Annotated in this window: 45 protein-coding genes and 2 pseudogenes (1 of these 47 running past the window's edge); 25 read left to right on the top strand and 22 right to left on the bottom strand. The window is 70.3% G+C overall.

Annotation, left to right across the window (positions count from 1 at the left end):
- The 3 genes and pseudogenes from AB0J04_RS07550 to AB0J04_RS07540 all read left to right on the top strand — a co-directional run.
- Window positions 1-3178, top strand: partial view of a TIGR02680 family protein gene (locus AB0J04_RS07550; protein ID WP_363167419.1) — the 3' portion only. Its footprint begins 941 nt before the window's first position; 3178 of the gene's 4119 nt are visible here — the last part of the coding sequence; its start codon lies beyond the left edge, outside the window; the stop codon is at window positions 3176-3178.
- Window positions 3168-4463 carry a TIGR02679 family protein gene (locus AB0J04_RS07545; protein ID WP_363167418.1) on the top strand — a complete coding sequence of 432 codons (1296 nt, stop codon included), beginning with the start codon at window positions 3168-3170 and terminating at the stop codon, window positions 4461-4463. The genes AB0J04_RS07550 and AB0J04_RS07545 overlap by 11 nt, the downstream gene beginning before the upstream one ends.
- Before the next feature lie 249 nt (window positions 4464-4712).
- Window positions 4713-4898: pseudogene (locus AB0J04_RS07540) on the top strand (IS701 family transposase); the annotation flags it as partial.
- 921 nt (window positions 4899-5819) lie between these two features.
- Here the strand turns inward: AB0J04_RS07540 and AB0J04_RS07535 are convergent.
- Genes AB0J04_RS07535 through AB0J04_RS07520 form a run of 4 tightly spaced genes read right to left on the bottom strand, consistent with a single transcriptional unit; the run spans window position 5820 to window position 9589 of the window.
- Window positions 5820-7070 carry an ABC transporter permease gene (locus AB0J04_RS07535; protein WP_363167417.1) on the bottom strand — a complete coding sequence of 417 codons (1251 nt, stop codon included), beginning with the start codon at window positions 7068-7070 and terminating at the stop codon, window positions 5820-5822.
- On the bottom strand, window positions 7067-7819 hold the full coding sequence (locus tag AB0J04_RS07530) for an ABC transporter ATP-binding protein (protein ID WP_363167416.1): 753 nt from the start codon (window positions 7817-7819) through the stop codon (window positions 7067-7069). The genes AB0J04_RS07535 and AB0J04_RS07530 overlap by 4 nt, the downstream gene beginning before the upstream one ends.
- Window positions 7816-8994, bottom strand: a complete 1179-nt coding sequence (locus tag AB0J04_RS07525; RefSeq protein WP_363167415.1) for a hypothetical protein — start codon at window positions 8992-8994, stop codon at window positions 7816-7818. Before AB0J04_RS07525 ends, AB0J04_RS07530 begins: the two co-directional genes overlap by 4 nt.
- A 37-nt stretch (window positions 8995-9031) precedes the next feature.
- Window positions 9032-9589, bottom strand: coding sequence for a hypothetical protein (locus tag AB0J04_RS07520; RefSeq protein ID WP_363167414.1), 558 nt, complete (start codon window positions 9587-9589; stop codon window positions 9032-9034).
- Between the two features lie 91 nt (window positions 9590-9680).
- Here AB0J04_RS07520 and AB0J04_RS07515 point away from each other — a divergent pair, with 91 nt between their 5' ends.
- The 3 genes from AB0J04_RS07515 (at window position 9681) to AB0J04_RS07505 (ending at window position 12517) form a co-directional block, all read left to right on the top strand.
- Window positions 9681-10382, top strand: coding sequence for a response regulator transcription factor (locus AB0J04_RS07515; protein ID WP_363167413.1), 702 nt, complete (start codon window positions 9681-9683; stop codon window positions 10380-10382).
- A 31-nt stretch (window positions 10383-10413) separates the two neighbouring features.
- Window positions 10414-12156, top strand: coding sequence for a HAMP domain-containing sensor histidine kinase (locus AB0J04_RS07510; RefSeq protein WP_363167472.1), 1743 nt, complete (start codon window positions 10414-10416; stop codon window positions 12154-12156).
- Window positions 12157-12334: 178 nt separating this feature from the next.
- Entirely contained in the window at window positions 12335-12517 is a 183-nt protein-coding gene (locus AB0J04_RS07505) for a hypothetical protein (RefSeq protein ID WP_363167473.1), read from the top strand.
- 56 nt (window positions 12518-12573) lie between these two features.
- Here the strand turns inward: AB0J04_RS07505 and AB0J04_RS07500 are convergent.
- From AB0J04_RS07500 to AB0J04_RS07480, 5 genes and pseudogenes are all read right to left on the bottom strand, one after another.
- Window positions 12574-13110: pseudogene (locus AB0J04_RS07500) on the bottom strand (AMP-binding protein); the annotation flags it as partial.
- Between the two features lie 189 nt (window positions 13111-13299).
- A complete protein-coding gene (locus AB0J04_RS07495; protein WP_363167412.1) occupies window positions 13300-14064 on the bottom strand; it encodes a hypothetical protein in 765 nt (254 codons plus the stop codon).
- 13 nt (window positions 14065-14077) lie between these two features.
- A complete protein-coding gene (locus AB0J04_RS07490; protein WP_363167411.1) occupies window positions 14078-18847 on the bottom strand; it encodes a putative T7SS-secreted protein in 4770 nt (1589 codons plus the stop codon).
- A gap of 2 nt (window positions 18848-18849) precedes the next feature.
- Window positions 18850-19500, bottom strand: a complete 651-nt coding sequence (locus AB0J04_RS07485) for a hypothetical protein (protein ID WP_363167410.1) — start codon at window positions 19498-19500, stop codon at window positions 18850-18852.
- Window positions 19497-19913 (bottom strand): SseB family protein, encoded by a 417-nt coding sequence (locus AB0J04_RS07480; protein ID WP_363167409.1) that lies wholly within the window; start codon window positions 19911-19913, stop codon window positions 19497-19499. The genes AB0J04_RS07485 and AB0J04_RS07480 overlap by 4 nt, the downstream gene beginning before the upstream one ends.
- Before the next feature lie 796 nt (window positions 19914-20709).
- Between AB0J04_RS07480 and AB0J04_RS07475 the strand changes: the two genes are divergently transcribed.
- The gene (locus AB0J04_RS07475) at window positions 20710-21183 is read left to right on the top strand and encodes a hypothetical protein (RefSeq protein WP_363167408.1); all 474 of its coding nucleotides are present in this window, start codon (window positions 20710-20712) and stop codon (window positions 21181-21183) included.
- Here the strand turns inward: AB0J04_RS07475 and AB0J04_RS07470 are convergent.
- Entirely contained in the window at window positions 21102-24584 is a 3483-nt protein-coding gene (locus tag AB0J04_RS07470) for a DNRLRE domain-containing protein (RefSeq protein ID WP_363167407.1), read from the bottom strand. The two genes, AB0J04_RS07475 and AB0J04_RS07470, sit on opposite strands and share 82 nt — an antisense overlap.
- 351 nt (window positions 24585-24935) lie before the next feature.
- Here AB0J04_RS07470 and AB0J04_RS07465 point away from each other — a divergent pair, with 351 nt between their 5' ends.
- The 3 genes from AB0J04_RS07465 (at window position 24936) to AB0J04_RS07455 (ending at window position 35097) form a co-directional block, all read left to right on the top strand.
- Window positions 24936-33101, top strand: coding sequence for an RHS repeat-associated core domain-containing protein (locus AB0J04_RS07465; RefSeq protein WP_363167406.1), 8166 nt, complete (start codon window positions 24936-24938; stop codon window positions 33099-33101).
- 2 nt (window positions 33102-33103) lie between these two features.
- Window positions 33104-33553, top strand: coding sequence for an immunity 26/phosphotriesterase HocA family protein (locus AB0J04_RS07460; RefSeq protein WP_363167405.1), 450 nt, complete (start codon window positions 33104-33106; stop codon window positions 33551-33553).
- A 698-nt stretch (window positions 33554-34251) separates the two neighbouring features.
- Window positions 34252-35097, top strand: coding sequence for an IS5 family transposase (locus AB0J04_RS07455; RefSeq protein WP_363167404.1), 846 nt, complete (start codon window positions 34252-34254; stop codon window positions 35095-35097).
- On the opposite strand, the gene AB0J04_RS07450 is transcribed toward AB0J04_RS07455, so the two are convergent.
- On the bottom strand, window positions 35054-35605 hold the full coding sequence (locus tag AB0J04_RS07450) for a hypothetical protein (protein ID WP_363167403.1): 552 nt from the start codon (window positions 35603-35605) through the stop codon (window positions 35054-35056). The genes AB0J04_RS07455 and AB0J04_RS07450 overlap by 44 nt on opposite strands.
- Before the next feature lie 141 nt (window positions 35606-35746).
- On the opposite strand from AB0J04_RS07450, the gene AB0J04_RS07445 reads away from it, so the two are divergent.
- Window positions 35747-36298 (top strand): hypothetical protein, encoded by a 552-nt coding sequence (locus AB0J04_RS07445; RefSeq protein WP_363167402.1) that lies wholly within the window; start codon window positions 35747-35749, stop codon window positions 36296-36298.
- A gap of 176 nt (window positions 36299-36474) precedes the next feature.
- Here AB0J04_RS07445 and AB0J04_RS07440 read toward each other — a convergent pair whose 3' ends face one another.
- Together AB0J04_RS07440 and AB0J04_RS07435 are read right to left on the bottom strand one after the other, a co-directional pair.
- Complete coding sequence (locus AB0J04_RS07440) at window positions 36475-36828, bottom strand: hypothetical protein (RefSeq protein ID WP_363167401.1); 354 nt, start codon at window positions 36826-36828, stop codon at window positions 36475-36477.
- On the bottom strand, window positions 36825-37304 hold the full coding sequence (locus AB0J04_RS07435) for a hypothetical protein (protein WP_363167400.1): 480 nt from the start codon (window positions 37302-37304) through the stop codon (window positions 36825-36827). Before AB0J04_RS07435 ends, AB0J04_RS07440 begins: the two co-directional genes overlap by 4 nt.
- 318 nt (window positions 37305-37622) lie before the next feature.
- Between AB0J04_RS07435 and AB0J04_RS07430 the strand changes: the two genes are divergently transcribed.
- Both AB0J04_RS07430 and AB0J04_RS07425 read left to right on the top strand, forming a co-directional pair.
- Complete coding sequence (locus AB0J04_RS07430; protein WP_363167399.1) at window positions 37623-38414, top strand: Hint domain-containing protein; 792 nt, start codon at window positions 37623-37625, stop codon at window positions 38412-38414.
- Between the two features lie 1028 nt (window positions 38415-39442).
- On the top strand, window positions 39443-39736 hold the full coding sequence (locus AB0J04_RS07425; RefSeq protein ID WP_363167398.1) for a hypothetical protein: 294 nt from the start codon (window positions 39443-39445) through the stop codon (window positions 39734-39736).
- Window positions 39737-39744: 8 nt separating this feature from the next.
- On the opposite strand, the gene AB0J04_RS07420 is transcribed toward AB0J04_RS07425, so the two are convergent.
- Both AB0J04_RS07420 and AB0J04_RS07415 read right to left on the bottom strand, forming a co-directional pair.
- Window positions 39745-39945, bottom strand: coding sequence for a DUF397 domain-containing protein (locus AB0J04_RS07420; RefSeq protein WP_363167397.1), 201 nt, complete (start codon window positions 39943-39945; stop codon window positions 39745-39747).
- An 8-nt stretch (window positions 39946-39953) separates the two neighbouring features.
- Window positions 39954-40799 carry a helix-turn-helix transcriptional regulator gene (locus tag AB0J04_RS07415; RefSeq protein WP_363167396.1) on the bottom strand — a complete coding sequence of 282 codons (846 nt, stop codon included), beginning with the start codon at window positions 40797-40799 and terminating at the stop codon, window positions 39954-39956.
- A gap of 183 nt (window positions 40800-40982) precedes the next feature.
- Between AB0J04_RS07415 and AB0J04_RS07410 the strand changes: the two genes are divergently transcribed.
- The 5 genes from AB0J04_RS07410 to AB0J04_RS07390 all read left to right on the top strand — a co-directional run bounded on the left by AB0J04_RS07410 (window position 40983) and on the right by AB0J04_RS07390 (window position 46340).
- Window positions 40983-41459, top strand: a complete 477-nt coding sequence (locus AB0J04_RS07410; protein WP_363167395.1) for an ATP-binding protein — start codon at window positions 40983-40985, stop codon at window positions 41457-41459.
- Window positions 41460-41492: 33 nt separating this feature from the next.
- Entirely contained in the window at window positions 41493-42404 is a 912-nt protein-coding gene (locus AB0J04_RS07405; protein ID WP_363167394.1) for a hypothetical protein, read from the top strand.
- 230 nt (window positions 42405-42634) lie between these two features.
- A complete protein-coding gene (locus AB0J04_RS07400) occupies window positions 42635-43867 on the top strand; it encodes an FG-GAP-like repeat-containing protein (RefSeq protein WP_363167393.1) in 1233 nt (410 codons plus the stop codon).
- 85 nt (window positions 43868-43952) lie between these two features.
- Window positions 43953-45236, top strand: coding sequence for an FG-GAP-like repeat-containing protein (locus AB0J04_RS07395; RefSeq protein ID WP_363167392.1), 1284 nt, complete (start codon window positions 43953-43955; stop codon window positions 45234-45236).
- A gap of 210 nt (window positions 45237-45446) precedes the next feature.
- The gene (locus AB0J04_RS07390) at window positions 45447-46340 is read left to right on the top strand and encodes a glycosyltransferase (RefSeq protein ID WP_363167391.1); all 894 of its coding nucleotides are present in this window, start codon (window positions 45447-45449) and stop codon (window positions 46338-46340) included.
- 322 nt (window positions 46341-46662) lie between these two features.
- Here AB0J04_RS07390 and AB0J04_RS07385 read toward each other — a convergent pair whose 3' ends face one another.
- Together AB0J04_RS07385 and AB0J04_RS07380 are read right to left on the bottom strand one after the other, a co-directional pair.
- Entirely contained in the window at window positions 46663-48366 is a 1704-nt protein-coding gene (locus AB0J04_RS07385) for a bifunctional 3'-5' exonuclease/DNA polymerase (protein WP_363167390.1), read from the bottom strand.
- 74 nt (window positions 48367-48440) lie between these two features.
- Window positions 48441-49223: a Clp protease N-terminal domain-containing protein gene (locus AB0J04_RS07380; RefSeq protein ID WP_363167389.1), complete on the bottom strand. Its 783-nt coding sequence runs from the start codon at window positions 49221-49223 to the stop codon at window positions 48441-48443.
- A 134-nt stretch (window positions 49224-49357) separates the two neighbouring features.
- On the opposite strand from AB0J04_RS07380, the gene AB0J04_RS07375 reads away from it, so the two are divergent.
- Entirely contained in the window at window positions 49358-50482 is a 1125-nt protein-coding gene (locus AB0J04_RS07375; protein WP_363167388.1) for a DUF2786 domain-containing protein, read from the top strand.
- A 64-nt stretch (window positions 50483-50546) separates the two neighbouring features.
- Here the strand turns inward: AB0J04_RS07375 and AB0J04_RS07370 are convergent, their stop codons facing one another.
- The 4 genes from AB0J04_RS07370 to rpmB form a co-directional block, all read right to left on the bottom strand.
- The gene (locus AB0J04_RS07370) at window positions 50547-51110 is read right to left on the bottom strand and encodes a DUF4232 domain-containing protein (RefSeq protein ID WP_363167387.1); all 564 of its coding nucleotides are present in this window, start codon (window positions 51108-51110) and stop codon (window positions 50547-50549) included.
- Between the two features lie 127 nt (window positions 51111-51237).
- Window positions 51238-51798, bottom strand: a complete 561-nt coding sequence (locus AB0J04_RS07365) for a hypothetical protein (RefSeq protein WP_363167386.1) — start codon at window positions 51796-51798, stop codon at window positions 51238-51240.
- 264 nt (window positions 51799-52062) lie between these two features.
- On the bottom strand, window positions 52063-52368 hold the full coding sequence (rpsN, locus tag AB0J04_RS07360) for a 30S ribosomal protein S14 (RefSeq protein WP_363167385.1): 306 nt from the start codon (window positions 52366-52368) through the stop codon (window positions 52063-52065).
- Entirely contained in the window at window positions 52368-52604 is a 237-nt protein-coding gene (gene rpmB, locus AB0J04_RS07355; RefSeq protein WP_363167384.1) for a 50S ribosomal protein L28, read from the bottom strand. Before rpmB ends, rpsN begins: the two co-directional genes overlap by 1 nt.
- Before the next feature lie 74 nt (window positions 52605-52678).
- Here rpmB and rpmG point away from each other — a divergent pair, with 74 nt between their 5' ends.
- The 5 genes from rpmG (at window position 52679) to AB0J04_RS07330 (ending at window position 55724) form a co-directional block, all read left to right on the top strand.
- A complete protein-coding gene (rpmG, locus tag AB0J04_RS07350; RefSeq protein WP_030043314.1) occupies window positions 52679-52843 on the top strand; it encodes a 50S ribosomal protein L33 in 165 nt (54 codons plus the stop codon).
- 9 nt (window positions 52844-52852) lie between these two features.
- A complete protein-coding gene (locus AB0J04_RS07345; protein ID WP_363167383.1) occupies window positions 52853-53107 on the top strand; it encodes a type B 50S ribosomal protein L31 in 255 nt (84 codons plus the stop codon).
- Complete coding sequence (locus AB0J04_RS07340; protein WP_363167382.1) at window positions 53104-54351, top strand: GTP-binding protein; 1248 nt, start codon at window positions 53104-53106, stop codon at window positions 54349-54351. The genes AB0J04_RS07345 and AB0J04_RS07340 overlap by 4 nt, the downstream gene beginning before the upstream one ends.
- A 4-nt stretch (window positions 54352-54355) precedes the next feature.
- Window positions 54356-54601 carry a 30S ribosomal protein S18 gene (gene rpsR / locus AB0J04_RS07335; protein ID WP_363167381.1) on the top strand — a complete coding sequence of 82 codons (246 nt, stop codon included), beginning with the start codon at window positions 54356-54358 and terminating at the stop codon, window positions 54599-54601.
- Window positions 54602-55505: 904 nt separating this feature from the next.
- Window positions 55506-55724: a DUF397 domain-containing protein gene (locus AB0J04_RS07330; RefSeq protein WP_052183895.1), complete on the top strand. Its 219-nt coding sequence runs from the start codon at window positions 55506-55508 to the stop codon at window positions 55722-55724.
- Between the two features lie 149 nt (window positions 55725-55873).
- Here AB0J04_RS07330 and AB0J04_RS07325 read toward each other — a convergent pair whose 3' ends face one another.
- Window positions 55874-56383 carry an ATP-binding protein gene (locus tag AB0J04_RS07325; RefSeq protein WP_363167380.1) on the bottom strand — a complete coding sequence of 170 codons (510 nt, stop codon included), beginning with the start codon at window positions 56381-56383 and terminating at the stop codon, window positions 55874-55876.
- A gap of 373 nt (window positions 56384-56756) precedes the next feature.
- Here AB0J04_RS07325 and AB0J04_RS07320 point away from each other — a divergent pair, with 373 nt between their 5' ends.
- Window positions 56757-57581, top strand: a complete 825-nt coding sequence (locus tag AB0J04_RS07320) for a helix-turn-helix transcriptional regulator (protein ID WP_363167471.1) — start codon at window positions 56757-56759, stop codon at window positions 57579-57581.
- The last annotated feature ends 90 nt before the right edge of the window (window positions 57582-57671 follow it).

Genomic DNA, 57671 nt, shown 5'->3' with positions numbered 1-57671 from the left:
CCAGCGCGCCCGCCTCGACCAGCTGCGCTCCTCCGCCGCCTACCAGGCCGTCGAGCAACTGGCCGACCTGGAACGCCTGGTGCGCACCTGCGAGCAGACCGCCCGGCAGGCGAGCGCCGAACGTGAACGCCGCAGCGCCGCAACCGGCCGCGCCCGCGCCGAGGCCGAGCACGCCGCGCGGCTCGCCGCCGAACTCGACGCCGCAGTCTCCCGGGACGCCGCCACCGTCGCCGACCACGCCCACACCGCCGGCCTGTCCTGGACTCCGGCCGACGCCGAACCGGCCCGCCTCCCCGAACGCTCCGCCGCGCTCGCCGCCGCCCGCCACGAGGGCGTCCGGGCCGTGCGCGGCGCCCAGCAGGCGGCACGCGGCGCCGAGCAGACCCGTGACCTCGCCCGGGTATCGCTCGACCGTGCCGAGGAGGCCGTCAGCGCGGCCGAAACCGCCGAGACGGCCGCCGAGTCGGCTCTCGAATCCGCCCGCGAACAGGCCCGTGAGGCACTGGGACAGTGGGCGGAGGCGCATGGTGAGCTCCTGACCGAGGAGGGGGTCGGCCGACTCGCCGAAGCCCTCGAACTCACCGGCGAGGCGGAGAGCTCGGGTGTGCCCGTCACGCTCGCGGACGCCTTCACCGAGGCCACCGCCTCCGCCGTACAGGAACTGCGTGACTCCCTCGCCGCCCTGCGCGCCCAGCGCGCCGATGTCGAGCGCCGCCGCGCCGAGACGGAGGCCGAGCGCGACCGGATCGCCGCCGAACACGACGACGCCCCGCCCCAGGCCCGTGGCCGCACCGCCGAGCGGGCGCCCGGTGAGGGGGGTGTTCCGCTGTGGCGGCTCGTCGACTTCGACGATCACCTGACGGACCGTCAGCGAGCGGACCTGGAAGCCGCCTTGGAGGCATCGGGCATGCTCGACGCCCTCCTCACCGCCGAGGACGCCCCCGTGGCGGCCGGGCGCAGCGAGGGTTACTTGCGAGCCGGTTCTCCGGTGAGCGGACCGAGCCTCGCCGACCTCCTGCGCCCCGAGGTCCCCGAGGTCCCCGAGGTCCCCGAGGCCGGCGATGTGATCCCGACCGCCGCCCGGATCACCGCCGTACTGCGATCCGTTGCCGTCACCGGCGACCTCGACACCGGCATCCCCCAGATCAGCCCCGACGGCCGGTACGCCGCAGGTGTCCTGGTCGGTGCCCACAGCAAGGAGCACGCCGAGTACGTCGGCGCGACCGCCCGTGCCCGGCGGCGCGCCGCCCGGATCGCCGCCTGCGAGACGCTCCTGGCCGAACTCTCCGCCCAGTTGGACGAGTTGGCGCGGGTGCAGGCCCGTACGGATGCCGCCCTCGACGCGTACGCCGCGGCCCGCGCCGCCCTGCCCCGCACCACCGGCATCATCGAGGCGCTGCGCGAACTGGACAGGGCCGCGGCGAGGCTGCGCGCCACCCGCGACGCCGCCGACGCCGCCCAGGGCTCGTACGACGAGTCGGTGGCCGCCTGCTCGGTCGCCGAGCGCGCCCTGCGCCGCACCGCCGCCGAGCACGCCATCGAGACCGACCGCGTCGACGCCGTCGAGACCGCCACCCGCGCCTTCGAGACGGCGGTCCGCGAACTGGCCGCCCGCCGCCGCGAACACGCCCGCCAGAGCGAGGCGGCCGAGGCCGCCGCCGACCGGCTCACCGTCGCCGCCGAGGACGAGGAGGCGGCGGCGGACACCGAGCGCGCGGCACGCCGCCGGTACACCGAGGAGGCCGCGGGACTTGAGGCCCTCCAGGAGGCCGTCGGGGCCGAGGCGCAGGAGGTGATGCGCCAGGTGCAGGAGACCGAGGACGGCATCGACGCCCTGGTGGGGGAAGCAGAGGCGGCCCGCACCGCTCAGCACAGCGCGATCGCGGGTACCGCCGCGGCCGAGGCCCGCCGTACGGCCGCGGCCGAGGCCCGGTCGGTCGCAGCGGCGGAGGAGAAGGACACCGCCCGCTCCCTGCGCCCGTATGCCGTCAGGGAACTCCTCGACATCCTGCGCTGCCCGCCCGGCCTCGCCTGGCCCGCCCAGGAGGCCGACTGGACCGGTGAGACACTCCCGCCGGCCGTGGCCGCCGTGCACGAGGCGATCCTCGCCGCGACCCGCGACCTCACCCCCACCGAATCCAGCCTCAAGCAGTCCGTCACCCGTCTCACCAAGGCCCTGGACGACCTGCAGGCGCAGCTGGCCGCCGCCGGGCAGGACTACCGGCCCGAGTGGGACGGTTCCGACGGGGTCATCCTCGTCCGTGTGGCCGACGAGGAGGGCCCGCTGCCGGTGGCGGCCTTCGCGCAGAAGATCTCCGCCCACCGCCGTGACCAGGCCGAACTGCTCTCCGATTCCGAGCAGCGCATCCTGGAGGACGCCCTGCTGACCCGGCTCGCCCAGCAGATCCACGACCGCACCATCGACGCCCGCGACCTGATCCGGCGGATGAACACGGACATGCGTCGGCGCACCATGTCCTCGGGGACGACGGTCGGGGTGAGTTGGCTGCTCGCCGACCACCTCGACGACGAACAGCGCGGCGTCTGCGCCCTCCTCGACGCCGACGCCGTCCGCCTCGGCCCGGACGGTCTCGCCCGGGTGCGCACGCACTTCGCCGCGCAGATCAAGACCGCCCGCGCCCGCCACCGTGACCAGCCCTACCGCGAATTGCTCGCCGAGGTCCTCGACTACCGGCGCTGGCGGCAGTTCGCGTTCCAGCTGGTACGGCCCGACAAGAGCGAGGAGCGGCTCACCCGGGCCCGGCACAGCCGCCTGTCGGGCGGTGAGCAGTCGGTGTCGCTGCACCTGCCGCTGTTCGCCGCCGCGCACGCCATGCTCAACTCCGCCCATCCGCACGCCCCGCGCCTGCTCGCCCTCGACGAGGCCTTCGCGGGCGTGGACGACACCGGGCGCGGTGAACTCATGTCGCTGGCCGCGCAGTTCGACCTCGACCTGTTCATGACCGGCTACGACCTGTGGGCCGCCCACGCCGCCGTGTCCGCCGCCGCCCACTACGACCTGGCGCACTCCGCCGTCGACCACACCGTCTCCGCGCTGCTGCTCGTCTGGGACGGCGACCGGCTCCTCGCCGACGACACCGGCGACCTCACCGCGGCCCTCGGCTCGCCCGGCACCCGGCGGGTCCCGGTGACCGAGGGGGCCGCGGTTGTCCACTGAGCGTGAGCCGTCGGCGTACGACGAGCTGCGGGGCGAGGGATGGACCCGGCTGCTCGCCGCCGCCCACCGCAGACTGGAGCGCACCGGCGGTGCGCTCGACGGCGACATCGGGCTCACGGGGCCCAGCGAGGCCGAGCGCCGCACCGTCATCGGCATCACCGGCCGCTACCGGCCCGAGACCGCCAGACGCCTCGCCGTACCCATACGCGATCTGGACGGGTACCTGTACGACCGCTACGGCACCGGTCTCCTCCAGACTCTCGGCCGTCTCCATGGCTCGCTGCGCGACCGGCCCGCCGAACGGGCCGACGAGGAATCGCGCCGCGACCAGGCACTCAAATCCGTCCGCTCCAGCAGGCTCGCCGGGCAGGGATGGTTCGCCGCCTGGCTGGAGCGGATCGCCGCCGACGGCACCCTCACCCGTCTTGTACGCCGGGGGGACGCGCCGCTCCTCGACGTGGCGGCACGTGTCCTGGAACGGCTCTGCGGCGACGGGGACCGCTGCACGGGCTCGCCGGAACGGTCTTCCGCAGTCCTGCCGCTTCCGGTCCTCGCCGAATGGGCCACCGGCGACACCAAGGCCCTGGTTCCCGGCACCCCGCTCGAACAGCTCGTCCTGCGCGCCCTCGCCCAGCGCGTCGGCGACGGCCGCGCCGTACCGCGCGACCGGGCCGGGCGGCGCGCCCTGTGGGAGAGCGCCGGAGCCATCGCGGACGACCTCGCCAGCCAGGTGCTCGTCCTCAACATCGGCGCCAGGGGCGACACCGTCGTCTGCGACTGGCTGCGCGACGCCGCCGGCTTCGGCATACCCTTCCGGCTCACCCTCCACCAGCTCGCCACCGACCCCGTCGTCCCCGCAGCCCGCACCCTCTTCGTCTGCGAGAACCCGGCCGTCCTGCGTGCCGCGGCCGGCGAACTGCAGGGCACCGGCGCCGCCCTGGTCTGCACCGAGGGCGTCCCGTCCGCCGCCTGCCACAAACTGCTCGGCGACGCCGTCCGCGCGGGAGCCCGGCTGCACTGGCGCGCCGACTTCGACTGGGCCGGCCTGCGCATCACCGCGGACGCCGTGACCCGCCACGGCGCCCACCCCTGGCGGATGACGGCCGCCGACTACACGGCCGCACTCGGTGAGGGCGAGTCCACACCGCTCGCGGGACCGCCCACCACCAGCCCCTGGGACCCCGAACTGGCCCGTGCCATGCGGGAGTCCGGCGGCGCGGTCATGGAGGAACGCCTCCTGCCCGCGCTCCTGTCCGACCTGGCCCGGCCGGCGTCTTCTCAGTGAGCGCCGGTCTCCGGCCCGTCCGCACGAGCGGGCGTTGTGACGCGGGGTGTGAGCCGGGCCCGTAAGTGTTCGGACCCAACAGGTGGCGTGGGGTGACTGCCAGGGGCAGCGGGCACCTTTTGGCGTGGCCATGGGGCGGCCGGACGCCTTTGGACGGTGCGGTACCAGTACCGGCGTCCGGTACGGCGCATGCGGTCTGATCAGGCACAACGGCATCTGGCGGCATCAGCCGTCACGGGGCCGGCCGGGCTGGATGAGCACCAGGTCCGCCGCCACCCCGCCTGGGCCCGTTGGGCCATCCTCGCGATGCCGGCCCACGCCTTCCTCGCCGTCGTCCGCGCCGACGAACACGCACACCGACCCACGTCGGACGACCTGATCCCGTTGTCCTGCGACGGGATCTGCCGCCTGTTCGTCGCGCTCGTCGTCCGGACCGCCGCGACGCGCCCCACCAACTTGCCTGTTCCGAAGGCGGGAGGACTTTGTCCGAGCCCGACAACTCAACGATTCGAGACCCGTTGCTTCGGGAGTGCCCGATCCGGTGGCCGCTCGGTGGCCGGACGTCTTTGGACGGGGCAGCATGAGGTAGCAGGGAGCAACCTGTCGCAGGTGACTCTGATCAGGCACGACATCACTCGGCGGCATCAAGCGCTATCCGGCAACATGATCGCTCACGGTCTCGTAATGCGTAGGTCTCGGGTTCGAATCCCGAAGGAGGCTGTTAAAAGTGCAGGTCAGGGCCCTAAAAGCTCCCCACGAAAATCGTGGGGGGCTTTTTCTGTGCCCGGATGGGGACATCCTGGGAGCATCGAGGCGTCGATAAGTCTCCCATGTCTGGATTCTCGGTAGTCGAACGTAGTTCGGGGCTAACCCGATGCCGCTTGCCCTCTCGACGCCCGGTGTCGCCACCCATGAACATGAATGGATATGCGTGGTGTTCTGGCGATCGCTGCGGCCGTGGGTTGCACTGATCGGTGTGTCCGGTGGTGGCGCGGCTGCAGTGCCGGCTTGGGGTGCCGGGTTGCCGACGTGGACGGCGGCGGCGCCGGGACGTCGGTGCGATCCCGACTCCTGGCACGAGCGGACACGTGAAACGCTGCCGTGTCCGTGATCGGGCAGACCCGATCGCGCTCGGCGTCCATCCCGCTGCGATACGGCGTGAACCGTCTGCTGGGGCCGACCGGCTACCTCTTTTCGTACAGAGAGACCGTTTTGGGGAGTGTTGCAGCGAATCTCGGCCGGCGGCTTCGTAGTGACCGTGGCTGAGCCGACTGCCGGCAAGTCCCGACTGGCGTTCCAGGGATGCGCGAGGCGGTACCCGGCCACGTCTTGTTCCAGGGACATCCTGGCCGGGACTCAAGTCGTTGCGAGGGCTTCGGTGGGGGTCAGGCGGGCGGCGCGGACGGATGGGTAGACGCCGGCGAGCATGCCGATCAGGACCGCGCCGCCGAACCCGGCGGTCACCGAGGTGAGGGGGATGACCGGCTGCCAGTTCTGATGGGTGGCATAACCCATGGTGGCCAGGACGCCGATTACGGTGCCGACCAGGCCGCCGAGCCCCGACAGGACGACGGATTCGGTGAGGAACTGGCTGCGTATCTGGTTCCGGTTGGCGCCCAGAGCGCGGCGCAGCCCGATCTCCCGGCGGCGTTCGAGGACGGAGATGACCATGGTGTTGGCCACTCCGATGCCGCCGACGAGGAGGGCGACCCCGGCGAGTCCCAGGAAGAGCGCGGAGAAGGTGGACTCGGTGGCCCGTTTGGCGGTCAGCGCGTCGGACGGGCGGCTGATCTGGACCACGCCGGGCAGTTCGGGGTTGATGGTCTCCGGCAGCACGTCGCGGACCGCCTCGATCTGCGACTCCTCCGCCTTGAGGTAGATCACCGTCGGATGGCCGTCGAACCTCAGCATGCTGCGCGCCGCGTCCCAGCCGACCAGCACCGAGCGGTCGATGTCCGGCGACAGGGGGGTCTTCTCCAGGACGCCGATGACCGTGAACCACTGGCGGTCGATGTAGATCTGCGGGGCCGGCTGCCCGGCGGTGACCTTCGGGATGCCGAGCCGGGAGGCGGCCACCGAACCGAGCACGGCCGTCGGGAACTTCTCCGTGTTCGCGCCGAGGAACCGGCCCGAGCCCATCTCGGCGTTGATCGTCCGTAGCAGGTCGACCTTGCTCGCCAGGACGGTCAGCCCCGTGTAGTCGGCCTCCCCCTGGCGGTCGTTGCGCAGCACCTCGGTGTGGGTGTTGGCGACCGCGCTGGCCGCCGTGACCGGCCCGATCCGGCGGGCCATGTCCACCGACTCCGGAGGCAGCAGCACCGGCGGGTCCTGGTTGGCGGGCACCGCCTGGAGCATGTTGGTGCCCAGCGCGGAGAGCTCCTTCATCAGGGCCTTCTGACTGGACGCCGGGATCCCGGTGACGACGATCAGGGTCGCGATGCCGATCGAGATGCCGAGCGCGGACAGGGCCGCGCGCATCTTGCGGGTCCGGACGCCCAGCATCCCGAGGCCGAGGATGTCCAGCGGTGCCAGCCGCACCGGCCTGCTGTCGGCGACCCCGTCGGCCGGACGGCCGGCGGCGTGCCGCCGCGTCGATGTGATGGTCATGTCCAGCTTTCCGTACGGGCGGGAGGGCCGACGTCGGCGGGGGCGTCGGCGCGGATGTCGGAGCGCAGGCGGCCGTCGCGGATCTCCACCCGCCGGGGCAGCTGCGCCGCGATGTCCCGGTCGTGGGTGATGACCGCGATGGTGGTCCCCTCGCGGTTCAGCGCGGTCAGCAGATCCAGTACGGCCACGCCGTTCGCGGTGTCCAGCGCGCCCGTGGGCTCGTCCGCGAGCACCAGCACGGGCCGGTTGACGAGCGCGCGGGCGATGGCCACCCGCTGCCGCTCACCGCCGGAGAGCTGCTGCGGCAGATGCCGGGCACGGCGGGCCAGCCCCACCCGGTCCAGCGCCTCAAGGGCCAGCGCGCGGCGCCTGCCGCGCGGGACACCGGCGTACAGCAGACCGGTGGCGACGTTCTCGGCGGCGGTCAGCCCGTCGGTGAGATGGAACTGCTGGAACACGAAGCCGAGTTGACGGCCCCGCAGGGCGGACAGTCTGCGGTCGGAGAGGTCCGCCACGTCCTGGCCGCCGATCTCCACGGTGCCGCTCGTCGGCCGGTCCAGCGTGCCCATGATGTTCAGCAGGGTCGACTTGCCGGACCCGGACGGGCCGACGATGCCGAGGAGTTCACCCTGCTCGACGACGAGCGAGACGTCGTCGAGCGCCGTCACCCCGCCGGGGTACACCATGCTCGCGCCGCGCACCGCCAGGACCGGAGGCGCGCTCCCGACCGGCACCGGGGGCGCGCTCATGACGTCGTCACCACCTTGGTCCCGGCGTCGATGCCGTCGCCGCTGACCTCCACCACGCCCTTGGAGAACATCCCGGTCTTCACCGCCACCAGCCGGCCGCCCGGCAACTGGACCGCGTAGCCGCCCTCGCGCAGCGCCATCAGCGCGCCGATGGGCACGGTGAGCACGTCCTTGCGGGTCTCCGACGTGAAACTCACCCGCACGGGAGCGGAGTCGAGTCCGCGCACCGCCCCGGTGTCACGCAGCGAGACGCTGACGGTCAGCCGCGGTTGCCCGGAGGAGTCGTCGCCGCTCGACGTGTCGCTGGTGCGGACGGCGCTGCCGATGGAGGCGATGGTGCCCTTGGCCGTGGAGTCGTCGGGCAGGCTCACCGTCACCGTGTCGCCCCGCCGCATCGAGCCCGCCGCGTCCGGATCCACCGAGACGGTCACCGACTTGGTGGTGGACGTGACCGTCATCAGGGTCCCGTCGGCCGCGTCGGCGAGCTGCGCCTGGACGCCCTCGACCCGTACGGCACCGGACAGCACCGAGACGTCACCGATGCCCAGCACACCGGTGGACGGCATGCCGGCCGCGGTCTGCCACCGCTTGATCGCGGCGATGAGATCGGCGGTCAGGACGCCGTCACCACGCTTGACCTGGACGGGAGTTGGCGTGGCGGTGGGGGTGGGGGTGGGGGGTGCCCCGGAGGGTGAGGCGCTCGGCAGGCTCCCCGTGGCGGTCGGCGTGACCCGCTGCGGTGTGACCCACGTGCCCACCGCGGGTTGTACGCCGATGTCGTAGTCGAGGGCCTTGAGGTTGTCGACCACCGTCTTCACGTCCGGCCCCGTGGTGCCCCGCGCCTCCAGCGTCCGGTACAGCGGTGTCTGGCCGTAGAAGACCGGCATCGGCACGTTGTCCACCCGGTACAGCGGTTCGCCGCGCCGGACCGTGGCCCCCGTCGCGGGCAGCCAGGTGACCAGGCCCGTCCTGCCGCCCTTCACGGTGGTCGCCCGGCCGTAGCCGAGGGTTCCGTCCAGCGTCTGGGCGTTGGAGAGGTCGCTCCTGGTCACGACGGCGGTCGCGGTCCGTACGGCGCCGCCGCCGGTGTCCGGCTTCCCGCCGCTGTTCTGCCACGCGGTCACGGTCAGCGCGCTCGCCACGACGACCGCCACGGCCACCGCACCGATGACCACCCGCCGTCTCCCGGGCCGACGGGCAGCCCTCGTGTCGTTACTCGTCTTCACCGAACGCCTTCACCTGGCACTGGAGTTCGTACTCGTCGTAGTGGGGGCGGTTCATCTCGTTTCCGGTTTCCAGGGCCCAACTGCCTTCGTAGACCAGGGCTTTGATGCCGTGGCCCTTCATGCACTTCACCATCTCGCGGACGTCGTCGGCGTAGTCCGGGTTCTTGGCCGGGTCCAGCTCCGGCGGATCGAGCGGCTGCTTCCCCTTGCAGGCCAGCACCGCGGGATCGTTCGGCTTGCGCTTGTACTTCTCCGCCGCCCCGTGCTCCTTCAGGCATGCCTGCCAGGCTTCGTACATGCGATTGACTTCCTCGTTGGTGCTGTCCAGCCGGATCTGCGGCCGGCCCGCGTCGGGACCGGCGCTCGCGCTCGTGCTCGTCGAAGTGCCGCCCGCCGACGGGGAGTTCAGCGAGGCGACCTCGTCCTTGCCGCCGCCCTTGTCCGTGTCGTCGTTTCCGCCGACGCCCCCGCAGGCGGTGAGGACCATCAGGCCGACCGCGCCGACGGAGGTGAACACCGCGGCTCGATTGAAGAGGTTCAACATGCCGCAGACCATGGCCCGAACTTATGACGATCCTGTCAGGGCGCCGTCAGAAAGCCGTCTGACCTGATCCCGTCGTGCCTACGCTGACCCCATGAACGCCCGTGTCCTCGTGGCCGAGGACGACACCAAACAGGCCGAGGTGATCCGCCGCTACCTGGAGAGCGAGGGCCACACCGCCCTGCTCGTCCACGACGGACGCGCGGCCCTCGACGAGGTGCGCCGCCACCGGCCCGACCTGCTGGTCCTCGATGTGATGATGCCGGTCGTCGACGGTCTGGACGTGTGCCGGATCCTGCGGTGCGAGAGCGACCTGCCGGTGCTGATGCTGACCGCCCGCAGCACCGAGGAGGACCTGTTGCTCGGCCTGGATCTCGGCGCCGACGACTACCTGACCAAGCCCTACAGCCCCCGTGAACTGATGGCCCGTATCCGCACTCTGCTACGGCGGACCCGGGCGGCCGGCACCCTGCGACAGGACCCGGTGCTGCGGGTCGGCGCCCTCGCCGTGGACCCCGTCCGCCGGGTCGTCGAGATCGAGGGCCGCCAAGTGGCCTGCACCCCGGGCGAGTTCGACGTCCTCGCGGCGATGGCCGCGGAACCCGAACGGGTCTTCACCCGGCGCCAGTTGCTGGCGAGCACACGAGGGGACGACCGTTACATCACCGAGCGCACCATCGACGTGCACGTCCTGAACCTCCGCAAGAAGATCGAGCCGGTACCCCGGCAACCGGTCTATCTCCAGACGGTGTTCGGCGTCGGCTACCGCCTCGCCGACGGCAGCCGTGGACGCTGAGACGGGGGTAAGGGCGGGCCGCCACGGCAGGATGCCGCTGCGGCGGAGCCTGCTGGTCCGGCTGCTGGCCGCGTCGATCACCATCGCCGTGTGCGCGGTCGCGGCCACCGCCTGGCTCGCCGCCCGCACCACCACCAGCGCCATCCAGCAGGAGCAGGGACAGGTCCTCGCCGACGACGCCCAGATCTACGACACCCTCATCGGCTACGCGGCCGGCCACACCGACTGGTCCGCGGTGACGCCCACCCTGAAACGGCTGGCCGGGCAGACCGGCCGCCGTATCACCCTGACCACCCAGAACCGCCGGCCCATCGCCGCGTCCGGCACCGCGACCGCCCTCCCCACCAGGGCCTCGGCACTGCTCGACCCGCTGCGGGCCGACCCGGCCCTGTTGCCCGGCGTCCAGGCGGACGGCATCGATCCGCGAGCGGTGGGCCCGTACCGGCTGCCGGGACAGGAACGCAAGGAACTGGGGCTCCGGGTACTCAAGTTGCAGTCCTGCCTGCGCGTCGCCGCTTTCCCCGCCGGAGTCACCGTGGGGCCCAGCGGCAGGCCCTCCCTGGTCCTCACTGGAGACAACAACACCCGGCGGAAGGCCATCGAGGTGTGCGACCTGTACACACTCGACAATCCCACCCCCACCGAGCGAGAGGCGCTCGACCGGCTCAACACCCTGGTCGCCGGCTGCCTGAAACGCCAGAACCTGGGCCCCGTGCCGGTCGGCCTCGACTTCGCCCCCTCCGGGAAGGACAGCGAGGTCGTCCAGCGGTGCATCGACACCGCCCGCCGCGAACAACTCGCCCCGTACGTCGCCCAGCCCGCGCTGCTGTTCGTCGCCACCCCGGCCGGATCGGCGGCCGCACCCGGCTTCGACCTCTCCTCGGCGAACAAGGTCCGGATCGCCGGGGTCGCCGCGCTCGTCCTCGTCCTCACCGTGGCCGTCACCGTCACCGTCGGCACCCGGCTGGTACGGCCCCTGCGCGCCCTGACCGACGCGGCCCGCCACCCGGCCGAGCAGCATCTGCGGGTACCGGTGTCCACCCACGACGAGATCGGCCGTCTGGCCGCCGCCTTCAACGATTTGGCGGAGCGCCGCGAGCGGGTCGAGGTCCAGCGCAAGGCGATGGTCAGCGATGTCGCCCACGAACTGCGCACCCCGCTCAGCACGATGCGCGCGTGGCTGGAGGCGGCCCAGGACGGACTGGCAGTCTCCGACGAGGCGTTCATCGCCTCCCTGCTGGAGGAGGCCCTGCTGCTCCAGCACATCGTCGACGACCTCCAGTACCTGGCACAGGCCGACGCGGGCCAGCTCCGGCTGCACCCCGAACCTCTGTGCCTGCGTGAACTCCTCGACCACGTGGCCGCCGCCCACCGCGGCCGAGCCGACGCCGCCGGTGTCACGCTGACCGCCCACGCCGAGGACGCCCCCACCCTCTCCGCTGACCCCGCGCGCCTGCGCCAGACCATCGGCAACCTGCTGTCCAACGCCATCCGGCACACCCCTCCCGGAGGCAACGTCACCCTGCGCTGCCGCTGTGCCGGCGACCGGGTCGTGATCGAGGTCGCCGACACCGGCACCGGTATCGGCGCCGACGACCTGCCCCGTGTCTTCGACCGCTTCTGGCGCGCCGACAAGTCCCGCAGCCGCCAGACCGGCGGCAGTGGCCTGGGCCTGGCCATAGTCCGCCAACTCACCGAAGCCCATGGCGGCACGGTCTCGGTGACCAGCACCCCGAACATGGAAACGGTCTTTACACTCAGCCTGCCGCTGTGAAGGGACGGACGCCTTCTGATGCCTGATACGGCAACGGCTTCTTAGCTCGTTTTATGGGCTGAGGTCGAAATGGACCTCGAACTGGGCCGCTCACCTGGGCGTTTGCCGGACGTGGAGGCTGCCTTCGTCTGATCCTGTGCTGCGACCAGGTGCACCGATCCAAACGAAGGCCGTGAAGGTGACCGTGCTGCTGAGTGCCTACGTCATCGAGGCGCGCGGCCTGCCCGCGTGGCAGCCGGGGACGCTGTTCGCGATCAATACCGTCCTGGTGGTGCTGGGACAGACCGCTTCCACCGGGTCTACCGAGAGCCGCCTTACCTCGTTCAGTGCCAGCGTGGCATACCGCCGCGGCCACGCTTGACGGGTGGAACGGCTGCACAAGACGGTCGAGGCATCGCTGACCGTGGCGATCCTGCGGAGTTCCGACCGGCCAAGCCCCCGGGTGGCCGGCACACACACTCCTCCCGCCTTCAGTACGGCCAGCTGTGCCACCAGCGCCTGCCGATGGTCGTCGCAGTGCACGATCACCGGATCACCGAGCTGGACTCCACTGTGTACCAGTACTGACGCCAGCTGTGCGGCCCACAGTTCGGCCTTGGCGAAACGCAGTGGGGCGCCGGCGTCCTGTACGGCGACGGCGTTCGGGCGGCGTCGGGCCGCCCGGGTGAACAAGGCGTCGAGGGTGTTCTCCGACGGCGAAGGCGGCCCCGCGGCTGTTGTGGCGCGCGTCCCGGAACTTGCGGGACGCGCCGAGGCGGGTGCGGGTGCGGGTGCGGGTGCGGTGTGAGGCGTACGCGTGGTGTGCGCCCGGCGTGCGGCCAAGGCGGGGTCAGTGGTCACTGAATTTCCTCCAGCTTGGGAACGAACCCCAGCTTGGCCTCCCTCTCTGGGGAAGTTCTTGATGAATGCCCGCCCCTCCTCGGGCGGCGGCCCGGGAAAGTCCGACACCTGCATGGCGCGGACGCTGAAGCGGAGCGTGGATGGCCTGCAGTGGTCAAGAGGTGGCCACGCCGCAGCAACAGCCGTCACCAGGCGACACGATCACCTTGGCGATGTCGAGGGCGCGGCGTGGGGTGACGGGCAGCGGAGTGTCCGTCACCCGGGTGCTCAGGTCTTCAGGAGTAGGCGCACGCGCGCGTGCCCTTACCGGATCCGGTCGGCGTAGTCCTCGACCAGGTCGGCGATGAACGAGAGCAGGGCGTCGACGCGGTGCCGGTCCTCGCGCTGGGCGCGGAGGGACTGGTGTATGGCCCGGAGTCGGTTCAGGGCGGCCGGGGCCCGGTCCCGCACCTCGTCGAGCAGGGGCGTGGTGATCAGGTCCAGGCATGCGGTGAACAGCAGCCGGGTGGCCGGCGCGGGGGGAGCCGGGTCGGGGGCGGCGAAGCCGGTGGTCAGGTACCGCGCGGGGTCGGTGAGGCTCCAGCCGACGACGGTGCCGTGCTGGACGAGGAGCGCCACGTCGGGGGCGATGCCGACGCGGGCCTCCAGCGGCTCGTCCAGGACGTCGAGGTCGCGCAGGCAGGTGAGCTCGGTGTCTCCGGGGGCGCGGCAGAGCTCCGTGGTCACCTCCAGGCGGAAGTCCCGGGCCTCGTCCGCGCGAAGGCCGCCCGGGCGGACGGGGGGTGCGGCGGGAAGACGGGCGCAGTCCTCGGCATCGGCGGCCTCACCGGTGATCTGGAACTCGGCGCCGACCAGATCCCGGCCCGCCCGATCGAACCGGAGCTCGTCAGGGGTGTCCCACAGCCACGGCTCACTGCCGAAGGTGTCCAGAAGGAACCGCCCGCGTTCCTCGACGTCTGCGTACGTCGCGATGCGCACGCGGAAGTCCCGGAAATCGAAACGCGGGCTGATGTGCAGCGGATCGTCCGTCACCGTCGCGGTCCAGGTGTCGTCGATGGTGATTCTCATGGTGAATGCCACCTCATCTGACCTGCACTCCGGGAGCCATGTAGCCGTTCTTGGCTGGAATCCTGCCTTCCACCACGTCTGTGTGCGTAATCGGCCCACCGGGATCGGTGGGCAAGCCGCCCAGCGCCTCGGCCCCGGAAGGACCCTTGATACCGGACGAACCGTATGCCGTGATGACGTTGCCCGCCCCGGTACGGTCGGCTCGGACCACCACGATGTCCTCCCCCTGTCGGAAGATCAGGTTTCCGCTGCCCGCTGTCGAGTGATACACGGCGTCCGGCTTCTTGAGGATCTCCGTGACCATTTCCTCGGTGAAGCCATGGTCGTGCGCGTGGTAGTTGCCGGCCTTCTTGATCTTGCCTTCCTGCGCCCTCTCGATGACCTCGTCCATGGCCTTGAGGGCGTCCTCCCTGGCCTTCTGGGCCTTCTCCTCCTTCGTGTACTTGGGCATGAGGCCCAGCGGGTCACACCCGCTGTGCGGGTTGTCCACGTACGCGACAGGGTTCGGGGCGGGAGCGAGGCCGAGGGGGTCGGGGGAGGAGTAGCGGCCGGTCTTCGGGTCGTAGTGGCGGAAGTGGTTGTAGTGGAGGCCGGTCTCGGGGTCGTAGTACTGGCCGGGGAAGCGAAGAGGGGTGTAGGCGCTGCTGTCACGGGACCAGGCCGTGGCGCCCCAGAGGGTGCTGCGGGTGCGCCAGGCGATGCCGCCGGTCTCGTCGATGAGTTCGGTGGGGGTGCCGACGAGGTCGGTGGCGATGGCGAAGAACCGGCGGTCGATCTCCTCCTGGCGACTGTCGGCCGTGAGGATGCGCTCGGTCTGGGCCAGGGGGACGACGTCCCGGTGGTCCCAGGTGAGGGCGACCGTGTGCGGGGCGTCCGGCTGATGGCTGGTCTGTTCGCACAGGGTGAGTCCGTCCCAGGAGAAGCGGATCTCCTCCACCACGCTGTCGCCGTCGGCCGCCAGGCGCTGTTTCGCGCTGCGGCGGCCGAGCGGGTCGTAGCGGTACCGCCACCGGGTCCCGTCGGGGGTCGTGACGGAGGTGAGGCGGTTCTCCGTGTCCCACGCGTAGCGCCAGGTGTCGGGCTTGCGGGAGAGACGGGTCTTCTGCCGCAGGACGACCCGGCCGAGGGCGTCGTGTTCGAAGCGGATGTCTCCGGCCCGGGTGATGGTGGTGCCGGTGTAGGAGCGCGGTCCGGTGGCCTCACTGCCGGGATGGCGGGACGGCCAGGATGCCGAGGTCTGGTTGCCGGCGTCGTCGTAGGCGTACCGCTCCGTCCAGTTCTGGGCGTGGACGGCGGTGACACGGCCCGCCCGGTCGAGATCGAAGGCGCGTGTCCCCGACAGCCGGTCCGCGACCGAGATCAGGTGACCGTCGGCGCGGTAGGAGTAGGCGCGGCTGTTCACGGCGCGGGCTCCGGCGGTGATGTGCTGCGCGGCGAGGCGCCCGGCTTCGTCCCAGGTGGAGGACACGGTGATCGCGTCGCCGAAGACGCGGGCGAGCTCCCGGCCGGCTGCGTCGTGCGTGAAGTCGATCCGGTGACCGCCGGTGGTCAGGCGCTCGACCTGCCCGTCGGCGCCGTAGGCGTAGGAGGTGACGTGACCGGTGGGCGTGGTGCGCTGCGTGCGGCGGCCCAGGGCGTCGTGGGAGTAGGAGACGGGACGGCCGTCCACCAGCTCGGTCTTGACCTTCCCGCGCCGGTCGTACTGGTAGCGAAGCTCGCTGTCCGGGCCGGCCGCCTCCAGCAGGCGCCCGGCCCGGTCGTGGACGTAGGTCGTCACGCGGCCGTCGACGTCCTTGCGGACCACCCGTCCGAGCTGGTCACGCTCGAAGGAGACGGTCCCGCCGAGCGCGTCGGTGCGGGCGGCGAGCTGCCCGGCGGCGTCGTAGCGGTAGGTGAGGGTGCGGCCGTCGAAGTCGGTCTCGGAGACGACGTCGCCGGCGGCATCGTACTGGTAGGTCCAGGTCAGCCCGTGCGGGTCGGTGACGCGGGTGAGGCGCAGGTCGTTGTCGTGCTCGAACTCGTAGCGGGCGCCGTCGGGCCGGGTGCGGGCGACCGGCAGGTCGAAGTGGGTGTATGCGAAGCGGGAGACGCCACCGGACGCGTCGGTGTGGGTGAGCAGGTTGCCTTCGCCGTCGTAGGTCCACGACTCTGTGGCGCCGTCGGGGCCGGTACGCCGGGCCGGCTGCCCGTCGGCGTGCCACTGGAAGCGGGTGACGCCGCCCGTCGGATCGGTGCTGCGGACCGGCCTGCCGAGGACGTCCCGCTCCGTGCGGGTGAGGGCGCCTGACGGGTCGGTCACCTCGACGGGCAGCCCTTTCGCGTCGCACACCACGCGGGTGGTGCCGCCGAGCGCGTCGGTGACCGTGGTGAGCCGGCCGACGTGGTCGTAGGTGTAGCGGGTGGTGGCGCCCGCCTCGTCGGTGACCGAGGTGCGGTTGCCGCGTTCGTCGAACTCCTGCGTCCTGCGGGCTCCGTCCGGGCCGATCACCTCCACCGGCAGGCCGAACGGGCCGCGCACGGTACGCAGTTCGCTTCCGTCGGGGCGGATGGCGGAGACGACCCGACCGTCCTCGTCGTAGGAGAAGGCGGTGGTGAGGCCCAGTGGGTCGGTGCGGGTCAGCAGGTTGCCGCGCGGGTCGTAGGCGAACCGGGTGGTGTGGCCGAGCGGGTCGGTGACGGCCAGCAGACGGCAGCCGGGGCCGAACAGGTGGCGGGTCGCGTGCCCGTCGGCGGTGGTGAGGGTGGTGGTGTGGTGGCCCGTCGCGGCGTCCGGCTCGGTGTAGGCCAGGGTGATCTGGACGTGGCCGGCCTCGCCGCCCTCCGCCACGACTCGGTCGCGGTCGTCATAGACGTAGTCGTAGCGGCTGCCGTTGGAGTCGATCCAGGCGATGACGCGGCGGCGGTCGTCGTAGAGGAACGTGGTGACGGCGCCGGACGGCTTGGTGACGGCGGTGAGGTCGCCGTCCTCGTAGCCGTAGCCCAGTACCGGCAGGTCCGCGCCGTTCTCGCCCGCGCCGGCCACGGACAGGGCGGTGACGAGGCCGTCGGCGACGGTCAGCCTCACCTGGTGGCCCGCCGAGTGGGCAAGGGCCAGCGGCAGGCCGTCCTCGGCGCGGTCGACGGTGATCGTGTGGCCGTTGCGCTCGGTGATGCCGGACAGCCAGGCCGTGCCGTCGCCGCCCGGTTCGCCGCCGGGCGGGGCGGTGAAGTGGAAGGTCAGGCCGCTGTCGGGGGCGGTGACCGTGTAGTCGCCGTCGGCGTCGCGGGCCAACAGGGTGCGGGCGCGGCCCGATTCCGGTGTGGTGGGCCCGCCGGGGACCGGGTGCGGGTACGCGATCAGGAGCCCGTCGGCGGTGACGTGGACGACGCCGATCGCGTCGATCTGGAGGCGCTCGTCGACGGTGGACGTCCAGGCGGGGCCGAGGAAGCGGCCGACCGCGCAGCCGGACTCGGTGCGGCGGGTGAAGACCAGCGGCAGGATGCCGGGGATCTCGAGGTCGGTCTGGGGCAGGTACATCCGGCCCGTGGCGAGGTCCACCGGATCGCCGCCGGGGTTGCGGTCGCCGTCCGGGGTGTTGTGGGCGCCGTCCGGGGCGTCGTCGATCAGCCTGCGCAGCCGCGCGGCGTCGGCGGCCTCCTCGGCGATCCGCACGCCCTTCACCGCGGCGCCGCCGCCACCGGTGGCCACGGTCAGCGCGACGTCGGGCAGCAGCCGGCCGAAGCCCTCGGCCGGGTCCTTCATGAAGTCGCCGATCATCTGCTTGCCGGTGCCGACCGGGTCGTTGGCGGCGACGACGAGACCGGCGGCCAGGCTGTTGAGGGACGTGGCGTACTCGGCCGGGTGCGTGAGGTTGTACGGGTCCATGGGGTTGACGCTGCGGACGAAGTTGAGAATTCCCGCCGTGCCCTTGATGATGCCGCCGCCGACGTGGTCACCCATGATCTGCAGTTCCTGCATCCCGTCGCTCAACTGCTCGGCGTAGGACGGCTTCTCCGGGGCCGTGTCGCGGGCGGCGCGGACCGCCGTGCGCGCGGTCTCCGCCGCCGAGTTGCGCTGCTTGCGGGCCTCGGCGAGAAGGTCCTGCGCATCCTGCATCAGCTTCTTGCCGGGATCGTCGAACGTCGCCGCGGGCTTGGGAGGGAGCGAGGACGGGTCGCGCTTGTCCGCGGGCTGGGCGTTGTAGCGGTCGACGGCGCCGTTGTAGTCGTCGACCTTCTTGCGGTGGGCGTCGGCGGCGTCCTCGGACGCCTTGACCCCCTCCTTCCACTTGTCGATCGCCGTCTGTGCCTGTTCCTGCGCCCAGGTGACCGTGCCGGCGAACGCCTCCAGCGCGGCGGCCGCCTTCTCACAGGCATCGGCGCCGGTGAACCACTTGGGCGGCTGGGTGCTCACCGCGGTGCGCAGCGCGTCGGCTGCCTCACCCTTGAGCCGGGACGAGTCCAGGCCCTTGAGACCGTCGCCGGCGCTGTCGAAGGACGACTGGAAGGCGCGGAGTTTCTCGGCGGTGGAGCGGATCTTGTCCGGGCTGCCGTAGACCAGCTTGGTCTTGTCCTCGGTCTGCCCGAGGTCCATCTCGTCGACTTCCGCGCCCATCCGGTTCGCGACCGAACGGGACTGCTCGCGCACCCAGTCCGCGCCGGACTCCCAGCCGACGTCGTCCAGCCGGTCGGCGGTCCAGTTGCCCGCGTCCTCGACCCGGTTGCCGACCCATTCGACACCGCCCTCGACCGCGTCCTCGACCGAGTCGGGCGTGATGTCACTGATGAAGTCGCCGATGCCCACGGTCAGTTCCCCCCGGAATCACCCTGCTGTTGCTGGGCGCGTTCCTCCGGCGACGGACCGAAGGTGTCGTCCAGCGCCTGGTCCCACTGGTCGTCGGAGATGCCGAACGTGTCGTTGAGCAGCTGCGACTGCTGACCGCCGCGGCCCTCGGTGAGCACGGTGCGGCCGGTGTCCTTCCAGGTCTGCTCGATGTCCTGACCGGCCTTGTCGAACGACTCGGCGCTCCAGTCCGGGTTCAGGTAGTCCGGCGTGAACACCTCGCCCCAGTCCTGCCGGGCGATCTCCTCCTCGCTCGCGTGCGGGTTGCCGCCCATCACGGAGTTGACGCCCACCTTCAGCGTGCCCGCCACGTACTGGTCGTGCTCCCACTGCGTACCCGCCGCCAGCCCCAGACGGTTCGAGAGGGCGCTGGCGTCGTGCACCAGGGCGCGTACGCCCCACTCCCAGCGCTCGCAGAAGTCCTCGAAGTCCACCGAGAGGCCGTGGTGCCCGGCCTCCATCCCTGTCATCGACAGCTCCGAGAAGCCCTTTCCCATCACCGAACCGGTGGCGCCGCCGAGTTCACCGAGCTGGTCGATGGTCGCCCCCACACCCTGGGTGAACTTGGCGACGGATGCCTTGTCGAGCCGCAGGTCCGGTTCGTCACCGCTCATGACCGCGGCCCCTCTCCCGCCGCACCGGCGTCGACGGCGACCGCCTCCGGCACGATGCCGATGACCGGCGGGAAGAACATCGACCCGTCCTCGGTGGCGATGTCCACGGCGAGACCGGCGGGCTCGCCCAGGGTGGGCACGATCTCGTCGACGATGCGCGCGCCCAGCAGCGCCGCGTAGTCCATGGGCCGATCACCGGGCGCGTGGTGCAGGGCGAACCTGGCCAGTGCGGACTCGTCGGTGAACCCGCAGATCCATCGCACCCCGCCCGAACGCACCGACCAGAGGCCGTCGTCGGCCACCGGGACCAGAAGGATCGAGCGTCGCATCTCACCGACCAGGGCACGGGGGTCGTCGCCTCCGCTTCTCCGCTCGGCGATGCGCTCGGCGAGTGCCGCCTTGGGCTGCTGCACGGTTCCTCCCTGGTCGTCGGTGAGTGATGGCACCGTAGATCAAGACGCGTGGCAGGACAGGGTCGGTTCTCGTGAAGGTCTGCTCGGGGCCCGCCGGTCTCAGGGCGCGGGGGCGCCGGTCGATGCCCGGTCCCGACTGAGCCGGAGTGGAGGTGCGGACGCCATGGCGTCGGCGATTGCCCGGGGCCTGTTCCGGGAGTCGTACCCGGGCGGGTGTCGTTTTGCGGGGGAACGCTGTGGAGTATCGATTCGGTGAACGATCGTCCCCCATGTGTAGGAAGTGTGTGTGCTGCGTGATTGAATCGTGTACAACTCGGCCAGGTGGCTCGATCTGATCGTTCGGTTCCCCGTGGCCTGCCCTCTGTGGCAGGACTTCCGTGCGCTCGGATCGGGTACGCCGGGCCGAGCCGTTTTTGCACGTGCGGCTGGGAAGGGGCGGCGATCCCACCCGCCTTTGCCGCCGTGCCGTGTCCGTGGTGCCGCCTGCTGTCCCGCACGCGACGGGAATCCGCTTGTCCGCCACCGTCTCCCATTTCCACCCTGTCTCCTCGCAGGGTGCCCCGGCCTTCAGGCCGGGGGTGAAAGCGAGCCCCTGCGGAGCAGGGCAGGAATAGCCGTTACGCCCTCTGGGCGGAACGGCGTTCACCCTCCTCGACGGCACGTCGCACAAGGTGCCGCGCAACACCTCAACGGCTACAGCTACGGCCGCAACAACCCGGTCGTCTTCCCCGACCCCACGGGCCTGTGGTGGGGTTGGTCCGACATCGGCCACGCGACGCTCGACGTCGTCGGCCTGGTGCCGGTCTTCGGCGAGGCCGCCGACGTCATCAACGGCGCCTGGTACCTCGCCGAGGGCAACTACGTCGACGGGGGGCTGTCCTTCTCCTCGGACGTCCCGCTCGCCGGATACGCGGCCACGGCGGCCAAGGGAGCCAAGTACGCCGACGAGGCGATCGACGCCGTCAAGACCGTCGACAAGGCCGCCGACGCGGCCGCCGACGCCAAGAAGGCCACCAAGGCCGCCGACGAGGTCGTCCCGCCGGCCGCTCCCAAGCCGAAGGCCCCGCCCAAGCCCGCCCCGCCCGCCAAGCCCAAGGAGAAGGCGGGCGCGGGCAACGGCTCGAAGGGCGACGGTCCGCCCGAGACGACTCGTCTCGGGCCCCTTCCCGTCGGGAGGCGGTGCCGGCGTCAGCCGATCTGCTTGGCCGTGCTGTATCCGCTCGACCGAAGCGTCGTGGCGGCGCCGAGCGAGGTGGCACCGCCCTTGTAGAGCAGGAGCGATCCGGCGGCGTTGGTCGCCACGATGTCGGGGATGCCGTCCCCGGTGGCGTCGGGGCTGCCGTAGAGCAGGGGGAAGGCGGCGCGGGTCATGGTGCCGGTGACGTACATGTCGTCACCGCCGTCCAGGCTGGCCCCGGAGGTGCCCAGGCTGGTCAGGACCGTGCCCGCGCCGTCGCGGATGCCCTTGCGCAGGATGAGGTGACCGGCCCCGGTGCGGTACGTCATGTCGGCGGCGCCGTCGCCGTTGTAGTCGGCGATGGCCACGAAGTCCCGATCGGCGTCGGCCCAGTCGGAGGCGGTCAGCCGGACGGCCGTGGAGAAGGCCCCGCCGCTGTAGCCGGTGAAGACCCACAGTTCTGCGCCGCCTGCTCCGCCGGTCACGAACAGCTCCGGCTGGCCGTCACCGGTGATGTCGCCCGCCGACTTGATCTCGGAGAACGTGGCGGGGGCCGGGGCGTTGGCCGGTAGTTCCACCTCGATGCGCTTGCTGACGTCGATCGCGCCGTAGCCGTCCCCGGGGTAGATGAAGAGCCGGTTCTCGGGAGTGCGCACCACCCAGTCGGTGATGCCGTCGCTGGGGGCGAAGTCGCCGTTGTGGGTGATCAGCGCGAACTTGCTCGCGCCGTCCCACATGTGCGGGGCGGTGTTCTCGTTCTCCAGCAGCTTGCCCTTGGAGTGGGTGCCGAGGGTGCCGGCGAAAAAGGTGCCGTTCTGCGATACGGCGTCGATCCAGAGGTTTCCGGCGGCGGTGATATGGCCGAAGTCGGCATTGCCGTCGCCGTTCAGGTCTCCCGCGCCGTCCGGTGTCGAGCGGGGCGTGACGTAGAAGAAGTACTTGGTGGCGTTGGGGGAGATGTTGCCGGCCGAGTCGACTTCTTTCACGTACAGGGTGTTGGGACCGGCGGCGGGCGGCTGGACTCCGGTGACGGTGGCCGACTTGATGGGCGTGGTGCAGGAAGCGGTGAGACCGCCCGTGGTGCCCTGCTTGCCGCCCGCGCAGACGTATCCGGCGTAGGTGGTGGTGTTGATGGAGTAGACGAACTTCACGATGTCGGTCTCGGTGGGGTCGCCGACCGCGAAGGTGAAGGCGCCGGCGGTGCCGAAGGGTTGCTTCGACCAGGCTTCGGGGTTGCCGTCCGCGTCGTCGTCGCCGGGGAAGTCCGTCGAGACGGGGGGCGCGGGGGAGTCGGGCAGGTCGGTGTCGTAGACGAAGCGGCAGTAGCCGGTGCTGGGCGAGTAAGGGCCGCTGATCGAGTCGTCCCAGGCGCGGACCCGCCACTGGTAGGTGACGCCGTTGACCAGCCCGGTGAGGACGGCGGTGGCGGCGGCCCCGTTGGTCGTCGGCCTGCTGTAGACGGTCTTCACGCCGGTGTCGGTGCGCGTGACCTCGAACTCCAGCCGGCTGAGCACCTCGTCCGGGTCGGTGGCCTTGGCGCCGATGGAGATGCTCGCGGACTTGCCGACCTTGATGTACGGGGCCGCGCTGGTGTCGCAGGAGCCGGGGCTCATGGTGAGGGTCGTCGGAGGGTCAGGCTTGCGGTTGTAGACGATGGTCACCGAGGGCGAACCGCCCCCCTCCGCCTGGAACTTCTTCCAGGAGTAGGTGTCCGTCTCCAGGCTGCCGGCGGATCCCGTCGGCGAGGTGGACGCGGTGGAGGCGACCAGGCCCACGGTGAAGTCGGTCCAGCCGTTGGTCGCGACCTCCTGGGCCAGCGAGGTGACGGTGAAGTTGACGTAGGCGTCCGGGCAGGCGCTGTTGGCCTTCCAGCCGTAGGCGAACGACTTGGAGGTGATCTTCCGCTTCCAGGCCGGCTGGTTGTTCCAGGTGGTCTTGGTGCTGATGGGATCCGTGCGCCACACCTGCACCGTGCGCTTGCTGCAGGACCAGGAGTGGGTCTCGAGGACCTTCAGGGTGGCGCTGGAGACGTCCGCGCCCTTGATGGCGCGCGCGATCTTCATCTTGAAGAAGGACCGGGCGGTGCCCCAGGTCTGCGCCTCGAAGCCGACGCGGGCTTCCTTGGTGTCCTCGTTGTAGTTGGCGCCGTCGTAGAAGCTGGAGCCCGGGTACTTCTTGTAGGCCGTGGTCCAGTTGGCGCGGATGCCGGTCGTGGAGGGGTCGACGAAGATCGGGTAGGTCAGGTTCTCGGTGGCGGTGAGGTAGTTCTTCGGCGGGGTGACGGTCAGGATGCCGCCCTCGAAGTCGGCGCCGGCGACGGCGGCATGGGCTCCCTCGCCGGGGCCGTTCACGGCGGGCAGGGCGAGCGTGCCGTTCGCCGCGGCGGTCAGCGTGTAGGCGGCAGGGTCGGCGTTCTGTCCGGCGGCGTCCGTGCCGTCCGTGCCGTCAGTGGTGCCCGAGGTGTCCGCGGTGTCCGAGGTGTCCGAGGTGCCCGAGACGGTGCCTTCCACCACCTCGGGGTTCTCGTTGGTGCCGGTCGCGGCCCCCGGATCGGCGGACCCGGTGTCCGTGTCGTGGGTGCCGGCCGAGTCCCACAGGAACGGGGTGGGGGAGACGGCTGTCTCCTTGCCCGTGCTGTCCTTGGCCGTCAGCACGTCGGTCGACGGGTCGAGGGCGAAGGTCAGGCTGGACGAGGTGACGCGGTAGCGCGGCGGGGTGGCGGCCAGCTTCGCGGCGGCCTGGGGCGTGTGCACGACGAGGACGTGGGTGAAGCCGGTGTCGCGCGCGGACAGCATCAGGTCCACGCCGGGCAGGACGCCCTCGTACAGGGCGCGGTTGTCCTCGACGACCGGCTCGGGCAGCGCGCCGGGCCACTCGAAGTCGATCTCGTGGCCTTCGGCGGTCATCGTCAGCAGAGGGGTCCACGGGGTGTCGGCCGCGTCGTCGATCTGCTCGACCTGCTCGATCCGCCGAGCGGAGCGGCTCTGACCATCGGCGCGGAAGCCGGCCGTCCGGACGGCCGATCCGGAGGTGCGCGCAGCCGCCTTGCGGGCCGTGCCGCCACTCTTGCCGCCGGCCGAAAAAGTCACCGGATACGGGCTGTTGACGGTGTGCCAGCCTTTATCGCCCTTGCGCAGCCCGGTGTCGATCGGCGCCCATGCGCCCTCGGCGTTCTTCGCGCGCACGGGGGCGACCGACGACGTGTAGGTGAACGACCCGTCGGGGTTGGCGTACGTCGTGGAGAACTCGTCGGTGAGCGTGGCGACTTCGACCTTCTTGCCGCTCGTGCGGGCCCGGCGCTGTGCCTCGTCCTCGTCGACCGGCTGCGCGGCGCGCTCGGACTTGGCGTCGGCGGGGGCCGTGTCGTCGTCGCGCAGGGCGAGCACGGTGGCGCAGCCGGCCAGCACGGCCAGCGCGACGACGGCAGCAAGGGCGCGCCCAACGCGCCGTCTGCCGGGCGGACTTGGTTCCGTGGCGATGTCGAGGTCGCTCAAGGGGCCCTCTCCGTGACTCTTCGGGATGCCCTGTGACCTTGCGAACGCGCGACGCGCCGGGTTGGGCGGTTGGAGTATGAGCGGCTGCTCCGGGTGAGATCAACACCCTTTGGGCGGCCACGGCTTGGCAATGGCGACGCAAAGAGCGCTTGAGAGTTTTTTTGCTGTTCTTTGTCTAGTTTTGATCGGTGACATAGCTAACACAGTTTCATCACATCTTGACGTGGATCTTCACGGCACCTTTATGTTCATGCTCGTTCAGTGAACTGCTGATCACCATGCGCCATCGGTCCGAGCGTGGGTCTGAGCGTTTCTGATGGTTTATGACTCAGGGGGAAGGGTCGATTGGCCGTGCGTGCGGTGCTGTCGTGGTCCGGCAGGGGTTCACTGGCGAGATCGCCGCGTGAGCGCCTGGTCCGTCGCAGAACCCGGGTCGGCGTCATAGCCGGGCTGGTCCTCGCCCTCAATGTGACCCTCCTGCCCGGCGCGGTGGCGTTCGGCCCCGCGGACACGCGTACGCCGGTCGACCTAGCCGAGCTTCAGGAGACGGACCCCGTCCCTGTCGACGAGCAGTTGACCGACGGCCTCAAGGAACTGTCCGGCCAAGTCCCGGCCGAGCCCGAGGACTACGCCCCGGCGGCAGTCGCCGAGGTGCCGGCGGTGTCCGGCACGAAGGCGGTCGCCGATCTCACCGCGGGCGGTACGACGGAGGTCGCCAAGTCGGCCGACGGCGCGATGAGCATCGGTGTCGGTGCGCCGGAGGGCGCTTCCCCCGCTCAGGTCGACGCGCTCGAGGGCCAGTGGAGTGTTGCCGCCGCGTCCGAGGAGGAGGCGGTGGCCAACGGAGCGCAGGGCTTCATGCTCGCGGTGGATCCGCCTGACACCGCCACGGGTGAGGCGGTCGTCTCCATCGACGCGACCAAGCTCGCCGAGACCTACAGCGCGCAGTGGCTCGACCGGCTCTCGTTCACGCTGATGCCGGCCTGCTACGCCACGACGCCCGACCTGGAGGAGTGCTCCACGGGCGTTCCGGTGACGACCGCGGTCGAGCGCACCGGCGAGACCGTCGACGTCGCCGTGGACGCCGGGGACTCCTCGGGCTCCGAGGAGGACACCGGTGAGGACGGCGCGGACGACGAGGTCGTCGGCTCCACCGACGAAGACGTGGCGGTGCCGGAGACCTTCGTCAACATCACCCTGGACACGGCCGCGCTGCAGGCCGTCTCGGGCACCACGTCCACGACGACCGCCGACTCCGCGGTGAGCACCGGGAACGACTCCACCGTCAGCTCCGCGGTCTGGCGCGGAGGCCGTGCCGCGGACGCTGTGCAGCGGATCGCGGATTCGGCCGGTGGCGGTCTGCTCGTGGGCAGTTCCTACGGTTCCGGTTCGGGCGGTGACTTCGCCGCGAGTCCGATCGTGTCGGCGGGTTCCTGGACGGCGGGGGGTTCGTCCGGCGCGTTCACGTACGCGTACACGATGGCGGGCCCGCAGGTCCCGAACGGGCCGTCTCCGAACGTCACCCTCAGCTACAGCTCGCAGACTTCGGACGGGCGGACGTCGGCGACCAACAACCAGGTCTCGTGGGCGGGCGAGGGCTGGGACTACAACCCGGGGTCGATCACGCGGACTTTCGTGGGCTGTGCCGCCGACACCGCGAACGCCAACAACGACAAGCATTTCACCGGCGACCAGTGCTGGGGCTCGTACAACGCCGTCCTGTCCCTGAACGGGACGACGACCGAGCTGGTGCGGGTGGGCACGACCAAGGAGTGGAAGAGCGCCCGCGGTGAGAACACGCGGGTGGAGCTGCTGACCGAGGCCGACTACGAGTCCGTCGTCGGCAACGTGTCCCACACCTCCGGCAACGGTGACAACGACGGCGAGTTCTGGCGGGCCACCACCGACGACGGCACGCAGTACTACTTCGGTCTCAACCGCCTGCCCGGCTGGACGTCGGGCGAGCAGGAGACCAACTCGGTGCTGAACGTGCCGGTCGCCGGCAACCACAGCGCCGATCCGTGCCACGCCGCCAAGTTCGCGGACTCCTTCTGCGACCAGGGCTGGCGTTTCCAGCTCGACTACGTCGTGGACACCAGCGGCAACGCGATGACGCTGTGGTGGGAGAAGGAGAAGAACGCCTACGCCCGGAACATGAAGGAGAAGCCTCCGGTCGCCTACGACCGCGGCGGCTACCTCAGCCACATCGACTACGGCCAGCGTGCCGGGTCCCTGTTCGGCGACGAGCCGCTCGGCCGGATGGTCTTCAACGCCGCCGAGCGCTGCTTCGACGACCCCGCGCTGAACGTGGCGTGCTCGAACAGCAACTTCGACTCCAAGCAGTCCGACCGCACCCGGCCCTGGTTCGACACCCCCGCCGACCTCGCCTGTGCGACCGGGAAGAAGTGCCAGACGTACTCCCCGACCTTCTGGTCCCGCAAGCGCCTGGCCTCGATCGACGCCTGCGCCCAGCGTGAGCAGGGCGTGCGGCTGACCGAGTACACCTCCGACGCCGACGGCAACGAGACCGGCCGGCGCAACGCCTGTGGCCTGGCCGGGGACTCGGCCGCCACGACCCTGCTGTCGAAGGTCGACTCCTGGGGCCTCAGGCAGTCCTTCCCCTGGAACCTGACGGGCGAGTACACCGCGCTCTGGCTGGAGTCCATCACCCGCACCGGATACGCGGTGGACGGCTCCCCCTCCTCCCTCAACCCGGTCTCCTTCGCCCACAACCAGACCGCACTGCCCAACCGTGTCAAGAACGGCGCCTCCGACACCTCCCCGCTCTTCGCCCGGCTGCGCATCCAGGACGTCGTCTCCGAGTACGGAGGCCGCACCCACGTCGACTACAGGTCGCCCGAGGAGAAGTGCCTGACCGGTTCCGCCCGCGCGGTGATCGACAGGAACGACCAGCTCTGCTACCCGGTGTACTGGCACGCGGACGGCGAGCTGGAGGACAAGCGCGTCTCCTGGTTCCACAAGTACGTCGTCGACAAGATCACCGAGTTTCCGCGCCTGGCGGACGCGAAGGAGATCGTGACGCAGTACCGGTACGAGACCTTCCCCGACGCGGTGAACGGCGCCTTGTGGGCGAAGAGCCAGGCGGAGTTCTCCCGCCCCAAGACCCGCACCTGGGACGACTGGCGCGGCTACCCGATCGTCACCACGATCACCGGCGTGACGGACGCCGGCGAGGGCACCGCCGCCGCCAAGTCGGTCACCCGCTACTTCCGCGGCATGAGCGACGACGTCCTCGCCGACGACACCCCGGAGAAGGCGTCCGACGACGTCAAGCGCTCGTATGACATGACGGACGTGACCGGCGCGGTACTCGGAAAGGACCTCAAGGCGTACGCCGGCATGGTCGCCGAGTCGCTGACCTACCCCGACGCGAGCGCGGCCACCACCACCGGCTGGACGGCCCGGTCCATCAACTTCCCCGACGCCCCGGTCCGCCTGGCCACCCGCAACCGAACCGACGGCCCGGACGTCGTCGCCGAGCGCGTCACGCTCGGTGAGACCAGGACCATCAGCAAGGCCTCGGTCGCGGGCGCCGACGGCAAGCTCCTGCGCACGGTGACCACCAAGACCGACTACGACGCCACGTACGGCCTGCCGACCAAGGTCCACGAGTTCGGCGACATCGCCGACCCCGAGGACGACTCCTGCACGGCGACGTCGTACGTGCACAACACGTCGGGCATGAACCACCTCGTCGGTCTGGTCGCCCAGACCGTCACCACCACCGGCGCCGACACCTGCTCCACCGACGTCACCAGCGCGACGGCCTCGACGCTGGTCAGCGCCTCGCGCATGTACTACGACGGCGCCGCCTCGCACACCGCCACGCCCACCGAGGGCCAGGCGACCAGGACGGAGGCGCCGACCGGCGCGGGCACCGGCTGGGAGAGCGCCAACCCCGAGTCGCGGACCGAGTACGACGCGGTCGGCCGCGTCGTCAGGGTCACCGACCCGACGGGCGTGGTCAACACGACCGAGTACACGCCGGACAGCGGCCAGGTCTACCGGATCAAGACCGTCACCGGCAGCAAGGTGGAAGCCGGCGTGGACATCGGCTTCACCGACGTCACCGTCCTGGAGCCCGGCCGCGGCACCACCGTCAAGTCGACGGATGCCAACAACCGCGTCACGTCCTACGAGTACGACCCGCTCGGCCGCACCGTCGCCGCCTGGGACGCCACCCAGTCCGCTACCGACGACCCGACCGTCAGGTACGCCTACCACACCGATTCGGAAAAACCGGTGTCCGTGGTCGTCGAGTCGCTCTCGGACAACCCGAGCACCGAGGCCGGGGACGGCACGTACAAGTCCTCCACCACCCTGTACGACGGCCTGGGCCGCCAGCGACAGACCCAGACCCCGGCGGTGGACGGCGGCCGCCTGGTCACCGACACCCTGCACAACAGTTCCGGCCAGGTGCGCTACACCCGCAACGCGTACTACATGGAGGGCGACCCGGACACCGCGCTGGTCGTCCCCGATTCCGAGTCGCTGGTTCCCAACGCGACCTCGTACACGTACGACGGACTGGGCCGCGTCCTGACGGTCACCCCCGTGTACAACTCGTACCCGCAGACGGGCGAGACGTTCACCAACGCCGGCAAGCCCGTGCCGACCACGGACCGCCGCACCCGCTACGAGTACGGCCTCGACCACACGGTCGTCCGCCAGCCGCAGGGCACCCCCGCCTCCCGGGTCTGGACGGACGCGCTGGGCCGCACCACCCGCCAGGACACCTTCAGCGACACGGCTCTGACCGAGGCGGGCGCGGTCAGCACGACCTACACGTACGACCTCCGCGGCGACATGGTGACCAGCACCGACGACGTCGGCAACACCCGCACCTGGAAGTACGACGCCCTGGGCCGGGTCACCGACACCACCGACCCGGACGCCGGCGCGACCCACACCTCCTATGACGCGTTCGGCCGCGTGGACAAGGCGACCGACGCCCGAGGCCAGAGCGTCTCGTACACCTACGAGCGCCTCAACCGGGTGTCCGAGATCAAGGTCACCCCCAAGGACTCCACCACCGCCACCGTCGCCCAGTCCTACGTCTACGACGCCGCGCCCGGCGGAAAGGGCCAGCTCACCTCGGCCACCCGCTACACCGACGGCAAGCCCTACGTCACCTCCATCGGCGGCTACACGGCCGACTACCAGCCGACGGCGATGACCACGGCCCTGCCCCCGGGCTCGACCACGGGTCTGACCGCCGAGGGCTTCGCCACCCAGTACACCTACACGTACGCCTACGACGACGACGGTCAGCTGAAGAAGTACACCGCCCCGGCGGCCGGCGGCCTCGACGCCGAGGCCGTGATCACCCGCTACAACGACGCAGGTCTGCCCACCTCGGTCTCCGGCCACGACTGGTACGCCTCCGACGTCACGTACTCGCCGTACGGGCAGGTGCTCCGCTCGACCGCGGGCGAGGTCGGCCGCCGACTGTGGCAGGAGAACACCTTCAACGAGTCCACCGGCGAGCTGCTGACCACCAGAGCCGTCCGGGAGACCCCGACCCCCGACACGACCGTCGTCCCGGGCAGCGAGGTCAGCAAGCGCTCCTACACCTACGACGCCTCGGGCAACGTCCTGTCCGTCGCGGACCGCATGGGCACGACGACCGACCAGCAGTGCTTCAAGTACGACGCGCTCGGCCAGCTGAAGGTGGCGTGGACGACGCCGGGCGGCGGCGCCTGCACCGCCACCGGCAAGACCGACGCCGAGCCGGTCTACTCCGACGGCACGGTCAACGTCTCCTCCGGCAACGACGGTTACTGGCAGTCGTACGACTACGACGTCCTGGGCAACCGCACCAAGAAGACGGCCTACAAGGCCGACCCGACCATCACGGCCGGAGTGCGGGACACCAAGGGCGATGTGGTCACCGACTACGCCTACGGCACCAGCGACACGGCGAAGAACGACCAGCCGCACACCCTGACCTCGTACACCACGACCTCCACGACGACGGCGGGCGCAGAGGTCAAGACGCGCTCGACGCAGACCTACGACGCCGCGGGCGCGGTGGAGTCCCGTTCCACGGGCGGCGACACGGCACAGGCGCTGACCTGGACCTGGGACGGCCAGGTCGAGTCCGTGACCGGCTTCGGCACGGACGGCTCCGGAGCCTGGACGGGTGCGGGCGACATGTGCCTGGACCTGTCCAACGGAAGCAACGCCGCGGGCACCGCCATCCAGATCTACGCGTGCAACGGCAGCAAGGCGCAGAACTTCCGCGTCCAGGCGGTCGACGCCGACAACAACGGCACGGTCGAGGACACCACGATCGGGCAGTTCGTCGGCGGCGGGCGCTGCGCCCAGCCGAACGGCACCGCGGCGGGCGCGGCCGTCCTGATCCAGGTCTGCGACAACGCCGTGGCCGCGCAGCGCTGGCAGACGCTCGGCACCGGCCAGCTCAAGCACGTGGCGACGGGCCTGTGCATGTCGGTGCCCACCGCCACGATCACCACCGATCTGACCCTGGCGGCCTGCAACTCGACCGTCGCGACCCAGCTGTGGAAGCCCGCGTCGAAGACGACCTATGTCTACGACGCGATGGGCAACCGCCTGCTGGAGCGCACCGGCGTCGGCGCGGTGCTGCACCTGCCCGACGCCAAGGTCTCCCTGACCACCGCGGGCAAGGTCCGCTACACCGAGCGCACCTACGCGGGCATCGGCGGTCCGGCGGTCACCCGTTACCGCGAGGGCACCAACAACGCGGCGGGCGTCGCCGAGTACAAGTTCGCGCAGTCGACCGACCTGAACGGCACTCCGCTGGCCGAGGTCCGTCTCGACAGCGGCATGATCGTGCGCACGGCGAAGAGGGACCCGTGGGGCGAGGACCGCGCCGCGAACCTGGCGCCGCGCTCGCACACGACGTTCCACACCGGCGACGACGACACCCAGTCGGGCCTGGTCCATCTGGGCGCGCGTGAGTACGACCCGACCACGGGCCGCTTCCTCTCGGCGGACCCGGTCCTGGACGACAGCGACCCGCTCCAGGCCAACGGTTACACCTACGCCAACAACAACCCGGTGACGCATGCGGATCCGTCGGGTCTGATGTCGTCGGCGTCGGAGTCGTCGGCGGGGAGCTTCGACGCGTCGATCGCGGCGCTGGACGCGCAGATCGCCGCGTATCAGAAGACGTTGAACCGCTCGCTGGGCGATGTGATCCTGTCGACCGGCTGGGCGGTGTTCAAGGGGTTCGTCGGCTGGGACGACGTGGTGGGCTGCTTCTCGCAGGGCGATCTGTGGGCGTGCGGGAGCCTGCTCATGGACGCCATCCCGTTCACCAAGGCACTCACGCAGAGCAAGAGGATGTGGGGGGCCTTCAAGAGCACGAAGCGCGCGGTGAAGGCGTGGCGTGCGGCGAGGGCGGCGGCGGAGGTCGGCCTGAAGGCGGCCAAGGCTGCGAAGGCCGCGCTGGTCAAGGCGAAGAAGGCCGCGGAGGCGGCTGCGGCGGAGGCGAAGCGAAAAGCGCGCGAAGCCGCGAAACGGGCTGCCGAGGCGGCGAGGAAGAAGTCCCACACGGGCTCGGCGGGCGCCCGCGGCAATCCGGCCCAGGCCAAGGCGGGCCGATCCGCCCAGTCGAAGGGCTCGGCGGGCGGCGGCAAGGCGGAGAACAAGTCGGGTGGATCGCGCAGCGGGTCGGGCAAGGAGTCCGACTCGGGCGGTGGGGGTGAGGGCGGTAGCTGCCCGGTGCCCAACAGCTTCACCCCGGACACCAAGGTCCTGATGGCCGACGGCTCGTCGAAGCCGATCAAGGACGTCAAGGCCGGCGACAAGGTCCTGGCGACCGACCCGGAAACGGGCGAGACCACGACCCAGACGGTCACGGCCGAGATCCTCGGCAAGGGCGTCAAGCACCTGGTCAAGGTCACCATCGACACCGACGGCAAGAAGGGCACGAAGACCGCCGAGGTCACCGCGACCGACCAGCACCCCTTCTGGGTCCCGGAACTCGCCGACTGGATCGACGCGACCGACCTCCGGCCGGGCCAGTGGCTCCGCACGGGCGCGGGCACGCTGGTCCAGATCACGGCGGTTCAGCGGTGGACGGCCCTGGACGCGACGGTTCACAACCTGACCGTCAGCGTGGTGCATACGTACTATGTGCTGGCGGGGGATACGCCGGTCCTGGTTCACAACTGTGGAGGCGATCCAAAAGCCCGGGGCGGGATCTACACACTCCGTGACGCAGACGACAATGTTGTTAGAACCGGGCGTACAAGCGATTTGCAGCGGAGGGAACGTGAGCACGCCCGGGGAGAAGACACTGCTGACTACAGCTTCCAAATTGAATACCGTACGGACGTCTACAGGGAACAGCGCGGCTTGGAGCAAATCGTGTGGATTCTCCATGGGCGTCCCACGTTGGCAGGTGTGAGAAGGACAGCCGGAGTTAATGTGAGAAATCGGAACTACAACAAGTACATGGATGCGGCTGGCCAATTCTTTGCCAAGTGGTATCCAGGGCAAGGCGGTTAGTTGTGACTCGAAAGCTGCCGTACTCCCTCGGGGACGTCTTTGCTGTACCTCTTCGTGATCGCGGATACGCGTTGGGTGTGGTCGCCAGGGCAGACGGTAAAGGTATCGTACTCGGCTATTTCTTCGGTCCGCGCCTGGAATCTGTCGAAATCCCGCCGCAGGCATGTGCACTTGAGGCGAATTCGGCAATTAGAGTTTGCCGCTTCGGCGACCTTGGGCTTATTCGAGGGAAGTGGCCGGTCGTGGGGAGGGTGGAGTCATGGACTCCCGCTCAATGGAGAGTTCCTGATTTCTGTAGGAATGGTGAGATTCGTGTCGTTTATGACGGCGATTCGCTTGCGGTCTCCAGCGAAGAGCGGCTCGACTCGCGTGAATGCCTGCTGCTTCCGAAGGATGGACTTGAAGGGGCAGGTTTCGTGGAGATCAAGCTAACTCGTCTGCTCGGCGCGTAACGCGACATCGAGGCGTCGCACTGCAACTCCGGCGGTGCTGCCCGCAGCGACCGGCGGTTGCGTCCGCATGGGGAGAAGGTCTTCCGTAGTCACGGGTCGTTCGGCGGTGTGGTCCCCGAAGAGGAGGCGGCGGTCGACGACTTTGCCGCACACCGGCGGCCCTGTTGGACGGCCAGAGTTGGCCAGGTTGTCGTGCGGCGGCGGGGCGGGTACAGGCTTGGCCGGCGGTGTGTCGGTCATTTGATGAAGCGGTAGAGAAAGCGAACACAGCACCTCGTGAACAGATCTGGCATACGGCACCCCAAGGTCTTTGTGGCCTCTGCCCTCGTGTCCCTCGTCGTTCTTACTGGCTGCGGCGGTTCCGGCAGCGACGGCGTCTCCTCGGCCGGCGTGTCTGCGTCCGCGTCGGCTTCGGCACCGGCATTGGCATCGGCCTCTGACGTGAAGCCCCTGACCGCTGCCGAGTTGGACAAGGTGTCCCTCAGAAGCTGTTGTCTTTTCGGTCTTGAGCGGTGGCGGTCGAACGCGGATTCCCGGTCGGGTGATCCTGTCGTGGGCGGGGCATGAAGACGGGGCCTCCTGAACAGCTCGTGGGTGTCGAATCCATAGAGCAACAGGAGGCCCCTGTGCTGCAGTCTTCCGTGTCGATGGCCGGGCGGTCCAACTCGGCCGCTCCAACGTGTGATTGCCTCGCGCACATGTACGGCAACGCGGCTGACCGGCCCGAACGGCAGCACCGGTACCCGACGGACATGACGGACGCGGAGTGGGCCGAGGTCCGGCCGCTGCTGCCGGTGCCGGGCTGGATGCGCGGGCGGGGCGGCCGGCCGGAGGGATACTGCCACCGCGCGCTGCTGGACGCGATCCGGTGCCTCGTGGACAACGGCGTCAAGTGGCGGGCGATGCCGGCCGACTTCCCGCCGTGGGACCGGACGTATGCGTTTTTCCGCCGCTGGCGCGACCACGCCCTGGTCAGAGAGTTCCATGACCGGCTGCGCGCCCGTCTCCGCGAGCGGCTGGGCCGGGACGCGCAGCCAACGGCCGGCGTGATCGACTCGCAGTCCGTCAAGGCTGACGCCGTCGTCGGCGCCGACAGCCGTGGCTTCGACGGCGGCAAACAGATCAATGGACGCAAGCGGCACGTCGTGGTCGACGCTCTCGGCCTGCTGCTGGGCGTGATGGTCACGAGCGCGAATGTCGGCGACCGGGCCGCCGCCCAGGTCCTGCTGCGGCAAGTCGCCGATGTCCACCACCGGTTGGAACTTGTCTGGGCCGACGGCGGCTACACCGGCAGCCTCGTCGAGCAGTGTCTGGTCACGTCCGCCCTGGTCCTGGCGATCGTCAAACGCAGCGACGACATGCGTGGCTTCGTGGTCCTGCCCAAACGGTGGATCGTCGAACGCCTCTTCGCCCACCTTATGCGCACCCGCCGCCTGGCCCGCGATTTCGAACGCCGCACCACCAGCGCCGAGGCGATGATCTACTGGTCGATGACCCTGCTCATGACCCGCCGCCTGGCCCGCTCACCCCGCGGGCGGGCGTGAACCGGCCCGGCGCGGGCTCGGTTAGCCAGCCGCGCGCGACCAGGCGTTTCGCCTTCGACCTCAGCGCCTCCACCCGTGCCGGAACCACATCCATGCCGAACACAACAGCCATCTCCTGGCAGGTCATCGGCCCCTGCCCGAGCCGGACCCGGTCCGCGAGCGCCTTGAGGATGCGCTGGTAGTCCACCGACAACGCCGACCACGCAAGTCCGTCACGCCACACCGGCACCTGCGACTTCGTCCTTGCCGCTTCCGGCATTGGCGACGCCTCCCCGTCCTGCCCGTCGGCGGCCGGTACTGTCCGGTCGGCCAGGTCGCGGCCACGCCCGGTCTCATCCGCCGGGGCAAGCACCTCGCCCACCCGTGAGCGAGCGATGGCCCATTCCCTCCACTCCCGCTCGGCCACGGCCAGTTCAGCCTGGACACGGTCGGCCTCCTCCCGCAGCTCGTCCACGCGACGGCGAGCGACGAGCTCACGCTGTTCCAGCAGCCCCACAACCGACGGCATCCATGACCTCCACAGCAGCGGCGAGACAACAGACCACCACTCCCACGGGATCGCCGACCCTATGCCCGACCAGCGGAAACATTGTCCTCAAGCCCGGAAAGACAACAGCTTCTCACCAAGGCCGAAGCGGGCGTGTATGAGGTGACCACGCCCTCCGAGGCGGAGGCCGCCGCCGCGGATGCGGTGAAGGTGGGAGACGACGCGTGTCTGCCTCTGGGCCGCACGTTTGCCGGTGCCGCGGTGGGCGATCCCGCTGCCGCCGCCCACCGTCGTGCGACTGGCAATGCGAGGGGCGAGGCCACGCCCACCACGGAGGAGACGGCCATCGACATCAACACCGGCGTGATCACCCTGGCTTCCTACGCGAGCGCGGATGCCGCCGCCGCTGCCCTGAAGTCCGTCGGCGATGCGGTGACCGCGTGCGCGGGCGGTCTCGGGTGGACGGCCGGCGGCGAGGAGACGAAGGCGACCAAGGTCACGAAGGACACGGCGCCCGCGGCCGGTGAGGGAGCGGTCGCGTTCACCGCTGTCACTCCGCTCGCCGGAGTCGACGCCCGGTGGAAGGCCGTCGTCTTCCGCTCGGGTGCCACCCTCGCCCACTTCACGTTCGCCAACGCGGGCTCGATGGTCTCCGGTGGGGACTTCGACTTCCCGACGGGACTGGTCACCGCCCAGGCGGAGAAGCTGGCCTGACGCGCGGACGGCCGCTGCCCCTTCAGATCGAGCCCGCGCGTGGTGGCGCCGGTGGGTCTTTTGGGTGCCATGACGGCAACGGTGACAGCAACGCCAGTGTCAGCGGACTACGACTGCGCCGGGTACCAAGGCTTCGGCGTCGTCGGCGGGCGTCCGTTTCGTGATCTGCTTCAGCGTCAGTCGGTCGCCTTGGGATGTCCGGTGCCCGCGTACGTGATCCAGGCCGTGCGGTTGGCGTCGTCGACCAGGTACCAGATACGGCCTCCGCCGGTCACCTCGTACTGCCAGCACTCCAGCGTCTGCCCCTTCCAGATCGTGGCACCGAGCTTGCCCTTGAGGCGGTGATGGCGCTCAGGTGAATCGTGGGCGCGCGGGGTGGAGCGGATCCTCTCGAAGGCTCGCCGTAGATTGCCTGGTGCGTGGTGTGAGAGTTCGTCCCACCCGTTGGCCGCCTCGCTGGTGGCGAAGCGCAGGTCGAACTCGTCACCGACCGGGGGCGGGGCTGCCCGTTCGCCACGCTTGGGGCTCACTTGCCTGCCTCGCCTTCGGGCATGGGTACCGGGCCGAGGTCGCCTTCGGGCTCGCGAGTGAGTAGGGCGTGCAGGGCAGGGTCGGCGTAGATCTCGGCGCTGTGTCGCCACTGAGCGAGTAGCAAGGCGATGGGAGCAAGGTTCTCCAGCGCGGCTGCCCCGCGGGCGGTGTCCACAAGCTCGGTGAGCATCCCTTCCACGTCGTCCTCCGGGAGGAAGACCGACCAGGGCAGGGCTTCGGGCAGGGCCTGGCGGAGCGCTGCGGTGTTCTCGGTGCGAACCAGGCTCGCGAGTAGGCGGGCGGTGAAATCGACCACTGCGGAGTCCTGCTCCAGTTGGTCGGCGCGGATCAGGGCCAGGTCCCCCGAGTCACGGCGACGCAGGCGCAGTGCGCGGACGGTATCCAGGCGCCGGGCCGTGGCCGCCGGGTGGTGGAGCAACTCACTGAAGGGAACATCCTCGTAGGCTGCCGTCATGACATCCACAGTAGCTCGGATGTCTGCGTTTCGGGGAACGGGCCGTTTGGCGGCTTCGAGCATGCCGACAACGCGGCCGCGGCGGAGGCCAAGCGCAAGGCGAGAGAAGCCGCGAAACGGGCTGCCGAGGCGGCGAGGAAGAAGTCCCACACGGGCTCGGCGGGCGCCCGCGGCAATCCGGCCCAGGTCAAGGCCGGCCGAGGCGCGCAGTCGAAGGGCTCGGCGGGCGGCGGCAAGGCGGAGAACAGGGCGGGTGGATCGCGGAGCGGGTCGGGCAAGGAGGACTCGGGCGGCGGGGGCGAGGGCGCGAGCTGCCCGGTGCCCAACAGCTTCACCCCGGACACCAGGGTCCTGATGGCCGACGGCTCGTCGAAGCCGATCAAGGACGTCAGGGCCGGCGACAAGGTCCTGGCGACCGACCCGGAAACGGGCGAGACCACGACCCAGACGGTCACGGCCGAGATCCTCGGCAAGGGCGTCAAGCACCTGGTCAAGGTCACCATCGACACGGACGGCAAGAAGGGCACGGAGACCGCCGAGGTCACCGCGACCGACAACCACCCCTTCTGGGTCCCGGAACTCGCCGACTGGATCGACGCGACCGACCTCAAGTCGGGCCAGTGGCTCCGCACGGGCGCGGGCACGCTGGTCCAGATCACGGCGGTTCAGCGGTGGACGGCACTGGACGCGACGGTTCACAACCTGACCGTCAGCGTGGTGCATACGTACTACGTGCTGGCGGGGGCCACTCCGGTCCTCGTACACAACTGTGGGACAGGCAGCTACGACGGAGGCGTCTACGGCAGGATGAAACCTGCTGGCGACGGCTTCGAGATCAACCACATGCCCCAGAACACCTCTACCCCTATCGCCGAGTACAGCGGCCCGGCCATTCGTATGGACAAGCCCGACCACCGGCAGATCTACTCGACGGGGCAGGGGAGCCGCCCTGAGCCGAAGGCGTGGCTCAAGATGCAGAAGGAACTGGTGGCCTCCGGACGCATCGACCGGGCGATGATGAACGACATCAACGACATTACGTCGAGGTTCCCCGGTAAGTACAACAATGCCATCGGGGAGATGATCGGTGGACTGGAAAGTAATGACTAATATCAGTCATTGCGTGGTATACCGGAGATGGCCCATGTTCAATTGACACTTTGGTGATGATGGAAACTTTCCCTGGAGTGATCACGTGAGACTGAAAATCGATCCACCCCGAAGCGTGGGCAGTGTGCAGATTGGTATGCCGGTTGACGCGGCGGAGCGGATCCTCAAAAAGCTGCCCGGGTTCGTCCCCCCAGCCCCGGGGGAGAGACGGAACAAAGGGTTCGCGCACTACGACTCGGAGCTGCCGATCTCGCTCGACTTCGACTCCCGTGGCGTGGTGCGGGCCGTGGAATTGTTCCGACCCGAGGGAGACGTCCAGGTTGTGTTCCGAGGCCTCTCTGTCTTCGAGTAACCTGCTGAGGCGGTTATTGACCGGCTCGCCGAGGAATATCGGCTGGAAATTGAGGACGACGGCCTGAACGTCACGGCTCCTGACGTTTTCATTGGCTTTTGGAGGAGTGTGCTCCCGATGGGGCCGGATGACGAGAGTGGGCGCTATTTCGACTCCGTTCTCGTGGCTGCTCCTGGCTATGGATGAGCAAGTGAGGGGCCCCAGGGGGTCGCCGATTTCTTATTGACTGCACCGGCCCGGCGAGGCTAGGTGTAACACTGCGTGTCAACCGAACGTGCGAGCTCGACATATTCCAGGCGATTCTGAAAAGGACGAAACCATGAATGTGCATGTCGAGCGTATGACGCAACTGGTCGCACCTCCGGAAGGTGTTGCGGCATGCCGACTGGTCCGACGTGGTCCATGAGCTTGGCGTCGGACTGCCAGGTGACTATCGAGAGCTGATCGACATGTACGGCGGCGGTCGCCTCGACGGGTATCTGTGGGATCGTGAAATGCGCTCACTGCGCGATGAGTTGCAGAGCATTCGGCCCACGGGCCGATTGGCCCCGGCTCTCAAGGTGATGGACTGGCCCCTCGACATCATCGGCTCGATCGAGACGGTCGAGATCCGGGACTACGTTGTCGAGGGGCTGAGGCTGGACACGAGGATCTCCGCGCCGGCCGGGAGAGGATCATGCTCCCGGCGGACGTGCTCGACCAGTACGAGGAACTCGACGAAATCGCGGAGGAGTACGGCACCTCGCAGATGCTCTCGGCGCTTCTCGCCTGCAGCGACGCACCCGAAGGGCTGAGCGGAGAAGTCCTGTACGGCGTTCTGGGATTCTGCTACGAGGCAGTGCTCGACGGTGAGGACGTTCCGGTCTACAGCCTTGAGGCGGAGTCGGACAATGCCTGGTGCCGTGAGGCCATCGAGTTCCAGAAACAGGTTGTCTCCGAGGCCTTCGGAAGCTCGGTTGATGACTCTTGAGCTCCCGCTCACTTCGGGTTGGCGATGGCGTCGGTGCGTATGCCGACCAGGAGGTGGGCCAGTGGGCCTCGGGTGGTTGTGAGGACCGTGGTCGGGGTGTCGCTTTCGCGGAGGTGGAGGGTGGTGAGGGTGGAGGCGAGTTCGAGGCAGGCGTTGCCGTCTCCGCTGCCGGAGAAGGAGGACTTCTGCCAGTTGTCGGGAGCGTTCATCGGGCTTCTCACACTTCCTTCGCCAACCTGCGGATGAAGTCACGCGAGCGCCCCGGGTCGAGCGACGCGGCTTCCATCCTATGAAAGAGCGTTCGAAACCGACCGAGTTGGGCTTCGGAATCGATGAAGGCCGTTCCGTGCGGCCCGTCGCGCAGAACCGTGTCCAGCTTCGGGACCGCTCCACCCACGTACACCATCGCGCTGTCGGCACCGGCGAATTCGTCCAGGTCGAAGGGGATGACGCGGACGGTGATGTGGTCCCGTTCAGATGCGTCCAGGATGCTGGAGAGTTGGGCTCGTGCCGCCCCTCGGCCGCCGACCCTGATGCGCAGCGCGGCCTCGTGGATCACGGTCGTGAACGGAGTCGGGTGCTCCAGGACGACCCTCCGAGCCAACCGGTGTCGGACGCGCAAGTCCAGCTCGGCTGACGGTAGTTCGGGCACTCGAAAGCCAAGGATCCGACGAGCGTAGGTCTCGGTCTGGAGAAGTCCGGGGATGTGGAGGAAGCTCACGTCGCAGTAGTGGGTGGCGTGATGCTCCAGTTCGGAGAGATCCAGGAACGCCGCGGGCAGTTGTCCCCGGTACTCCTCCCACCAGCCCTGCGTCCGATCGGTCGCCATGGTCACCAGCGCGCCGGTCAACTCCGTATCCGTACACGCGTAGTGGGCGACGAGCCGTCGTACGGTCTCCTCGCTCACGCCTGCGACACCGGACTCGATCTGGCTCAACCGTCCCGCATCGGTTCCCAGCAGCGCGGCGGCCTCGCGCCCCTTGAGTCCCGCCGCCTCGCGAAGTTTCCGCAGTTCGGCACCCAGACGCTCCTGGCGGGCAGTCACCTGCATTCTGCGGACCACGACTTCCTCCTTGACTCGTTCGGGGTCAGGTTAGGCCAGGCGGTTGCGTGGGGCCAAGGTTGGACCATACCGTCAGTGACGCGACCTTCACGCTGCGGAAGCGCACCGCTCCGTCCTTCCATGACGGCTGCGGCAATGCCACCGCGCGCCTAACCACCCCCCTCAGCCACTTGGAGCTGACCCATGCCCGAAACCACCCCCAGCCCCAGCCCCAGCCCCAGCCCCACCCCCACCCCCACCCCCACCCCCGCCCCCGCCCCCGACTCCTGGGAGTACTCCCTCTACATCCCCACCGACCCCCGCGCCGTCACCGTCTGCCGTCGCACCCTGCGCCTGATCCTCACCCTCCACGGCCTGCCCCGCCTCGCCGACACCGCCGAACTGCTGGCTTCGGAGCTGATCTCCAACGCCGTCCTGCACGCCAAGGGCCCCGCCTGTCTGCGTCTCCGCTTCCGGGACGGCGTCCTGCAGATCGGCGCGTGGGACGCGGACCCCGAACCGCCGGACGCGCCACGCCGGTTGGGGGCGCTCGGCGAGGAAGAGGAGAGCGGGCGGGGCATGGCCCTCGTGCGGGCCTGCTCCGATCTCTGGCACTGGCAGCCGCTGTCCCGCATGGGGCACCGCGGCAAGCTCGTGTGGTGCGAACTGAACGCGGCGTAGCTCGTTGATCACGTCGGACAGAAAGGAGAGCCGATGGTCGGCTCGTCGCACGAGGCCCTGCACCGGATCTTCCAGAAGGAACCCGGACTCCTGACCAGTGCTCTGCAACAGGTGTTGTCCGTCCCCTTCCCCACGCCCCACGACTTCGCTGCCATGAACGTCGACCTCACCGAGATCGAGCCCATCGAGCGGCGCGTGGACACGCTGTTGCGGGCCGAGACCGACGAAGGGGCCTACCTCCTGGTCGTGGAGTCGCAGGGCAAACCGGACGAGAGGAAGCGCGGCAGCTGGCCGTACTACCTCAGCTATCTCTACGAGAAGTACCGCTGTGAGCCTGTCCTTGTCGTCGTGACCCAGAGCAGGGCCACGGCCCGCTGGGCGGCGGAGCCGATCCATCTCGGTGTGCGGGGGATGCCCTCGTTGACCGTGCGGCCCTTCGTGCTCGGGCCGGACAACGTTCCCGTCATCGCCACCCGGCAGGAGGCCGAGCGGGACGTACCCCTTGCGGTGCTTTCCGCGATGACACACGGCCGGGGACGGCGGGCCCCCGCCATACTGGAATCGCTGGCAGCCGCCCTGCGGACCATCGACCGGGACAGTGCTGCGGCGCTCGTGCAGTTCGTCGACTCATGCCTGACCGACTCTCAGGCGCAGCGGATGTGGAGGGAACTCATGACTGCGATGCAGTATTTCTGGCGGCACCCCCTCGCAGAGGAGGTCCGTGAGCAGGGCCGCGAAGAGGGCCGCGAAGAGGGCCGCGTCGCGGACCGGGCCGAAATGACCCTTCGCATCCTCGAATGGCGTGGCATCCCCGTGCCGGACGCCGTCCGTGGGCGCGTCGAAGCCTGCACCGACCTCGACCAGCTCGCCGTCTGGTCGGAGCGTGCCGTACACGCCGCCACCGCGGAAGACCTCTTCGGCGACGTCGGCGGCGAACGCTCCTGACGTCGGCTGTCCATGACGGGATGGGTAACCAGGCGACGCGACGAACTCGATGAGGAGGCTGCCGGTCGCGGGTCTCCCCTCCGTCCCCTCGGCCCCGCAGCGTCCCGGAGTTGCGGGGTCGTGGACGGATTTATGTGCGCGTTCGATGGTCGCGCTGTGTCTATCATGTGCACAACATTCACGTGTTCGAGGCATGCGAGCCCCGGACAGCGCGCCCCGGGGGAAACTGAGTGCGTCCGAGTTTTTCGCGTGCCCTTCGTGGCGTTCTGACGGCCGGTCTCGCGGCCGGCATCGTCGCGACCGCCGCCACCGTGCCCGCCCAGGCCGCGACCGGGTACGACCGTTGCCCGTGGGGCAGCCTCTGTGTCTTCAGTGATCCGGTGGGCAAGGGGCAGATGCTCGTCGTCAAGTCCAGCATGCTGAACCTCGGCGCGTGGGACAACCGCATCAGCTCCTACGTGAACTACACCGACTGGCCGGTGTGCTTCAACATCGCCGCGGGGCTCGACCCGCGGGAGGGCGCCTCCCACTCCTACGCGGGGCAGGGCTCTTTCGACGAGAGCTCGACGCCCGAGCTCGACAACGCGGTCAGCTCGCTCGACCTGGGTCCCGAAGCGGACTACTTCTGCTCCGGTGAGAGTCGGCACGCGGTCTTCCAGTGGGACGAGGAGCCGAAGCGTCGGCCCGCAGTACTCCCCGAGCACGGGGCCTTCGGCGATGTGAACGGCGACGGGTACGCCGACCTCTTCTCCCGTAACAAGTTCGGGCAGTTGTGGACGTCCCACGCGTCCGACAGCGCGGGCGGGAACCGCCTCGTCGGAAGTGGCTGGAACGCCATGACGCAGCTGGTCCGGCACGGTGACTACAACGGGGACGCCAGGGAGGACCTGTACGCCCGTGACAAGGCCGGGGTGCTGTGGTTCTACCCGGGCCGGGGCGACGGGACCTTCGGTACGAGGGCGCGGGTCGGCGGCGGCTGGAACACCATGCGCGACCTCGCGGCCGCCGGTGATCTGACCGGCGACGGCAGGGCCGATCTGCTCGCCGTCGACGGTACGGGCGTCCTGTGGACGTATCCGGGCGACGGCAGGGGTTCCTTCGGGACGCGGAAGAAGGTCGGCGGCGGCTGGAAGGCCATGAACGAGCTCGTCGGCGCGGGCGACATGAACTCCGACCGGCGAGCCGACCTCGTGGCCCGCGACACCGCCGGGAAGCTGTGGTCCTACCCCGGCAACGGCAAGGGCGGCTTCGGCACCCGCAAACTCATCGGGGCCAGTGGCTGGAACAAGTTCACCGAGCTCGTCGGCCTGGGCGACTTCACCGGTGACGGACGGCCGGACCTGATCGCACACGCCCCGAGCGAGATCTCGCTGCGCCTCTACCCGGGAACCGGTGCGGCGGACGGCGGTCTCAAGGCCGCGAAGACGTTCGCCGGCCTCCCGTCGAGCGTTCTGGCCTTCTGACTTTCGACTTCTGACTGCCGATTCCCGACTGCTTCCGGTCCGGTGCTGCCGGGCCCGATCTGCCGGACCGAACGGAGACCGATTCATGCTTCGCACCTCCCTGGGCCGACGCACCCCGGGCGCACTCCCTTCGCTCGGACGTACCGCCGCCCGGCGAACCCTCGGCGCCGCGGTGGCTCTGGCCGCGTCCATGGCCACGCTGGTCGGCACGGCCCCGCAGGCGGCGGCCGTGGACAACTCGGCCCGCTGCCCCTCGGGGAAGCTGTGCCTCTTCCAGTACGGCGACTACAAGGGCGAGATGAGGATCGTCTCGTCGAGCCAGGCCACCATGGGCGGCTTCGACAACACGGCCTCGTCGTTGGTCAACAACAGCGGGAACTGGGCGGTCGCGCACACCGGGGCCAAGTACACGGGCGGTGACACGCTGCTCATCAGCCCGCACAACGGAGCCATCGAGCTCTCCGGTGGCGCGTTCGGCGGTGCGTTCGACAACAAGATCAGCTCGATCCGGGTCGCCACCACCGAGTACGAGGCAGTCCAGGGCGTCCCCTGGATGGACTGGTACCGCCTGCCGGAGTACAAGCGGCCGGCGGGACTGCCCGACGTGTCCCGGTTCGGGGACCTGAACAGCGACGGACATCCCGATCTCCTGGAGCGCGCGGAGGACGGCCGGCTGTGGTTCCTCTCCGGCATCGGCAACGCCGACGGGGTCACCACGGGGAAGCTCGTCGGGAGCGGCTGGAACGCCATGACGCAGCTGCTCCGGCACGGTGACTACAACCGGGACGCCAGGGAGGACCTGTACGCCCGTGACAAGGCCGGGGTGCTGTGGTTCTACCCGGGCCGGGGCAACGGCACCTTCGGCACGCGGGTCCGGGTCGGCAGCGGCTGGAACGCCATGCGCGAGATCAGCGCGGCCGGAGACCTGACCGGAGACGGCCGCAGGGATCTGCTGGCCCGAGACACCGCCGGAAAGCTGTGGCTGTACCCGGGCAAGGGCACCGGCGTCTTCGGCGCCCGCAAGCTCATCGGAACCGGTGGCTGGAACGCCGTGAACAAGCTTGTCGCACCGGGCGACATGACCGGCGACGGCAAGGCCGACCTGCTGGCCCGCGACGGATCACGTGCGCTGTGGCTGTACCCGGGCAACGGCACAGGCGGGTTCGGGGCGCGCAAGAAGCTGCCCTACGCCTGGCCCAGCGACGCCCCGGTGATCGCGACCGGTGATGTCAACGGCGACGGCCTGTCCGACCTCATGCGGCCCATCGACTTCCAGGTGTTCGTCTACCACGGGAACGGCGCAGGCTCCATCAGCGGCCCGAACGCCGACATGGGCTGGGACAACGCGGGCAACGTCCGCGTCTTTTGACGCGGAGTCGATGGCAGCCGCCTTCGGTCGACCCGTTCGATCTTCCACTTCGTCCGCCGACGTGCCAACCGGAAGAAGGAGAACCCCCACAAAAGCGAAGCAAAATGGGGGGACGGCGGAGCAACGTCCGCACCTGAGGCAACATCTATAGGCGAACGACGAAGCCGCCCAGGACGCGGTCGCCGTCGAGATCCGGACGAAGTGAGGAACGTGGTGGAGCCGAGGATCGCCGTTGCCGTGGTGACCATGGGCAACCGGCCTGCAGAGGTCGACGCGCTGCTGGAGTCGGTGGCCAAGCAGGATCTGGCCGCCACGCGCGTCGTGATCGTGGGCAATGGCTGTCGCCTCCCCGACTTCGCCGAGCGCCTCGCCCTTCCCGGCGAGGTCACCACGATCGACGTCGACGAGAACCTCGGCTGCCCCGGCGGCCGCAACGTCGCCCTCGCCCGCCTCCGCGCCTTCGGGGACGTGGACGTCGTCGTCGAACTGGACGACGACGGCCTCCTCGTCGACGCCGACGTCCTCAGCCGCGTTCGGGACCTCTACGCCGCCGACCCCCGCCTCGGCATCGTCGGCTTCCGCATCGCCGACGAGCACGGCGAGACCCAGCGCCGGCACGTGCCGCGCGTCGGCGCCGCCGACCCGATGCAGGGCGGGTACGTCACCGGCTTCCTCGGCGGCGGTCACGCCCTGAGCATGGCCATGCTCGACGAGACCGGCGACTGGCCCGCCGAGTTCTTCTTCGCGCACGAGGAGACCGACCTCGCCTGGCGCGCCACCGACGCCGGCTGGAAGATCCTCTACGCGCCCGAGCTGCTCCTCCAGCACCCCAAGACCTCGCCCGCCCGGCACGCCATCTACCACCGGGTCACGGCCAGGAACCGGGTCTGGCTGGTCCGGCGCAACCTCCCGCTGCTCCTCATCCCGGTCCACCTGGGCGTCTGGATCGCCGTCACGCTCCTGCGCACGCGCTCACTCGGCGGCCTCAAGGCCTGGTTCGGCGGGTTCGCGGAGGGCGTACGGAAGTCGGCCGGTCCCCGACGACCCATGAAGTGGCGGACGGTGTGGCAGCTGACCCGGCTGGGCAGGCCCCCGGTCATCTGATCCGGCCTCGGTGCAGATCAGCCCTGTCTGAGCGGGGCGCGGGGCCCGGGTCGGTCACCTCCGCCGACCTGAGACCCGCGCGCCCCCGGAGCCGACTGCGGCGGCGACACTCCCCCGAGTTGCGCGTCGACACGCGCGCGCCGTCGGGCCGGTTCCGATGATGTGATCACATCAGATCGAGCCAAAGAATCGCAAATATGCAGCCAACGGTTCTCCGCGTCGCCCCTGGTCGATGGCATCGTGCAGGCGCTCAGGGAGCCGATCCGCAAGCCGATCCGCAAGCCGATCCGCCGGAACCGGCGGAACCGCCTGACCGAACTCATCACTTCGCGTCGGCATAGCACTCCACCACCGCCGCAGTGAACGGAAACCGCACCGGCGTCTCCCCGAACGTCAGCCGTCCGGCCAGGTCGGAGGCCTCCCGGATCGCGGCGACGACCGTCTCGGCCTCCTCCTCGGGACAGTGCACGATCACCTCGTCGTGCTGGAAGAAGACCAGTTCGGCCGCCATCCCCGCACAGGTCTGCCGCAGCGCGGCGAGCAGCAGCAGCGCCCAGTCGGCGGCGCTGCCCTGGACGACGAAGTTGCGGGCGAAGCGGCCACGCGCGCGTGCGTTGGTCGACGCGTACCCCGGTACCCATTCCTGGCCCGTGGGCGGTGCGCCGTCGTCCTCCGGGGCGACCGGGATGCCGGCCTCCTCCGTCCCGCCGTCGCCCGCCCCGGCCGCCGGCGGGCAGGTCCGCCCCAGCCAGGTCCGGACGAGGCGGCCCTCCTCGCCGGCCTTGGCCGCGTCGTCGACGTACGCCACCGCGCGCGGGAAGCGGCGGCGCAGCGCGGCGAGGTTCTTCAGGCCGTCCCCGGAGGTCTGTCCGTAGACCGCGCCGAGCACGGCGAGTTTGGCCTGGGCGCGGTCGCCGGAGAAGGCGCGGTCGGAGACGGCCTGGTAGAGGTCGGTCTCCCGGCCCGCCACCTCCATCAGCCCGGGGTCGCGGGAGATCGCCGCCAGCACGCGCGGCTCCATCTGGTCGGCGTCGGCGACGACGAGCCGCCAGCCGGGGTCGGCGACCACGGCCCGCCGGATGACCTTGGGGATCTGCAGCGCGCCCCCGCCGTTGGTCACCCAGCGCCCGGTGACCGTGCCATGGGCGAGGAACTCCGGCCGGAACCGCCCGTCCCGCACCCAGTCCTGCAGCCAGGACCAGCCGTGAGCCACCCAGATGCGGTACAGCTTCTTGTACTCGATCAGGGGCTTCACGGCCGGGTGGTCGAGGGTCTCGATCTCCCAGCGCCGTGTCGATCTGATCCGGATGCCCGCCTGCCCGAAGGCCTTGACGACGTCGGCGGGCAGGTCGGGACGGACCCGGCGGCCGAACGCGGCGGACACCTCGTCGGCCAGCTCGGCCAGCCGCCGGGGCTCGCCGCCGCCCGCGTACCGCTCGCCGAGCAGATCGTGCAGCACCGCGCGGTGCACCTCCGCGCTCCACGGCAGCCCGGCCCGGTTCATCTCGGCGGCCACCAGCATCCCCGCCGACTCGGCCGCCGTCAGCAGCCGCATCCGCGCGGGGTGTTCGGCCCGCTCGTGCCGCCGCAACTGCTCGGCGTGGACGGCGAGGAGGTCGTCGAGCGGCAGCCGGACGGCGGTGTCCTGCGCTTCGAACAGCGAGGACTGCGCGCCGGGCGCGGCGGAGCGCTGCGGCGGATCCGGCGGTACCGGGCCGCCGCGCAGCCGGGCCAGCGCGGCGGCCGCCGAACGAGGCTCGCCGGAGCGCCCCTCGTGGCCCAGGAGGAGGGCTTCGGCGTCCTCGACGTCGTAGCACCGCTCGACTCGCACCCCCGCGGCGAGCAGACGCGGATACACCTCGGTCGTGGAACGCCAGACCCAGCGGGTGACGTCGGGCCGCTCGCGCACGGCCCGCGCCAGGTCCGCCTCCCGCAGCACCGGGCCGGCGGGCAGCCCGTCCGGACCGAGGGGGGCGAGTTCCACGCCACCGTCCTCGGCCGGAGCGAGTGCCCAGCGGTCGGCCATGCTGCGAGTGTGGCAGGGGGGTCTGACAACGGCCCCGATCGAACGCGCCGGGAACGCCCCCGACACCCGGCGGCTCAGGAACCCTCCTGCTCCTCCTGCTCCTCCTGCTCCTCCTGCTCCTCCGCGCGGGCCTTCACCAGCGCGGTCAGCGCCTTCGCGACGTACTTCTCGGTCTCCGGCTTGTCGACGCCGAGGCCGCTGAGCACGCCCTCGCCGTTCTCGTGCTCCAGCAGGGCCAGCAGGATGTGCTCGGTGCCGACGTAGTTGTGGCCGAGGCGGAGCGCCTCGCGGAACGTGAGTTCGAGGACCTTCTTGGCGTCGGGGCCGTAGGGGACCAGCTCGGGCGTCTCGTCGGCAGCCGGCGGGAGCGCGGCGGTCGCGGCCTCGCGGACCGCGTCCAGGGTGACGCCCTGCTCGACGATCGCCTTCGCCGCGAGGCCCTCCGGTTCGGCGAGCAGGCCGAGGACCAGGTGCGCGGGCAGTCCCTCGGCGTTGCCGGCCGCCTTGGACGCGCTGTGGGCGGCCATGACCACGCTCCGCGCGCGGGGGGTGTACCGGCCGAAGCCCTGACTGGGGTCGAGGTCGGCGGACTCCTTCGGCACGAAGCGCTTCTGGGCGGCCTGCCGGGTGACGCCCATGCTCCGGCCGATGTCGGTCCAGGAGGCGCCCGAGCGGCGGGCCTGGTCGACGAAGTGACCGATGAGGTGGTCCGCCACGTCCCCGAGGTGGTCGGCGGCGATGACGGCGTCCTGGAGCTGGTCGAGCGGCTCGTTGTGGACCTTCTTGATGGCGTCGATGAGGTCGTCGAGGCGGATGGAGGCACCCGCGCCGGGGGTGCCGGATCGTGGAGTCGTCATGTGTCAACCCTAGGTTGACAGCAATGAGGTGTCAACCCAAGGTTGTCACCCGCTCGCCCCACCCGCTCGCCCCACCCGCTCGCCCCACTCGCCCGTTCACTCGCCCGTCCACGCGCGCATGGCACGATCGACCCGTGAGCAGCACAGTCGAACGAGCTTTCCAGGCCGCCCTCTACGACACCGCCGACGCGACCCTCGACACCGGTGCGTCGCTCCTCGCCGCCGACCCCGCGGTGGACGCGGAGCTGGCGCGGCGGGGCGCTGAGTTCGTGGCGGCGCTCTGGCGGCGCGGCTGGCAGCCCGCGGACGTGGCGCGGATCGTGCGGCGCGACCTGGACGGCGTCCACACGCGCGTGCTCGCGTCGCTGATCCGGGCGCAGTCGGCCGACGACCGACCGCGCGGCCCCCGCTGGTCCGCGCAGTTCGAAGAGCTCGACGAGCCCACCGCGGAGCCCTCGCCCCGCGCCGACCGCTTCTCGCACGCCACCACGGTCCTGGAGCTGTACCGCCTGCTGCTGCGGCTGCCCACCCTCGAACCGCTCCAGGAACGGCAGCCGGGCCTCGGGTCGGGCCGCCCCTCGGACTCCCGCATGCTCACCCGCATCCGCGCGCTGCTCGCCAAGGCCGAGGCGACCGGGTTTCCGCAGGAGGCGGAGGCGCTCACGGCGAAGGCGCAGGAGCTGATGGCCCGGCACAGCGTCGACGAGGCGCTGCTCGACGCCCAGGCGCCGGACCCGGACGCGCCCGGCGCCTGCCGGATCGGCGTCGAGCCGCCGTACGAGCAGGCGAAGGCGGTGCTGCTGGACGCGGTCGCCGACGCCAACCACTGCCGGGCGGTGTGGAACGAGCCCTTCGCGTTCGCCACGGTCGTCGGCTTCGAGGCCGACCTGGCGGTGGTGGAACTGCTCTACACCTCGCTGTTGGTGCAGGCGCAGTCCGCAATGGCGAAGGCGGAGGCGGCCCAGCGGGCCGGCGGCCGCAGACGGACCAAGTCCTTCCGGCAGTCCTTCCTCGCCGCCTACGCCCACCGCATCGGCGCCCGGCTCGGCGAGATCGCGGCCGCCGCCGGGACCCAGGTGACCGACGACCTGTTGCCGGTGCTCGCCTCACGCGAGGTCGCGGTCACCGCGGCCACGGACCGGATGTTCCCGGAGACGGTCTCCACCCGCCTGCGCGGCATCACCGACGAGGCGGGCTGGACCGAGGGCGCCGAAGCGGCGGACCGGGCCAGGATGCAGTCCCGGCCCCGGCTGCCGTGACGCCCCGGCTGCTGTGACGCCCGGGCTGCTGTGACGCCCCGGCCGTGGCTCGGTGCCGGGTGGGTCAGTCGCCGGCCTGCTGGAAGGCGCTGACGGTCGCGTCCGGCACGTTCTCGCTCTTCAGGGCGACCTCGCCGTACGACCACGGGAAGCTCTCGGTGGACGAGGCGTTCGGCAGCCCGTACTGCACGGTCTTGACGGCGAGGCTCTTGTCGCCGCCGTCCTCGCTGCGCAGGTAGGTGATCGTGAAGGTGGCGGTGCCCTGCGCCGGGAGGGTCAGCGCCTGGGCCTCGGCGGCCGCGTCGTTCGGCACGGTCGCGGAGCTGCTGCCGGCCTGGAGCTCGACCTTGGGGAAGCCCTCCAGGACGCACTCCGCACCGTTGTTGGTGAGCGTGACGGTGACGTTGCCGCTGTCTCCGGCGGCGGGCGCGGCGTTGACGGGGCCGACCTCCTGGCCGAGGTCGCCGGCGGCGCAGGTGGTGCCGGTGCCGCCCGCGGTGCCTGCAGTGCCTGCGGTTTCGGCGGCGGTGCTCTTGTCGCCGCCGGAGCCGCTGTCGTCCCCGCCGCCACAGGCGGTGAGGAGCAGGGCCGCGGCGAGAGCGGCGACGGTGATGGGAACGGCGCGCATGAGTGATCCCTAGGGTTTCGTGACGGTGCTCGAAGGATCATCACGCACGCGTGCGGCCAATTCTCGCGCGCCCCCGCCCTCGTGACCGCTTCGCTACCCGAGGCCGGGCGTCACCGGGCGCCCGTCGTCACCCGAGGCCGGGCGTCGGCAGTCCTGACGGCCACTGGCCGTCCTCCGCCTTGGTGAAGGTCTCCTTGCCGGCCGCGCCCGACCAGGTGACCGCGAGGGACTTCGCGTCGACGGAGTCGACCATGCCGGTCGACCGTTCGTCGTCCGTCCCGGTGGTGCACTTCAGGTGGATCATCCGCATGCCCGCCTCCTCGCCGGCGGTCCCGCTGCACACGGCCCCGCCGGTCACGAAGAGCGCGGCCTGCTTCCCGGTGACGATCAGGGCGACGGCCTTGCCGTCCGTCGTGGCCAGCCAGCTGCCCTCCAGCTCGGTGGAGGCGGAGACGGAGGAGGAGGAGGAGGAGGAGGAGGAGTCCGTCGCGCCGCTCGTCGCGCCGGCGCCCGCGGTCGACGTCGACGTCGACGTGGACGTCGTCGAAGGCGTGGCCGACGAGCCGTCGTCGGACCCCCCGTCGTCGCTGCACGCGGTCAGCACGAGCGTGCCCGCCAGCGCGGCGGCCACGGCCGCGGCCCGCACCGGCCGACGGGACATGCCTCGCGAGAAGATCGCCGAAGTCACTGCAAGCTCCCAAGTTGTAGCCGGCCGGCTCGGTCGACCGGAGGAGCCCGATCGACCGGGAAGGACCGCAGCAAGCTACCAGCAAGCCTCAGCAGAACCCTGGGAACGGCCTGTGATCTATAGAAGACGACAGCCTCGCGCGTGAGCGCCCTATAGGGACGACGGCGAGCGCCCTACAGAGACGACGGCGAGCGCCCTACAAAGACGACGGCATGCGCCCTATATGGACGACGGCGCGTAGCTCCGAAGGACTACGGTCGGTCGCTACCAGGAGGACTTCCGAACCCCGGGCAGATACCCCGCGTGCGCCTGCTCCCGCAGACCCACCCGGGACAGTCCGAACGTGCGGAAGTACCCGCGCGGGCGTCCGTCCACCTGGTCCCGATTGCGCACGCGCGTCGCGCTGGCGTCCCGTGGCTGTGCGCGCAACTCACGCTGCGCCGCCTCCCGTTCGGCCTCCGTCGACGACGGCCGCCGGATGATCTCCTTCAGTTCGGCCCGCCGTGCCGCGTACCGCGCGACGACCTCCTGCCGCCTGTCGTTCTTCGCGATCTTGCTCTTCTTCGCCATCAGACCCGCACCCCCCGCGCGCGGATGCGCGCCACGGCCGCCTCGACGCCGATCACGTCGACGGTCTTGATGCCCTTCGTGCTCAGCCGCAGCCGTACCTGGCGGCCCTCGCTCGCCAGCCAGTACCGCTTGCTCTGGATGTTCGGGTCGAAGCGGCGCGAAGTGCGCCGGTGGGAGTGGGAGATGCGGTTGCCGAAGCCCGGCCGGGCGCCGGTCAGCATGCAGTGCGCGGACACGGGTGACGTACCTCTCGTCGGTCGATGCCAGGATCGATAGTGGCAATGGAATTCATTTTCAGTAAGATAGCAGCATGGCACGCAACGAACTCCGCCCGGTCATCAAGCTCCGGTCCACGGCGGGCACGGGCTTCACCTATGTGACCCGCAAGAACCGCCGCAACGATCCGGACCGCATGACTCTGCGCAAGTACGACCCCGTCGTCGCCCGTCACGTCGACTTCCGAGAGGAGCGCTGAACCACCGCCATGCGCAAGGGAATCCACCCGGCCTACGGTCCCGTCGTCTTCCGTGACCGCGCCGCGAACCACACCTTCCTCACCCGCTCCACCATGAGCAGCGACAGGACGATCGACTGGGCGGACGGCAACACGTACCCCGTCGTCGACGTCGAGATCTCCGATGTCAGCCACCCCTTCTACACCGGCGCCGCACGCGTCCTGGACACGGCCGGTCGCGTCGAGCGCTTCGAACGCCGCTACGGGAAGCGGGGCGGGGCGTGAGCCTGTCGGTCGTGATCGTCGGCGGGCTGCACGCCGACGCCCGCCGGGCGACGGTCGCGCGGCTGCTCGCCGACGTCCCCGGCAGCGTCGTCCTCCACCACGACCTCGCGACGGCCGCGGCGGGCACCGTCGTGCGGACCGTTCGCGACGCCACCGGCATCCTCGCCGCGGGGGAGGCGCCCCTGGTCGACGACTGCGCCTGCTGCGCGCTGCGTGAGGACCTGGTGCCCGAGCTGCGTCGGCTCGCCGACGACGGCGCCACGAGCCTCGCGATCGTCGAGCTGTGGGACTCCGTCGAGCCCAAGGCCATGGCCGAGGTGGTCGTGGCCGGCGGGCTCACGGTCACCGGTGTCGTCACCGCCGTCGACCCGGCGCTGCTCCTGCCCTGTCTCGGCAACGGCGACGACCTCGCCGACGTCGGCCTCGCCGCGGCCGCCACCGACCAGCGCACCGTCGCCGACACCTTCGCGCGCCAGCTGGAGTACGCCCCCGTCCTGGCCGTCGTCGACTCCGAGGAGGCCGACGACGAGGACCGCGAGCTGCTGGCCCAGCTGCACCCCACGGCCCGCCAGGTCAGGATCACGCCACCCGCCCGTGCGAATGCACAACCACCGGAACGATCAGGTGCGGAGCGGCCATATGCGGAGCTGCCGCACGCGGAGCTGCCGCACGCGGAGCTGCCGTACGCGGAGCTGCCGTACGCGCGGTCGCCGCTGGCGCGCGCCGTGTTGGCCGGCTTCGACGTCGAGTCGGCCGCCGCGGCCCAGCACCCGGCCTGCGCGCTCCTGCCGGCGGAGGCCGACGGGCACGGCGTGAGCACGCTCGTCTGGCACCGCCGCCGCCCGTTCCACCCCGAGCGGCTGTACGCGGCGCTGGAGGACCTGACCTGCGCGGCCGCCCGCAGCCGGGGCAGGTTCTGGCTCGCCGACCGACCCGACGTGCTGCTGCACTGGGACGCGGCCGGCGGAGCCCTGTGCGTGGAGTCGGCCGGCCCGTGGCTGGCGTCCCTCCCCGACGCGGCCTGGGAACTGGTCCCGCCGGTGCGGCGCGCCGCGGCCGCGCTGGACTGGCACCCCGAGCACGGCGACTGCTGCCAGCACCTGGTCTTCACGTCCCCCGGCCTCGACCGCGACGGACTGGCCCGGCTCCTGGAGTCCTGCCTGCTCACGGACGCCGAGTACGCCGCCGGGCGCGCCGCCTGGAAGCGGCTGCCGCCCGCCTTCGACACCCTCCTGGAGGTCTGACCCCATGTCCCCCGCGCCCCGCAGGTCCGAGCGCAAGCCCGCCAAGCCCCGGCCCAACCCCCTCGACCAGGCGGACATCACCTACATCGACTACAAGGACACCGACCTGTTGAGGAAGTTCATCTCCGACCGAGGCAAGATCCGCAGCCGTCGAGTCACCCGGGTCTCCGCCCGCCAGCAACGCCGACTCGCCCGAGCGATCAAGAACGCCCGCGAAATGGCCCTACTGCCGTACGCCCCGACCCGCTGACCCTGCCCCGGCCGTGCACCTGACGTGCCCCGCTCCCACCCGCGCATGTCCTGTACGCGCCTGTCCCGTCCACCGGTCCCTCCGCCCGGCCCCGCCGCCGTCCGTACATTCGGAACGGCAGTCTCCGTACGGGTTCCACGTCATCCGTATGAGCACAATCGAACATTTCGTCCACTGATCCCTGGCCACTCGCCTGCGTCGGCTGCCCGCCGACAGGCCGACCTCGGCCTCATGCACCCGGCCGTTCCCGTCCGGCCCGCCTCGCCGATCCCGCCGTCGTACGCGGGGGCGGCGGTTGTCGTCGTCCGTGGTCGAGGGGGCGCGGTGTTCCGGGGCGACCCGGTTCTGCCGGTGCGGGACACATCGTCCTCGGACCGACAGGTGTCGGGGGTTTTCGCTGTCGGTGGGAGGCCCCAGGCGCGCCCGGACGTCCGACGGTCCGAGGCCGATCGCCGCTGGCGCAGGCGACGCGGCCTCACATCCGGAGGTGCGGCCTACTGTGCCGAACGGATGCTGTGCGTCCGCTGGAACCGCCCCTTTCGGGACGGTTCCGGCGGCGCCCGCGACTTCCCCGCCGCGGATCCGTTGCCGCGTCGACGGAACAGGACGGCCGTGCCACGCGTCTGTTCCTAGTACACGAGTGGTTTCGATCTGGACCACTTTCACGTGAACCGCACTACGGCGGACGAGTCGAACGAGTCGAACGAGTCGGGTAAAGCGGGCGTCAAAGCTGTAACCGCGCAAGCACCCCGCGTGCACGTGCATCTGCTCATGCGACTGCATGTGAACGGGGTTATGATCCGGGACAGTTGACCACGGCACCAATGGCCACAACAGCCAGTGCACCACCAGGGAGCGACCTGTGGACCACCACGTTGACGGGGGGCACGACGTGTACAACGGCATGACGGCCACACAGCTGTACGGGGTTGCCTGGCAGAAGAGCAGGCACAGCAACTCGCAGGGTTCCTGCGTGGAGTTCGCACGGCTGCCGGGCGGAGACGTGGCCGTGCGCAACTCGCGGTTCCCTGACGGGCCCGCGCTGGTCTACACCCGCGCCGAGATCGAGGCGATGCTGCTCGGCATCAAGGACGGCGAGTTCGACCACCTGATCGCGAGCTGACGCCTCTGACGCCTCTGACGGCCCGGAGGTCCCCGACGTCCCGCGACGTTTTCGCCGTCTTCCTCGTCGCCGCCGCCCACTTCGTGCATGTCGTGGGAGAACGCCCGCAACGCGCGTAGAACCGCGACGTCAGGACACGCCGCGGTTCGTCATTCGGCCGGCGTGTGCAGCCGGAACAGGGCCCAGACGACCTTCCCGCCCAGGCTGCCCGACAGCGGGTGCCAGCCCCAGCTGTCGGCGAAGGAGTCGACGAGGAAGAGTCCGCGCCCCGACTCCGCCGAGAAGTCCTCGGTGTCCCGGGGCAGGGGGCTGTCCTGGCTGGGGTCGCGTACCGCGCACACCAGCCGCTCGGTCCACCGCATCAGATGCAGCCGCACGGGCGGATGCTGCTGGTCAGGCGTCTGCGAGGGATCGGAGATGCATGTGCCGCCGTCCTGCGGTGACGGCAGTCCGTGTCTCAGCGCGTTGGTCACCAACTCCGAGACGACCAGACAGACATCGTCGAAACGGTCGCCGACGTCCCACTGGTTGAGGGTCCGCTTGGTGAACTGTCGTGCCTCGCGCACCGCTTCGAAGCGGGCGGGCAGGGCGCAGGAGGCGGCGCTGGACACGGCCGCGGGATCCAGCGGCGGAAGGCCCTGCCGTAACGGCTCGAGCATGGTCGATCCATTCGTCCCCATGCGAGGCACTCCCGGGATTCGCGGTCGTTGCGATGCAGCGGTGGCGCGGGACCATGGTTTCTGATGCGCACTGCGGATGCAAGGGCAGATGCACGTGCACGTGACCGAAATGGACCCGCCCGTACCGCTTCTTGGCCATTTTTTCCGCCAACTTCTCGCTCATCGCGGGCACTTCTCTTGCTTTCCCCTCACTCTCCCTCGCACTGCTCTGTGCGTATCCTTTGGCCTCTTTCCATCTCTGTAATCGGACGAGTACTGCTCGAAGTGTTTTAGTGGCAGACTGCGGCCCTTAAGACGGTTGGGGAGGCTGGCGAACGTGAGCGCGGGAGAGCCCGGATCGGTGGTGCGGCGGATGCTGCTCGGCTCGCAACTACGGCGTCTGCGTGAGGCGCGAGGCATCACGCGCGAGGCGGCGGGTTACTCGATCAGGGCGTCGGAGTCGAAGATCAGCAGGATGGAACTGGGCCGGGTGAGCTTCAAGACCCGGGACGTGGAGGACCTGCTCACGCTGTACGGCATCTCGGACGACGCGGAGCGCCAGTCGCTCGTCGGACTCGCCCGCGAGGCCAACGTGGCGGGCTGGTGGCACAGTTACTCGGACGTCCTGCCCAACTGGTTCCCCACCTACGTCGGCCTGGAGGGCGCGGCCGCGCTGATCCGGGCGTACGAGGTCCAGTTCGTGCACGGACTGCTGCAGACCGAGGCCTACGCCCACGCCGTCGTCAGCCGTGGCATGAAGGGCGCGAACGCGGCCGACGTCGACCGGCGCGTGGCGCTGCGCCTGGAGCGGCAGAAGTACCTCGTCGCCGAGAACGCCCCCGACTTCCACATCGTCCTCGACGAGGCCGCCCTGCGCCGGCCGTACGGCGACCGCGAGGTGATGCGCGGGCAGCTCCAGCATCTGATCGAGGTCTCCGAGCGCCCCAACGTACGGCTTCAGGTCATGCCGTTCAGCTTCGGCGGGCACTCCGGTGAGTCCGGCGCCTTCACGATCCTGAGCTTCCCGGAGTCCGACCTGCAGGACGTCGTCTATCTGGAGCAGCTCACCAGCGCCCTCTATCTGGACAAGCGCGAGGACGTCGCCCAGTACGAGCAGGCGTTGAAGGACCTCCAGCAGGACAGCCCCGGCCCGGACGAGAGCCGCGACCTGCTGCGTGGCCTGATCCAGCTGTCCTAGGGGGCTTCTGATGGATCTCCGCGGCGTCGCGACGCCCGGCACGCACTCTCGCCGCACCGGGCGAAAGCCCTAGTAGCTCCGCTACGAGGA

Origin of the sequence: Streptomyces sp. NPDC050263, from assembly GCF_040655955.1 — a bacterium.
Lineage (GTDB): Bacteria > Actinomycetota > Actinomycetes > Streptomycetales > Streptomycetaceae > Streptomyces.
The sequence above is the reverse complement of the archived record's forward strand: the minus strand, read 5'-3'. Positions and strand labels throughout refer to the sequence as shown.

Excerpts from the sequence above, each read along its gene's own strand:
- AB0J04_RS07535 (WP_363167417.1), bottom strand. The coding sequence starts at position 7,070 with ATGACCATCACATCGACGCGGCGGCACGCCGCCGGCCGTCCGGCCGAC.
- AB0J04_RS07530 (WP_363167416.1), bottom strand. The coding sequence starts at position 7,819 with ATGAGCGCGCCCCCGGTGCCGGTCGGGAGCGCGCCTCCGGTCCTGGCG.
- AB0J04_RS07520 (WP_363167414.1), bottom strand. The coding sequence starts at position 9,589 with ATGTTGAACCTCTTCAATCGAGCCGCGGTGTTCACCTCCGTCGGCGCG.
- AB0J04_RS07515 (WP_363167413.1), top strand. The coding sequence starts at position 9,681 with ATGAACGCCCGTGTCCTCGTGGCCGAGGACGACACCAAACAGGCCGAG.
- AB0J04_RS07510 (WP_363167472.1), top strand. The coding sequence starts at position 10,414 with ATGCCGCTGCGGCGGAGCCTGCTGGTCCGGCTGCTGGCCGCGTCGATC.
- AB0J04_RS07495 (WP_363167412.1), bottom strand. The coding sequence starts at position 14,064 with ATGAGAATCACCATCGACGACACCTGGACCGCGACGGTGACGGACGAT.
- AB0J04_RS07485 (WP_363167410.1), bottom strand. The coding sequence starts at position 19,500 with ATGAGCGGTGACGAACCGGACCTGCGGCTCGACAAGGCATCCGTCGCC.
- AB0J04_RS07455 (WP_363167404.1), top strand. The coding sequence starts at position 34,252 with ATGTACGGCAACGCGGCTGACCGGCCCGAACGGCAGCACCGGTACCCG.
- AB0J04_RS07450 (WP_363167403.1), bottom strand. The coding sequence starts at position 35,605 with ATGCCGTCGGTTGTGGGGCTGCTGGAACAGCGTGAGCTCGTCGCTCGC.
- AB0J04_RS07435 (WP_363167400.1), bottom strand. The coding sequence starts at position 37,304 with ATGACGGCAGCCTACGAGGATGTTCCCTTCAGTGAGTTGCTCCACCAC.
- AB0J04_RS07425 (WP_363167398.1), top strand. The coding sequence starts at position 39,443 with ATGCTCCCGGCGGACGTGCTCGACCAGTACGAGGAACTCGACGAAATC.
- AB0J04_RS07420 (WP_363167397.1), bottom strand. The coding sequence starts at position 39,945 with ATGAACGCTCCCGACAACTGGCAGAAGTCCTCCTTCTCCGGCAGCGGA.
- AB0J04_RS07410 (WP_363167395.1), top strand. The coding sequence starts at position 40,983 with ATGCCCGAAACCACCCCCAGCCCCAGCCCCAGCCCCAGCCCCACCCCC.
- AB0J04_RS07405 (WP_363167394.1), top strand. The coding sequence starts at position 41,493 with ATGGTCGGCTCGTCGCACGAGGCCCTGCACCGGATCTTCCAGAAGGAA.
- AB0J04_RS07395 (WP_363167392.1), top strand. The coding sequence starts at position 43,953 with ATGCTTCGCACCTCCCTGGGCCGACGCACCCCGGGCGCACTCCCTTCG.
- AB0J04_RS07385 (WP_363167390.1), bottom strand. The coding sequence starts at position 48,366 with ATGGCCGACCGCTGGGCACTCGCTCCGGCCGAGGACGGTGGCGTGGAA.
- AB0J04_RS07380 (WP_363167389.1), bottom strand. The coding sequence starts at position 49,223 with ATGACGACTCCACGATCCGGCACCCCCGGCGCGGGTGCCTCCATCCGC.
- AB0J04_RS07370 (WP_363167387.1), bottom strand. The coding sequence starts at position 51,110 with ATGCGCGCCGTTCCCATCACCGTCGCCGCTCTCGCCGCGGCCCTGCTC.
- rpsN (WP_363167385.1), bottom strand. The coding sequence starts at position 52,368 with ATGGCGAAGAAGAGCAAGATCGCGAAGAACGACAGGCGGCAGGAGGTC.
- rpmG (WP_030043314.1), top strand. The coding sequence starts at position 52,679 with ATGGCACGCAACGAACTCCGCCCGGTCATCAAGCTCCGGTCCACGGCG.
- AB0J04_RS07345 (WP_363167383.1), top strand. The coding sequence starts at position 52,853 with ATGCGCAAGGGAATCCACCCGGCCTACGGTCCCGTCGTCTTCCGTGAC.
- rpsR (WP_363167381.1), top strand. The coding sequence starts at position 54,356 with ATGTCCCCCGCGCCCCGCAGGTCCGAGCGCAAGCCCGCCAAGCCCCGG.
- AB0J04_RS07330 (WP_052183895.1), top strand. The coding sequence starts at position 55,506 with ATGACGGCCACACAGCTGTACGGGGTTGCCTGGCAGAAGAGCAGGCAC.
- AB0J04_RS07325 (WP_363167380.1), bottom strand. The coding sequence starts at position 56,383 with ATGCTCGAGCCGTTACGGCAGGGCCTTCCGCCGCTGGATCCCGCGGCC.
- AB0J04_RS07320 (WP_363167471.1), top strand. The coding sequence starts at position 56,757 with ATGCTGCTCGGCTCGCAACTACGGCGTCTGCGTGAGGCGCGAGGCATC.